At 47.7% G+C, this 57,671-nt stretch carries 51 protein-coding genes and 1 tRNA gene (1 of these 52 running past the window's edge); 27 read left to right on the top strand and 25 right to left on the bottom strand.

The genetic code is table 11. The features are described from left to right. The 7 genes from BGX12_RS00260 to BGX12_RS00225 all read right to left on the bottom strand — a co-directional run. A protein-coding gene (locus tag BGX12_RS00260) for a nickel/cobalt transporter (protein WP_109734094.1) crosses the window boundary here: on the bottom strand, positions 1-581 show its 5' portion. The gene continues 370 nt to the left of window position 1, outside the view; 581 of the gene's 951 nt are visible here — the first part of the coding sequence; its start codon is at positions 579-581; its stop codon lies beyond the left edge, outside the window. Between the two features lies 1 nt (position 582). After that, positions 583-1,167: a DUF1007 family protein gene (locus BGX12_RS00255; protein WP_255416847.1), complete on the bottom strand. Its 585-nt coding sequence runs from the start codon at positions 1,165-1,167 to the stop codon at positions 583-585. Then, on the bottom strand, positions 1,157-2,629 hold the full coding sequence (locus BGX12_RS00250) for a hypothetical protein (RefSeq protein ID WP_109734092.1): 1,473 nt from the start codon (positions 2,627-2,629) through the stop codon (positions 1,157-1,159). The genes BGX12_RS00255 and BGX12_RS00250 overlap by 11 nt, the downstream gene beginning before the upstream one ends. Positions 2,630-2,699: 70 nt before the next feature. After that, a complete protein-coding gene (locus BGX12_RS00245; protein WP_109734254.1) occupies positions 2,700-3,461 on the bottom strand; it encodes an RNA methyltransferase in 762 nt (253 codons plus the stop codon). Positions 3,462-3,895: 434 nt separating this feature from the next. Then, positions 3,896-3,966, bottom strand: a tRNA-Gln gene (locus BGX12_RS00235). Between the two features lie 24 nt (positions 3,967-3,990). Continuing rightward, positions 3,991-5,415: a carboxypeptidase regulatory-like domain-containing protein gene (locus tag BGX12_RS00230; RefSeq protein WP_109734090.1), complete on the bottom strand. Its 1,425-nt coding sequence runs from the start codon at positions 5,413-5,415 to the stop codon at positions 3,991-3,993. Continuing rightward, positions 5,412-6,266, bottom strand: coding sequence for a TIGR02147 family protein (locus BGX12_RS00225; protein WP_109734089.1), 855 nt, complete (start codon positions 6,264-6,266; stop codon positions 5,412-5,414). Before BGX12_RS00225 ends, BGX12_RS00230 begins: the two co-directional genes overlap by 4 nt. Before the next feature lie 436 nt (positions 6,267-6,702). Between BGX12_RS00225 and BGX12_RS00220 the strand changes: the two genes are divergently transcribed. The 3 genes from BGX12_RS00220 to BGX12_RS00210 all read left to right on the top strand — a co-directional run bounded on the left by BGX12_RS00220 (position 6,703) and on the right by BGX12_RS00210 (position 8,880). Continuing rightward, on the top strand, positions 6,703-7,473 hold the full coding sequence (locus tag BGX12_RS00220) for an alpha/beta hydrolase (protein ID WP_146196192.1): 771 nt from the start codon (positions 6,703-6,705) through the stop codon (positions 7,471-7,473). 184 nt (positions 7,474-7,657) lie between these two features. After that, the gene (locus BGX12_RS00215; RefSeq protein WP_109734087.1) at positions 7,658-8,404 is read left to right on the top strand and encodes a hypothetical protein; all 747 of its coding nucleotides are present in this window, start codon (positions 7,658-7,660) and stop codon (positions 8,402-8,404) included. Between the two features lie 20 nt (positions 8,405-8,424). After that, entirely contained in the window at positions 8,425-8,880 is a 456-nt protein-coding gene (locus BGX12_RS00210; protein ID WP_109734086.1) for a hypothetical protein, read from the top strand. Here the strand turns inward: BGX12_RS00210 and BGX12_RS00205 are convergent. After that, positions 8,877-9,608, bottom strand: a complete 732-nt coding sequence (locus BGX12_RS00205; RefSeq protein ID WP_109734085.1) for a UDP-2,3-diacylglucosamine diphosphatase — start codon at positions 9,606-9,608, stop codon at positions 8,877-8,879. The genes BGX12_RS00210 and BGX12_RS00205 overlap by 4 nt on opposite strands. Before the next feature lie 39 nt (positions 9,609-9,647). Here BGX12_RS00205 and BGX12_RS00200 point away from each other — a divergent pair, with 39 nt between their 5' ends. Genes BGX12_RS00200 through lnt form a run of 3 tightly spaced genes read left to right on the top strand, consistent with a single transcriptional unit; the run spans position 9,648 to position 12,924 of the window. Beyond that, positions 9,648-10,220, top strand: coding sequence for a hypothetical protein (locus BGX12_RS00200; protein ID WP_109734084.1), 573 nt, complete (start codon positions 9,648-9,650; stop codon positions 10,218-10,220). A 27-nt stretch (positions 10,221-10,247) separates the two neighbouring features. Continuing rightward, a complete protein-coding gene (gene rsmI / locus BGX12_RS00195) occupies positions 10,248-10,934 on the top strand; it encodes a 16S rRNA (cytidine(1402)-2'-O)-methyltransferase (RefSeq protein ID WP_109734083.1) in 687 nt (228 codons plus the stop codon). A gap of 16 nt (positions 10,935-10,950) precedes the next feature. Beyond that, complete coding sequence (gene lnt / locus BGX12_RS00190) at positions 10,951-12,924, top strand: apolipoprotein N-acyltransferase (protein ID WP_109734082.1); 1,974 nt, start codon at positions 10,951-10,953, stop codon at positions 12,922-12,924. On the opposite strand, the gene BGX12_RS00185 is transcribed toward lnt, so the two are convergent. Then, on the bottom strand, positions 12,908-13,552 hold the full coding sequence (locus BGX12_RS00185) for an alpha/beta hydrolase (protein ID WP_109734081.1): 645 nt from the start codon (positions 13,550-13,552) through the stop codon (positions 12,908-12,910). The two genes, lnt and BGX12_RS00185, sit on opposite strands and share 17 nt — an antisense overlap. Positions 13,553-13,701: 149 nt before the next feature. Here BGX12_RS00185 and BGX12_RS00180 point away from each other — a divergent pair, with 149 nt between their 5' ends. The 4 genes from BGX12_RS00180 to BGX12_RS00165 are packed head-to-tail and all read left to right on the top strand — an operon-like array spanning position 13,702 to position 17,432. Then, positions 13,702-14,682, top strand: coding sequence for a hypothetical protein (locus BGX12_RS00180; RefSeq protein WP_146196191.1), 981 nt, complete (start codon positions 13,702-13,704; stop codon positions 14,680-14,682). Between the two features lie 2 nt (positions 14,683-14,684). Continuing rightward, entirely contained in the window at positions 14,685-15,890 is a 1,206-nt protein-coding gene (locus BGX12_RS00175) for a hypothetical protein (protein ID WP_109734079.1), read from the top strand. Positions 15,891-15,899: 9 nt separating this feature from the next. After that, complete coding sequence (locus BGX12_RS00170; protein ID WP_109734078.1) at positions 15,900-16,721, top strand: YgcG family protein; 822 nt, start codon at positions 15,900-15,902, stop codon at positions 16,719-16,721. Between the two features lie 24 nt (positions 16,722-16,745). Further along, positions 16,746-17,432: a hypothetical protein gene (locus tag BGX12_RS00165; protein WP_109734077.1), complete on the top strand. Its 687-nt coding sequence runs from the start codon at positions 16,746-16,748 to the stop codon at positions 17,430-17,432. A gap of 3 nt (positions 17,433-17,435) precedes the next feature. On the opposite strand, the gene BGX12_RS00160 is transcribed toward BGX12_RS00165, so the two are convergent. Both BGX12_RS00160 and BGX12_RS00155 read right to left on the bottom strand, forming a co-directional pair. Further along, the gene (locus tag BGX12_RS00160; protein WP_109734076.1) at positions 17,436-17,681 is read right to left on the bottom strand and encodes a hypothetical protein; all 246 of its coding nucleotides are present in this window, start codon (positions 17,679-17,681) and stop codon (positions 17,436-17,438) included. A gap of 26 nt (positions 17,682-17,707) precedes the next feature. Beyond that, on the bottom strand, positions 17,708-18,790 hold the full coding sequence (locus BGX12_RS00155) for a DUF3300 domain-containing protein (protein ID WP_158278119.1): 1,083 nt from the start codon (positions 18,788-18,790) through the stop codon (positions 17,708-17,710). A gap of 173 nt (positions 18,791-18,963) precedes the next feature. Here BGX12_RS00155 and BGX12_RS00150 point away from each other — a divergent pair, with 173 nt between their 5' ends. Beyond that, positions 18,964-20,799, top strand: a complete 1,836-nt coding sequence (locus tag BGX12_RS00150; protein WP_233246191.1) for a CotH kinase family protein — start codon at positions 18,964-18,966, stop codon at positions 20,797-20,799. Between the two features lie 82 nt (positions 20,800-20,881). Here the strand turns inward: BGX12_RS00150 and BGX12_RS00145 are convergent, their stop codons facing one another. The 6 genes from BGX12_RS00145 to cysK form a co-directional block, all read right to left on the bottom strand. Beyond that, the gene (locus BGX12_RS00145; protein ID WP_109734074.1) at positions 20,882-22,543 is read right to left on the bottom strand and encodes a glutamine--tRNA ligase/YqeY domain fusion protein; all 1,662 of its coding nucleotides are present in this window, start codon (positions 22,541-22,543) and stop codon (positions 20,882-20,884) included. A gap of 60 nt (positions 22,544-22,603) precedes the next feature. Continuing rightward, positions 22,604-23,278, bottom strand: a complete 675-nt coding sequence (locus BGX12_RS00140; protein ID WP_109734073.1) for a hypothetical protein — start codon at positions 23,276-23,278, stop codon at positions 22,604-22,606. Then, positions 23,279-24,127 (bottom strand): hypothetical protein, encoded by an 849-nt coding sequence (locus BGX12_RS00135; protein ID WP_109734072.1) that lies wholly within the window; start codon positions 24,125-24,127, stop codon positions 23,279-23,281. 1 nt (position 24,128) lies between these two features. After that, positions 24,129-24,692 (bottom strand): hypothetical protein, encoded by a 564-nt coding sequence (locus BGX12_RS00130; protein WP_109734071.1) that lies wholly within the window; start codon positions 24,690-24,692, stop codon positions 24,129-24,131. Next, entirely contained in the window at positions 24,625-24,966 is a 342-nt protein-coding gene (locus BGX12_RS15240; protein ID WP_146196190.1) for a hypothetical protein, read from the bottom strand. Before BGX12_RS15240 ends, BGX12_RS00130 begins: the two co-directional genes overlap by 68 nt. A gap of 468 nt (positions 24,967-25,434) precedes the next feature. After that, entirely contained in the window at positions 25,435-26,361 is a 927-nt protein-coding gene (gene cysK / locus BGX12_RS00125; RefSeq protein ID WP_109734070.1) for a cysteine synthase A, read from the bottom strand. Positions 26,362-26,440: 79 nt separating this feature from the next. Here cysK and BGX12_RS00120 point away from each other — a divergent pair, with 79 nt between their 5' ends. The 8 genes from BGX12_RS00120 to BGX12_RS00085 all read left to right on the top strand — a co-directional run bounded on the left by BGX12_RS00120 (position 26,441) and on the right by BGX12_RS00085 (position 38,849). Continuing rightward, on the top strand, positions 26,441-28,180 hold the full coding sequence (locus tag BGX12_RS00120; protein WP_109734069.1) for an AAA family ATPase: 1,740 nt from the start codon (positions 26,441-26,443) through the stop codon (positions 28,178-28,180). A 21-nt stretch (positions 28,181-28,201) separates the two neighbouring features. Then, on the top strand, positions 28,202-29,545 hold the full coding sequence (locus tag BGX12_RS00115; RefSeq protein ID WP_109734068.1) for a hypothetical protein: 1,344 nt from the start codon (positions 28,202-28,204) through the stop codon (positions 29,543-29,545). A gap of 35 nt (positions 29,546-29,580) precedes the next feature. Continuing rightward, positions 29,581-30,753 carry a LysM peptidoglycan-binding domain-containing protein gene (locus BGX12_RS00110; protein WP_109734067.1) on the top strand — a complete coding sequence of 391 codons (1,173 nt, stop codon included), beginning with the start codon at positions 29,581-29,583 and terminating at the stop codon, positions 30,751-30,753. Between the two features lie 72 nt (positions 30,754-30,825). Continuing rightward, on the top strand, positions 30,826-32,829 hold the full coding sequence (locus BGX12_RS00105) for a cell wall metabolism sensor histidine kinase WalK (RefSeq protein ID WP_233246190.1): 2,004 nt from the start codon (positions 30,826-30,828) through the stop codon (positions 32,827-32,829). A gap of 1 nt (position 32,830) precedes the next feature. Further along, positions 32,831-33,529, top strand: coding sequence for a response regulator transcription factor (locus BGX12_RS00100; RefSeq protein ID WP_109734066.1), 699 nt, complete (start codon positions 32,831-32,833; stop codon positions 33,527-33,529). Further along, complete coding sequence (locus BGX12_RS00095; RefSeq protein WP_146196189.1) at positions 33,522-36,050, top strand: PQQ-binding-like beta-propeller repeat protein; 2,529 nt, start codon at positions 33,522-33,524, stop codon at positions 36,048-36,050. The genes BGX12_RS00100 and BGX12_RS00095 overlap by 8 nt, the downstream gene beginning before the upstream one ends. A gap of 111 nt (positions 36,051-36,161) precedes the next feature. Further along, the gene (locus BGX12_RS00090; RefSeq protein ID WP_233246189.1) at positions 36,162-37,937 is read left to right on the top strand and encodes an ABC transporter substrate-binding protein; all 1,776 of its coding nucleotides are present in this window, start codon (positions 36,162-36,164) and stop codon (positions 37,935-37,937) included. Between the two features lie 111 nt (positions 37,938-38,048). Then, positions 38,049-38,849: a phosphatidylcholine/phosphatidylserine synthase gene (locus tag BGX12_RS00085; RefSeq protein ID WP_109734064.1), complete on the top strand. Its 801-nt coding sequence runs from the start codon at positions 38,049-38,051 to the stop codon at positions 38,847-38,849. Between the two features lie 59 nt (positions 38,850-38,908). On the opposite strand, the gene mpaA is transcribed toward BGX12_RS00085, so the two are convergent. The 3 genes from mpaA to ruvC are packed head-to-tail and all read right to left on the bottom strand — an operon-like array spanning position 38,909 to position 40,883. Further along, positions 38,909-39,598, bottom strand: coding sequence for a murein tripeptide amidase MpaA (gene mpaA / locus BGX12_RS00080; RefSeq protein WP_109734063.1), 690 nt, complete (start codon positions 39,596-39,598; stop codon positions 38,909-38,911). 2 nt (positions 39,599-39,600) lie between these two features. Next, positions 39,601-40,278: a M15 family metallopeptidase gene (locus BGX12_RS00075; RefSeq protein WP_109734062.1), complete on the bottom strand. Its 678-nt coding sequence runs from the start codon at positions 40,276-40,278 to the stop codon at positions 39,601-39,603. Further along, complete coding sequence (ruvC, locus tag BGX12_RS00070; protein WP_109734061.1) at positions 40,275-40,883, bottom strand: crossover junction endodeoxyribonuclease RuvC; 609 nt, start codon at positions 40,881-40,883, stop codon at positions 40,275-40,277. Before ruvC ends, BGX12_RS00075 begins: the two co-directional genes overlap by 4 nt. Before the next feature lie 53 nt (positions 40,884-40,936). Between ruvC and BGX12_RS00065 the strand changes: the two genes are divergently transcribed. Genes BGX12_RS00065 through BGX12_RS00035 form a run of 7 tightly spaced genes read left to right on the top strand, consistent with a single transcriptional unit; the run spans position 40,937 to position 49,376 of the window. Further along, complete coding sequence (locus BGX12_RS00065) at positions 40,937-42,823, top strand: CHC2 zinc finger domain-containing protein (protein WP_109734060.1); 1,887 nt, start codon at positions 40,937-40,939, stop codon at positions 42,821-42,823. Beyond that, positions 42,823-44,010, top strand: coding sequence for a glycosyltransferase (locus BGX12_RS00060; protein WP_109734059.1), 1,188 nt, complete (start codon positions 42,823-42,825; stop codon positions 44,008-44,010). Before BGX12_RS00065 ends, BGX12_RS00060 begins: the two co-directional genes overlap by 1 nt. Then, complete coding sequence (locus BGX12_RS00055) at positions 44,007-44,324, top strand: Dabb family protein (RefSeq protein WP_109734058.1); 318 nt, start codon at positions 44,007-44,009, stop codon at positions 44,322-44,324. Before BGX12_RS00060 ends, BGX12_RS00055 begins: the two co-directional genes overlap by 4 nt. Positions 44,325-44,362: 38 nt before the next feature. Next, positions 44,363-45,301, top strand: coding sequence for a glycosyltransferase (locus tag BGX12_RS00050; protein WP_109734057.1), 939 nt, complete (start codon positions 44,363-44,365; stop codon positions 45,299-45,301). 38 nt (positions 45,302-45,339) lie between these two features. Next, on the top strand, positions 45,340-45,834 hold the full coding sequence (locus BGX12_RS00045; protein WP_111361534.1) for a hypothetical protein: 495 nt from the start codon (positions 45,340-45,342) through the stop codon (positions 45,832-45,834). A gap of 3 nt (positions 45,835-45,837) precedes the next feature. Beyond that, entirely contained in the window at positions 45,838-47,718 is a 1,881-nt protein-coding gene (locus tag BGX12_RS00040; protein WP_109734055.1) for a UbiD family decarboxylase, read from the top strand. Positions 47,719-47,720: 2 nt separating this feature from the next. After that, positions 47,721-49,376, top strand: a complete 1,656-nt coding sequence (locus tag BGX12_RS00035; RefSeq protein ID WP_109734054.1) for a hypothetical protein — start codon at positions 47,721-47,723, stop codon at positions 49,374-49,376. 14 nt (positions 49,377-49,390) lie between these two features. On the opposite strand, the gene BGX12_RS00030 is transcribed toward BGX12_RS00035, so the two are convergent. The 4 genes from BGX12_RS00030 to BGX12_RS00015 are packed head-to-tail and all read right to left on the bottom strand — an operon-like array spanning position 49,391 to position 54,813. Further along, positions 49,391-50,989, bottom strand: a complete 1,599-nt coding sequence (locus BGX12_RS00030) for a glycoside hydrolase family 57 protein (RefSeq protein WP_109734053.1) — start codon at positions 50,987-50,989, stop codon at positions 49,391-49,393. 9 nt (positions 50,990-50,998) lie between these two features. Then, positions 50,999-52,183 (bottom strand): DUF4912 domain-containing protein, encoded by a 1,185-nt coding sequence (locus tag BGX12_RS00025; RefSeq protein ID WP_109734052.1) that lies wholly within the window; start codon positions 52,181-52,183, stop codon positions 50,999-51,001. A 27-nt stretch (positions 52,184-52,210) separates the two neighbouring features. After that, the gene (locus BGX12_RS00020; RefSeq protein WP_233246188.1) at positions 52,211-53,443 is read right to left on the bottom strand and encodes a hypothetical protein; all 1,233 of its coding nucleotides are present in this window, start codon (positions 53,441-53,443) and stop codon (positions 52,211-52,213) included. Further along, entirely contained in the window at positions 53,443-54,813 is a 1,371-nt protein-coding gene (locus tag BGX12_RS00015) for a hypothetical protein (protein ID WP_109734051.1), read from the bottom strand. Before BGX12_RS00015 ends, BGX12_RS00020 begins: the two co-directional genes overlap by 1 nt. Positions 54,814-55,131: 318 nt before the next feature. Between BGX12_RS00015 and thrC the strand changes: the two genes are divergently transcribed. After that, positions 55,132-56,472 carry a threonine synthase gene (thrC, locus tag BGX12_RS00010; RefSeq protein WP_109734050.1) on the top strand — a complete coding sequence of 447 codons (1,341 nt, stop codon included), beginning with the start codon at positions 55,132-55,134 and terminating at the stop codon, positions 56,470-56,472. A 227-nt stretch (positions 56,473-56,699) separates the two neighbouring features. Here the strand turns inward: thrC and BGX12_RS00005 are convergent, their stop codons facing one another. Further along, a complete protein-coding gene (locus tag BGX12_RS00005) occupies positions 56,700-57,545 on the bottom strand; it encodes a hypothetical protein (RefSeq protein ID WP_109734049.1) in 846 nt (281 codons plus the stop codon). Positions 57,546-57,671: the final 126 nt, after the last annotated feature.

Genomic DNA, 57,671 nt, shown 5'->3' with positions numbered 1-57,671 from the left:
TTTAGGAAATCTTTAATTCCAAAGAAAATCAAAACAAGGCCTGTAAAGACCAACATTGCATAACTGATCTTTTCAATGCCCCCACGTCCCACCTCAAAAGCGGGAAACACAGCTGTTTTAAGGAAAAGATAAAGGACAAACAGGATTACAACCGCACTCATGGTGTGTGTAAACGTTATTCCCGCGCCTAAGGCAACTCCTTGGCGCCAGCGTCCTCTCCTTGCCAGGAAAAAGCCCACCACAATGGATTTTCCATGGCCAGGTCCAAGAGCATGAAGCAAGCCATAAAGAAAACAAACCGCGATGAAATACCAAACAGCAGAATTTTTCCCCGCCTTCATGGCGTTGATCTGCCCCGACAAAGTCTCTCGCAGATTTTTTTGCACGGCCCCCAAAGCAGCAAGGAGGCTAAAACCTGATTCCGCAACAGGAGCATCATTAGGACTCACCACCACACTAGTGGTATCTTTCACATTTTCCACATCAAATCGTTTTTTCTTTACAGCAGCGGAACCCCCTACAACCAAGAACAGCGTAAGGACAAACGCAAGAAAGAAATTGAAACGTCCCGAGAATACCATATTATTGCTTCTTAAACCTTAGGTAAAGCCCTCTTACGTTGGACTGGAATGCCCTAAACATCGTTAAACCATCCAAACCATCGTCAAAGAATTCCACATCTACAGATTCCGGTGCATCTACATCGGAAACGTCCATATCCGTCGTTACCTGAATATAGTTGGAGGGATCCGCCACCACCACAACAATCATGGTGTAATCATCTTTCACAGGGCAGGTAAAAACGACATCAAAATCCAAAGTCAAACGCCCATTATTCATGGACGCCTTGAAGTTCACGATTTTTTCAACCCCAAGAAACTTGGTTCCGTTCAGCACGTAATTGAAATAATTGGACGTAGAAACAGGATCCAAAATAGTCTTCTGAAACCAGGCCAGTTCAGCCCCCGTAATGGAACCATCACCGTTCTTATCACCAGAGGCCATCATGGCCGTACTGTACATTTCATCGTACACCCAGTGGTTACGAACCGCGGTCAGGCCCGTTTCGTTAAACAGGACCTTGACGGTTGCATCAAGGAAAACATGGGGATGGGCAAAAGCCACCCCCACCGCAAAAAGAAATAACGCAAGAGCTCTAGAAAGCAAGGATAAAACCAGCCGTCAAAAGACCTAGGCCTATACCGCCAAGAGAAGCACCGATAGCGAACTTCGTATCGCCGCTATCATTTAAACGATGGTTATCCTTCACCATCTTGCGAGTGTCTTCACTGTCAAATGCAGAAAGCTTGTTGTATGCCTTCTTCTTGTCAGCTGCGTCACTCCAGTCACTTTCGGCAAGCGCCCACAGGACACCGCCTGCAATAATGGGTGCAATAGCGCCCCACAAGAGTCCGCGGCCAATTCGACGCTGGCTACGTTCCCTGTCGAAAGCTTTCTGTTCCTGAATGAAATCCAGGTCGTCAAGAACCGGAGTCATTTCCACCATCACCAGGTTGGGCATATAGGGACGAATTTCCGTCACCACGGACGTATCGCGGTAGCCCACTTTTCTCAGATAGATGGTTGCAGATAATTGGGGCTTCACGCCTTCAACAATGACGTCCGTAATAAAATGAGGCATCACATTTTCCGTAGGTTCCTCATTCACGAACACTTCCACGTTTTCCGGATTGGTATTCACCGTCAGGCGAGTTTCCGGATTACGCATAGGAATGGACACTCTGTTCAGGGAATCTGCCTTGATTTTCACCACCTGGACACCCCAGCGTTCCACGTCCTTCACCACCTTCTTGATGGAAATCGTGTACTTACCCGGCATAATGTTCTTGATGGTATCCGGAGTTACCTGATTCAGAGGAATTCCGTTCACAAAGAGAGAGCAGGCTTCCGTTTCGCTAGTCACGAACAGGTTCGCATTTCCCGGCGGATAAAGTTCAATGGTTTCCTCTTCTTCCACAATCACAGGAACCACATAGTTGGACAAGGACAAGTCAATCATGACATTGTCTTCCAAATTATACAAGCGCTTTAAGGCATAGCGATAAATGGTGATATAGGGATTCTTTGCAGCCGCTTCAAGGCTGTCCTGAATTTCACGCTGGCGAATTTCTTCTTCCACCTTGGCAATTTCTTCCAGTTTCTGACGCTGCAATTCCCTGGCCATAGCTGTTTCCAGGTCATCATCGTCACCTTCGTCTTCCTGAATGGTGACGTCTTTATGGGCGGCCACGGAATCTCTCACAGCATCCGTCATGATAATTTCCACGGTATCTTTCTTCGGAACTTCTTCTTCCTCTTCCACGAATTCAGGTTCTTCTACCTTCTGTCCGTTACTTTCCTGGAGAGCCTGATTTTCCCGGTCTACCAGTTTATCCAGCTGCTTCAGCTGATTTCCTTCCGGATTTTTTAGGTAGACCGTATCGTTCTGAATCTTGACGAAAATGGCCATCTGTTCCAAGGAGTCGCCGTTAACCCAGTAACGCACGGGGACTTCACGACTGGTAGGCGCTGCCTCAGGAGTTGCCTCAGGAACGGTCACAGGAGCGGCTTCTTCCGCAAAGGAAAAGGCCATGGCACAAAGAACCAACAAAAACAAACGCTTCATCATACTATTAAAATACATAAAAAAGGGATTTTTCAAAAAACAAATTGAAAAAAGGACGTTCAAGATGGAACAGCTAGAGTTCCTTGACCAACTTTGCGCAGTAAATCGGTCCACGCCCTTCCGAACGGTCCGGCAGGATATGGACTCCAAACTCAGTCCGATCCGCACCGGGCAGTAGATTTTCAATCTCCACCATCCTCATGGAGGGTCGTTTCTTCAGGATTTTCTTGACCACATCATCATTTTCCATAGGAGAAAGGGCGCAAGTACCATAAACAAGCGTTCCACCAGGCTTCAGGGCATCCACAGCAGAAGCTAATAGGGCACCCTGCTCTACAGAGAGTCGTTTCACACGCTTAGCAGACCAAACCTTCAGATGTTCAGGAGAATTCAGTACATGGCGGTCCGAAGAACAGGGTGCATCCAGCAAAATCTTATCGAAACACTCTTTCTTGTGGAGACCAAATTTCATACCATCATAACCAGAAACCTTGATATTTGCACGCCAGGCTTCCGGCAAGGAATTTTCAATGACGTGACTCAGGCGTAAACGACGATCCGGAGAACGGTCGTTACTCTGGAGGGAGCCCTCCCCCTTCAAGGTAGAGGCAATTACCAATGTTTTACCCCCCGGAGCAGCACACATGTCCAGGCAATCATCCCCCGGGCAGACGCCCAAAGCATTAGCCGCATACACGGAAGCTTCATCCAGGAAGTAAGGTTCCAGCCCCTCGCCAAAGGAAAGCTGAACCGCCTTACCCTCGCCCTTCAAAGCCTCCAGCAGGGCTGGCCAGCGATCACCAAAAAGTTCAGAATAGTAATCAAAAAATTCCATCACCCGCAAACATAGAAAAGATAACCCCCCAATGGATTTTTCAGGCGCTCCCAAAGGGGGAACAAAGTTCCCCCGATCCTGCGACAATCCAGACGGAATCTTCCTGAAAGAACCTAGTGGCAAGGCCCTGCCGAAGTCACTAGCAAGGGGGATTCCAAAGGGGGAACAGAGGTCCCCCCGATCCTGCGACAATCCAGACGGAATCTTCCTGAAAGAACCTAGTGGCAAGGCCCTGCCGAAGTCACTAGCAAGGGGGATTCCAAAGGGGGAACAGAGGTCCCCCCGATCCTGCGACAATCCAGACGGAATCTTCCTGAAAGAACCTAGTGGCAAGGCCCTGCCGAAGTCACTAGCAAGGGGGATTCCAAAGGGGGAACAGAGTTCCCCCTTTGCAACTAAAAAAGCCCCGGTCCAATGACCGAGGCTTTTTGGAGTTGAGTTACCAGGATTCGAACCTAGACAAACAGAGTCAGAATCTGTTGTGCTACCGTTACACCATAACTCATCGTTGTGTGCCAAAGTTAGTTATTCAATTTTCGTTTGGCAAGGGGTTTTCTAAAATATTTTTGCTGGGAGGCGTATAAGTATTCCACTGGACTTTCTGTTCAGAGTTGTCCGTCAGTTCAACAGCCGTCAAGGTGACATAGGTCCATCTAGGAGCGTCGGACTTTTCCAAAACAGAAATGACCTTCGGATCACCGGAATACAGAACCATTTCCTGCTCGCCCACCGGAAGACCGGAAAGGCTCAGCATATCGCAGGTAATATCCCTAACAAAATGAGACGTACCCTTGATGCCCACCACAACGCTGTTCATCGCACAACTACTGGACTGAGTCGTATCCTGAGAATCCACAGCAAGCTTCACTCCCGTAAGAATTGAAGCAGGCCTGCTCAAAGTATCCTCACCCACATTAAGAGTATCCTTGAGAGATTCGATTTCACCCTTATGGATATAGCGGGTAAGACCGGTCTGCACAACGATATCATCCTGTACCTTGCGGAATTCAACTCGGAAGGAATCTTCAGGCACTTCCTTAGGAAGATTAATCCACCAGCGGCCAACGCTATCGGTCTTGGTTACAGATGCAAATTCCAGAGAATCACCTTCGGTAAAGGTAAATCCGAATAGGTCCGTAATCAGGGCGACTTCAACGCCTTCGCAAGGCTTTTCATTCTTGCAAAGAACGGTACCAGACAATCTAGCGACATCCTTAGCCGCCTCTTCGGATTCCTTTACCAGGGAATCCACTTCTGCGGTGGTGCTCCAAATGAAAGGACCGATTTCAAGAGTGTCTCCGGAACCCACTTCCACAGGGATTTCCCAGCTGCGGAAGATCAGGCTATCAGCCACGCCTGCATTCTGAAGAGTAGCAACGATTCTTGCATCGTAGGGGAAGAATTCAAGCCACCAGGTGCCTGCAGGAATCAGCATACGGAAGTTTTCCTTGGCAAGCACATCCTTATAGAAGGGAGTTCCAGTCAAAGAAACCATAAAGTGAGAGCCGACAGACAAATCAGAGTCAGCAACGTCTTCATAATAGAGAACGCTATTAAAGACTGCGGCCTTTTCCAACTTGATGATATCCTGATCCAGGGAGTCCTTGGAAGCTCGAGGCATGTAGAAGATTTCTTCGGCAACAGAATCAATAATAGCCAGCTGGAAAGTGTCTGCAATTAAAGAGTCGAAAGCGAATACACCTGCAGTATCCGTGGAAGTTTCAAGCATCTTGGGAATCTGACGGGAAGAGCTATCCAGGGAAATACGAGCCATGCGGACAACAGCGTTAGATGCGATCGTTCCATCGGCCTTGTGAACAACACCGCTCATAGCAACGGTATTACCAGTATCCGTAACAGTACCTGCAGTCTTTTCGGTACAGCCAATAAGGACGCCTACAGAGGCGAGCACAAAAAACAGAGGTACAATCATATCCTTCATGTACTTTCTCATTTTTCATCCTCCTCGGTTTCGGGGGGCAGAGCCACCTTTTCCTTGCTCAGCGGGAAGAACTGAATGTTCATCTGGGCGACCATGGTTTCACCTTCGTCAGAACGAACAATATCAACGACTTCCTTGCGGAACAAGTCAATCTTGCTAATAATGCGTTCCAGACCTTCGGCGGAAACGCTCATGGTCATACAAGATACATTTCTACGTTCGGTGCTGTAGTGATCCAGGGCGTCTTTACCAAGGTCTATCATCTGCTTTTGGAACTGATGAACGAATAGCGGAGCAATTTCGGAACCGCTGAAGATAGCCTTGTTAACAGAACGATAGCAACCGGTAATATCCAGTTCGATAAGGCCAAGAGCCAGTAGCAACTGGATAGCCTGCTTTGCCTGAGGCAAAGTAATACGGGGATTAAGGAACAATGCAAGTTCCTGGATATTCTTTTCGCCAATGTTTAGGATGGCGAGAGCTTCACGGGCAGCAACATAGTACCACTTGCTGTAGTACTCCTGCTGGTTCTTCGTGAGAGACTTGACCGCACTAGGCAGTAGGGCAGACATCTGTTCGAAGATAGCCTGCTTGGATGCGGCGGTAGTGGCGTGAGTAAAGTCCACCATTAAGGTGAAATAGCGACCTTCCTTCTCGGTCAGGCCCAAAGCAGAAATGAACTTGGGCAGCATCTGAGGAGTAAGGGACTTACGGCCACGGACTAAATCCAAATAGAAACCGGAAGAAGAGTATCCGGCCTTCTTTGCAAAAGATCTGTAGGAAAAATACCTCTGGACGGACTTACGATAGTCGTAGTAGTCCTGCAGGTACTTCCTATAGTTATAGTAAGCATAAACGTTCATCGGGAACAAATATAAATTTTTTGCTCATTTTTGGGAACACTAGATTTTGTAAAACAACGACAAAAAAGAGGCTTTTTCAGGGCATCAAGCCCCATAAACCATAGGAAAAACAGCGGAGAACACCTAGAGAACACTTTCGGGAACACTCCGCAAAAAAAGTATACCACCCCCACAATTTTTTGGATATATTTGGGGAACACCCAATCCCATCCCTCGGACTCTCACCGACACTCCCGGCGAGAGTCCTTTTTTGTTGCAGGGGGCGCTGCCCCCTGGACCCCCTGGCTCTTGCGTTCGCAAGAGCGACTTTTATTTTAAACGTCATTTTTCCGCATTTTAAAGGGGGCGCTGCCCCCTGGACCCCCTGGCTCTTGCATTCGCAAGAGCGACTTTCATTTTTAACGTCATGCTCCCCTCTTTTTTTTATCTTTGGGGCATGATAAAAGAGTTTTTCTTCCGTGTGCTTCGTTTTATTGGTGTCCTGGGGGTGATTTACATCAGCATGGTATTTTACCTGGCTTTGACGGAAAGGCAGAAGGCCTTCCCTCGCGCAATCACCCATAAGGAAGCGAACGAAGCGATTTCCGGAAAGGCAAAGGGCATTTCCTGCACTCTTGAAGACGGCACCCTTCTTGGAGGCTGGATGATGGGAAACGGAACCGCTCCTATCTTACTGTATTATCCGGACGCCGAAGAAGATGCTGCTCAATTTCTGGCAGAAGTTGGCGAACACCCTAATTTCACTTTGGTATCCTTTAATTACCGAGGCGGCGGCAACAACAAGGGAACTCCATCCCAAGAAACTTTTGAATCTGACGCAAACCAAATCGCCCAGTGCGCAGCACAAGTAAACGAGTCCGGATTCGCTTACATCGCAGGACGAGGTATCGGAGCAATTCTCGCCGCAAAGCAGGGGCTTATTCCAGCATACAACAAAACTCCCTTGCTTTTCATCGACCCCGTATTCAGTATTGCCGACGCAATTTCCAGCAAGTATGGTTTCCTTTATCCCAAATTTTTAATCCGTGCAGACGTTTCTATTGAACCTGATCAACTGAAAAATTTGGAACAAAGGGCGTCCATTATTTATGACCAAAGCCAATTCGAATTGAGAACAAACGAAAACAGTGTGAGCCTCGTCACATCCCGTAAAATCTTGCGTAAAGGCAATCCGCTTAAAGAAGTTTTTTCAAATTTGAGCAAATAAATTTAAAATTTTACGTACAACGTCACTAGAGGCAATTTTCGAATTTTCACAAAGTTTTTTTATAGCAGAGCAAACGCTTACAAAAAGATTATTTTGTAAATTACTTTATACTTTTTTCTCACAACCCCTCACAAACTCCGTAAATTTTTGTTAATTTACCTTTAAAACATAAAGGAGTTGTTAAATGGAAAATATCATCGTCAAAATGGACATCCGCGGTTTCCTTCGTTTCCCCCTTCAGGCAATCAAGGCCCTGAAGCTGGATAAGCTGGCAAAGCAGGAAACCAACAAGAAGGGTGAAGTTACCGAAATCGGTCCCTATGCAGATATCGAAGTAGATCCGGTCAGCAAGCGCATTGCAATCACCCCCACTAAGGAACCTAAGGCAACCTCCTTCCGCTTTATTCCTGGTGTAAATGGTTCCAAGTCCAAATTCCTTTACTTTAAGGGCGCCCTGAACGCTATCGGCGAAAAGATCGCCACTGGTTCCTACGAACTGGAAAAGGACGGCAACAAGTACATTTTCACCAACGCAAACTCCAACAAGAAAAAGGGTACTTGGCAGCCCATCGCTTGCCGTAATGCCGTCGCTAACAAGACGATGCTTTCTATCGACACTCGCGGCACCATTATTTTCGACAGAAATACCAAAAATGGCGTGAACACCATCGTCAACAAGACTATGGTTGCCGAATTCGACAAGGCAAAGAAGACATTCACCTTGACTTTCAGCAAGGAAAAGGGTTTCATCAACGTCCGTACCATTGCTAGCCACGCAAACGCATCCTTCATGGGCACCCTCACCTCTCACGGCATCGCTCTTCCCAAGAGCAGTTTCCGTACAGAATGTTCCGTGAACGGCAAGACTGTAACCTTTAACGTTGCAGCACTGGTCGCAAATCAGAAGGCAACCAAGGCTGCCAAAAAGTAACCTGACAAACGAGGTCAATCATGGTTGATGTTTTCAAAGTATTCTACACAACCCACTACAACATCGGCGCTTTAAGCGTTCTGCTGTTGCTGTTCCTGATTTTCCTTCTTTCCAAGAAGAACCTCAGACTGGGCGTTGTGATTTTAGCCATTCTCGCAGTGCTGAACGTGGCTATTTACAAGAAGACCTTTAACAGGTCCTGGACTATTGAAATTCAACCTGAAAAGGCTGAAGCTAACGACGGCTATGCTCACGACGAAGTCGCTCCCGAAACGGTGACCTTCTCCGTCAAGAACTGGTCCATCGTAGATGACAAGGGAACCACTCACCATTGGTGCTGGGTAGAAGATTACTGGGAATCCTTCGCCAACACCGATATCGTAGCGGCCATCTGGGGCGACAACGCCGGCAAGAAAGTCAGAAAATCCACGGAGTCCCGCCTGGATGGTTCCGCACCCCAAGGCGGCGAAGACTAATCGTTTATCGAGAACTCTTTCAAGTTTATCTCACCTGCATCCATCTGGAGGTAGGTGAGTTTTTTTATCCACTCGCCAGAAGACGCTGCCGTACCATGTTCCAATTTCCAGATTCCGGGAATATGGATGTGGCCAAAAATGCAGAAGTCACAGTCTTCCTTTTTCATGGTACGATCGGCCCAAGCCTGGTATTCCTTAATGTTGATAATGCGATCTTCGCCAGCCTTACGACTACTACGACCAACAAATCTGGCAAGGGCCATTCCCCAATCCGGGTGAATCTGCTTGAAGAGGAAGCGGTTTAACGGGAAATCCAAAATGCGACGGAACAGACGGTAACCAAAATCAGACTTGGCAACACCATCCCCATGCCTAAAAAGAACTCGTTTCCCCTGTATTTCCAGAACCACCTGCTTATGAACCTGAACACCCAAGGACTTCGGGAAAAAAGTACCATAGGCAAAATCATGGTTTCCCTGAAGCAAATGAACTTCCGTTCCGGATTCCACGAGACGCTTTAAAGAAAAATACAAGTCGAAATGGTTACGGCATACATAATCGTTGTATTCGTACCAAAATTCAAAAAGATCCCCCACAATAACTACGTGGGAAGCCTTTCCCCGCAGGGAGTCCAGAAAGCGAATCAGGGCAGATTCACGTTGTCCAATCGCTCCAGGAGGGTTTACGCCTAAATGAGCGTCCGAAATGAAGAAGGCTTTACGATCCATGTCCCCAATCTAAAAAAATCTTTAGCTATTATTTGGTCAATGATTACTAAAATGAAAAAAGTCTGGCTAATTTTAGCATCCGCCTCCACGCTCCTCTTGGGAACATCCTGTTCAGTGGATCTTACTCGCCTTGGCGGCCTCGACCAACCCAAGACAATTCCATTCTTCGAACCGATTACCATCAATTATGGCGGTCAGACTGCCGTTCTGGACGTTCAGCTACAGCGAGCCTATACCGCAGCCGTAGATACGACGGTCTACCCGATGGAATCCTGCAGAGGAAACATCACCATCGAAGCAGTCGTAGAATCCAATACCGAAGAAAAAGGTAGCGCCTGGGCAGTTCCTCTGACGGTTTTCCCCTTCTGGCCCATTATGCCGGTGGATGAAACCCTAAAGTACCACATGACCACCCACATTTTCTGCAACGGAAGTCTAACATTCAAGGCTGAATTCGATGAATCCGAACTGGTCAGAGCTTTCTGGTATGGAAAACTTCGTTCCGATTTGGTAAACCAGGCCTCCGAAGCAATGCACCAGCGACTGCTGAATCGCTTGAAGTACGAACTGCAATTGAATCGCAACTCCGATCTGAACGCCGGGCTGTCCTAGCATATTCCTATTTGGTAGATTAATCCTATGTCCCACACCTTGTACATCGTAGCAACTCCTATTGGAAATATGGAAGACATCACTTACCGTGCTGTCCGAATCCTAAAGGAAGTCCCCCTGGTCCTGGCCGAAGATACTCGCCACTCCAGAGTTTTGTTTGACGCATACAATATCGGCACCCCCATGGAAGCCTACCATGACTTCAACAAAGAAAAGGTGACCCCGAAATACGTGGAATTTCTAAAGAACAAAGGTGACATCGCCTTGATCAGCGATGCTGGAACTCCCGGCGTTGCAGACCCTGCATTTAACTTGGTCCGTGAGTGCGTCCGCGAAGGCATCGATGTGCGGGCAGTTCCCGGTCCCTGCGCCATGATTACCGCCTTGGTATCCAGCGGCATGCCCACCGATCACTTTACCTTCCAGTATTTCTCCCCCAAGAAAAGCGCACAGCGAATTCACTTGCTTGAAAAACTAAAGGAAGAGGAATCTACCCAGATTTTCTACGCAAGTCCCCACAACATCGACAAGTTTGTGGAAGAAATCAAACAAGTCTTCGGAGATATTAAAATCGCCCTCATGCGAGAACTCACCAAGAAGTTCGAAGAACATCTCATCGGGACGCCAACTGAGATTACGGCTCATTTCAAGAGTCATCCGCCGAAAGGTGAATTCGTCCTGATTTTCAATCCCCAGGACAAGAGCGGTCTGTAATCTAACAGGATGAATCGTGCAGAGATTTAAGAACTACGTCAAGGACCTTCCCAAGATTTATCGGGCCTATTTCGCCATCGTCCTTCTTGCAGAAATCGTCATTATCGCTTTACGCCCCGACGAACCAGGTCTTTACACCTTCCCTCCCCAGTGCGTTCCACTGGCATTAGCTCTTGTATTTCTTCCTTTCAAAAAAATCCGAAAGGCATTTACCCGCTGGATCTACACCTACAGTTCGCTATCCTTCATATTCCTCGCCATAGATTACAACTCCTTCAATCACAATGGCGCAGGCCACGCAGGCCTTATTCATATTGCAACCACATTCCTCCCTGCAGGACTTTTCTGGATATTCAAGTTCATCTGCTGGAACGTCCGTCGGGTTAAGGAAAGGGACTCCCGCACAGCCCTAATACTAAGCGTCTTCGCCTGGGGTCTTTACGCCTTTGCATTTCCGCCCATGCCCTTGGGCCCCGCAGCACTCCTTTTGCTGGTTCCCTGGTTCATCGTCCTGAACCGCTTCGGTCGTCAACAGGCACTTTTTGCCACCTTCTGGTCAGCAGTCCTGTACAACACCATCAATTACTACTGGATCTACAACGTAATGAATGTAGAAACAGCACCATCGGGACTGATCCTGTTCGGCCTCTTCCTGCTCATCGCCTATTTCAGTGCCTACAACGTTCTAGCCGCTTTTATCTATACTATCGTAAAGAACGTCCGTATCAAGGGTCACCGTGTTCTTCTCTGGATTTATCCTGTATTCTATGCCGGCATCGAAATGACCCGAACCCGCGGGGACTTCAGCTTTCCCTGGAGCCACCTAGGCTACGTATTCGGGAATCATGTCGAATTTCTCCAGATGCTCCCCTGGATAGGCATTTTCGGATACACAGTCCTGGTAGTTGCATCCAACCAGGTTGTAGCAGGTGCATTTGAACGTCTGGCAGGAAATCTGAAAAACAGGCAGGAACTGAAGAAAACCGTTCCCCTCCTGAGTGTACCAGTCATTCTTCTCCTGGCACTTTTCCTGCAGGGAACCTATGTGCTTTCCAAGCCAGAGGCAGCCCCCTTCTACGGGGCGGAAAACAAGGAAAATCCCTCCATCGCCCTGGTCCAGCCCAGCATCGCACAAGGCGCCAAGTGGAGCAAGGAACGCTTCGACAACATCGTCAACAAAACCTTAGGTATGGTGAAGGACAGTGTTCCGCCAGGAACAGACTTGATCGTTCTTGCAGAAACAGCCATTCCCGACTACATCCGCCGACAGCCGAAAGTCATCCGCAGATTGCATCGTCTAGCCGACGAAATGCAAGGCAGCATCCTTACAGGTACATTGGACTACAAACGCAACGACCCCGGTTCCATCCGTACATACGACATTTACAATTCCGCATTCCTCTTTACGCCCAACGACATTTCCTTCCCCAAGCGTTACATCAAGAAGCATCTGGTGCCCTTCAGCGAACGCATCCCCTTTGATGATATCTTCCCCATTTTGAACTACGTGGACTTAGGTGAAGGAGATTTCGTTACCGGCAAGGAAACTCCCGTTTACGGACCTTTCAAGTGGACGCCTTACATTTGTTACGACGCCATCTTTGGGGATCTCATTCGTGAAGCGATCCGTGAAGGTTCGCGCCTGATGGTGAACATTACCAATGACGGATGGTTCGGCAGGAGCACCGCCCCCTACCAGCACATGAATTTGATTCGCTACCGCGCAATCGAAAACGGAATGCCTGTTGCCCGTCTTGCAAATTCCGGGGTATCCCTGTTCATCGACCAGTACGGACACTACAATCAGAATACGGATATTTTCGTAGATGCTGTCATACAAAGAAAAATGCCCCTCAAGACAAGGGACACTCTTTATAGTCACATAGGCGATGCTGTAGAAACCGCTTTGCTTTGGTTCTTCCTAATTTACCTACTTGCAAGTCTCGGGTTCTTCTTCAAGAATTTCAAGACTTCTAGAACAGAAGCATAGGCGGCCAATGCCCGGCCTTTGGTCTTTCCTTAAATTGAGCATAAGGCAGATAGTCCTTTAAGCAACTGGTCATGGACGGTTTTATCGCCTGATCCATTCTTCCGTAAAGGACCTTTGTTTCCCCAGACCCATCAAAAGGAATTTCAGAATCTATCTGATTTTGCGCAAGGAATGCAAGACCCTCTCCTAATGCAACGGGAGACATTTTCTTTGCGGCCCCACGCCATTCCTCGACCCAGTCTCCAAACTCGTCTTCAAATAGTTCCATAAAAGCATTCAGGAATGGATCTACGGAAGATTTTGTCTGGGTAGCAATAAACATTAAATTCTGCTGATTCCAGTTATTTTCTTCAGAGCAGAAATTAGCGAAAGGTGAAAGCAAAAGCCAGTTCTGATCCTTAGGACGCTTCTCCGAATTTTTCAGAAGGGCCATGGCACCAAATCCCCAGCCTACCACATGAGTAGCGTCCTTCATCCCATCCAATTCATAAAGACTAGACAAGTGCGCAATCATGTCTTCATAGCCAACAAAAGTGTGCTCCGCACCAGAGCTCACTTCCATTAGGTCGTCTTCCCAAAGACTCAAGTCGGACGCCCAATCAGGTAACCAAATCCACTTTTCGTACATAATTGTACCTCGCACCCAATTGTAAATTCTTTTTTAAATATACAGCCTTTTTTCACAAAGTATCACTGATCCGAAAAAAAACTCATTTCGCCTTTTATTTTTTCACTTCTACTTGACTGCCCTATAGTGTTTACATATTTTTTATTTGTATGAAAAGATTAAAACTCCTTCTCTGCAGTACCTTGATGGTAGTGGGTGTGGCCTGCTCTGGCACCGCAAACACGCAAAAGGAATCCAATAAGGAAACCCGCCAAAAGGCGAATGCCGCATATAACGAATTGGAATATGGGGCACAAAAAAATGTGACCAAGAACAAATCCGTTTTCAAAGGAACGGACGCCAAGAACCTGACTTCCTCTGAAAATATGGTGAAGCCAGTAATCATGGTGATGCCGGCTCCTAGCGGCAAGAGTTTTTCCGTACAGGAAGTGGTTGCATCCAATCCAGAGGCTAGAGCAACCATGGAAGGAGTCATGGACTACCTCACCAAGAAAGGTTATGAAGTCAAGTCCCTGGAAGGCAGTGCCGAACTAAACAACCTCATTCAGATGCAGAACGACATTATTGGCACAGAGGACGATCAGAGCTACCTGGCAAGCCTATCCCTTGACGCCGATATCTACATCAAGTTTTCGGGATTCCTGAATAGCGACGGGCAGGTCTTTGTGGAATTGAGCGCCTATGAATCTTCTACCGCAAGGCAGCTGGGTTCTCACAGCAGCTCCGTAAATAGCCATGGACGCACCTCACCCCTCGACATGAAAGCCAATTTGAAGACCGCAGCAAGCAAGGCCATGAGCGGGCTGGAAACCAAGCTCGTTTCCTACTGGCTGGACGACATGAAAAAAGGCGTCCAATATAAGATCATCATGAATATCAAGGGCGACTACAGCGACTCCCAGCTGGAAGACTTGCAGGAAAACGTAGTAAATAACCTGAAGGCATCCTTCAACAAGGTCAAGGTGAACACAATGACCGCCCAGACCATCGATCTCGTTGCCTATGCTGATCCAGAAAAGGTGGATGACGCACAATCTGTCTACAGCGAAATTCGTAAATTACTGAAGAGTCTAGCGGAAACTAAAAAGATCAGCATCACCAAGAAACTGATCATTATGGACGTTAAATAGATATGAACCTTAGATTGTTGGCTATATGCGCATTGATGACCGTTCCTGCATTTGCAGGACGCATCGTTACGTATACCGCAACCTCTAACGTTTCTCAGGAAGAAGCGAACAACGCCGCCGTTGCAGGCGTCGCGAAGCAAATATCCGCCCAGATCGAAGCGAACCAGGTCATGAACAAAAGCGAGACCGAGGTAAACGGCAAGAGTAGCTTCAAACAGACTTACAAAGCCCAGAACAAGGTCCATAGCGACATAAAAATCAAGGGTGTTGAAGTCACCGCGGTCAAGACCACAGACGGTTTTAAGGCAACCGCAAAACTTGATCTGGACATTTTTACAGCAGATTTGCAGCTAAAGTTAAAGACAATCCAACAAGACATTACCGCCCTAGAAGAAGAGGCTAAAAACGCACTGAACGCCAGAAACTATTCTAACGCAATTAAAGCCATAGAGAAGGGTCAGCCCATGATTCTTCAATATCAGAAAATTCTGGATCAGCTAGGACAGGTTTATCCCGTTAACGAGAGTCACCGACTGCGTCAAAATTTGGCGGGTATCGAAACCTTGATTGTAGACCGTCTTACCAAAATCAAGATGGAAGGACCTACCGAACAGTTTGTATTAAGCAAGCCGGAAATGCCCGCCTGGGAAGTGACCGTATACGATGAATTCGGTCCCCTCCCCAATTTCCCTCTTGTAGCAAAACAGGGACGTCAGACGCTCTCCGAAAGAAGAACTCAGGACAAGGGATCTACGACATTCAATCTTCGTAACGTAAATTTCAGTAACGGCCCCTACGTCGTTTACGTGGAAGCAAATCTGCCCCAAGCAATTCTACGAGATGCAGGAATTCAAAATAGCATAGAAGTAAGCTATACCGTTTCCCAAGTCAAATGCAATGTTCAATTAAAGTGCAATGGCATAGCCAACATTTGTAACGCAATTGAAAATGGTCTTTCCAAAGCATCCATTTTCAACAGTACCGATGAAAAGGCCCCAATGATTTTCGTGGAAACATCCACCCAAGTAAAAAACACCTTGGGAGCATTGACTTCATACAACATAGACATCATCCTTAAAGGAAACAACATCTTGTTTAGCCACTCTACCAAGGGAGCAGGCAAAAATGAAACGGACGCATTGGTAAAGGCAATTAACAAGATTGACTTTGCAGACATCAAAAAACAAATTGGATCTTCCTGCAAATAAGGATCGTTAATGAAGAAACTTCTTATAGCCTTGTTCGCACTCGTGATGTTCGCCCATGGGAACCTTTCCTTAGAGGATATCCCTTCAAAGCCATCCCACAGCTACGTCTATGACGAAAATAAATTCCTGACCGCCCAGGAAATCCAGCGTTTTGATGAATTATCCGATACGCTCTATAGCAAGGCCGGGGTTGCCTTAGCCTGCGTCATCGTCAATGATATTGGAGATGTTCCCTATCGAGAATACGCAGCCAAACTTGCAGAAAAATGGAATATCGGCGGCAAGTCCGATGAAGGTGTCCTTATTTTCGTCGCTTTCAAGCAGAAAAAGAAATCTATTGAAATCGGCTACAAGGCAGAAGATTATCTGCCGGTCATTAAGGTTGAAAAAATCCAGCATAAGACGATTGTCAAGTCCTTCAGAACGCAAAACTACAACGAAGGAATTCTGGAATTCGCCTATCAAATTTCTAAGACGGTCGCAAAAGAAAAAAACATCAGCTTAGGAATAGATGAAAGTAAATTCAAGAAAGACGAAGGCAACGCCGCAAGCATGATCCTCTTCTTCCTTTTTGTACTCTTCATGATTATCGGGCTTAAAGCTAGCGGAAGAAAGAAAGGATGGTTAGGCACTCTCGTCAACGGTCTTATCCGCCGTAAGCCCAAGGCAGACAAAGAAGAAGCTCCTCTCACAAATCTGGGAGGCTTTGGAGGAAACTTCGGCGGCGTACGCAGTTCCGGATTAGGCGGCAGCTTTGGTGGCGGCTTCGGCGGCAGTAATTTTGGAAGCGGCAGCAGCTTTGGTGGCGGTTTCGGCAATAAAAAATGGTAAAGCTTTTTTGCAACGGATACAGTTATGAGAAAACTACTTAGTGTTCAAGAAATCCAAAACTCTGATTGGCCCGGTATTTTGCAAAAATCCCTGGGCGATAACCTGGTGTCTGCATTTGTCCATGGGGACTGCCTTATGGAAGGCCACGATGCGATTAGCAGTCCCTGGACCATCAGTTTTATTCTAAAGGACAACTCTGTCAATAGTCTAAAAAAGCTGCAGGAGCTGCTGCCCAAGGCACAAAAGGAAAACATTGAATTCCTTTACTTCTTCACTCAGGACGAAATCAGTGCCTCCGAAGATGTATTCCCGCTGGAATTTCTCCATCTGGCAAACAGAAACCAGGCCATTGCCGGTAGCGATCCCCTAAAGGATTACACCCCAAATCTTTCCTGCCTCCGTCTGGAATGCGAGCGCGAACTTCGCGGTCTCATGATTCACCTGCGTCAGGCCTACATCCACCTGAAGGAAAACCGAAATTCAGACGGTTTCTTCATGCAGGCAACGAACACCATCCTTCCCATTATGTATGGTGTATTCTACCTGAAATTCAGAAATTATCCGGCAAGTCACGACGCCATTTTCAGAAGTTTTCCCGGCATCAGCATTCCTGAACGTAGCAAGAATGCAGATCAGTTCGTACAAAAAGTGGATGACTACATCAATGCAGTCACCCGTATCATTAACGAAGTGGATAAGTTAGACGTCTAGAGTCTAGAAGGAACTCTTCTTCTTTTCCGGAAATTTTTCCACAGCCTTTACAGCGTAGACATAAAATTCATTCTCGGCAAGAATGTCTCCGTCCTGCAATTCGCAGTCCAGACGGATATCCAGTTCTACGCCATCACGAGCGATCCTCATGAAATTTTTATCACCCAATTCCTTGTTTTCAAAGAGGACATCAATCACTTTCTTATAAGTACCGTGATGGGTAGTGCCTAAAATTTCCGTACAGAGCATTTCTTTTCCATTTACGTTGTTAATGTTTAGCGTTTAATGCGGGTAAAACCACCGTTGCCGCCACTTGCAGAATGCTTCTTGACAAGAGGAGAAGATGAAGAAGTATTCTTGTTGGAAGAAGGGGGCGGGTTGTCATCCTGACGATGATCTTCCCAGGAGCCGTTTCTGCTAAAGGTGCGGCCTTGTTTTTCGTTACGATTGTCACTCCGACGATCTTCAAATCGGTGTTCATCTACACGACGATCCGTCCAGCGATCTTCGGTTCTACGATCATCCAAGCGATGATTTTCCGGCCGTCTATCATCAAAGCGGTTTTCACGGGGCCTTGTAGAGGAACGAACAGGTTCCAGACGACGATGTCGAGGAGGAGGACTATATCGACGAGGATGATGAGGAATAGGTCTGTGATGATACCAACGATAGTCTCTCACGTAGATAAAATGAGAATCCCATTCAAACCAGCAAGAGCCCCAGCCCCATTCGCCAAACCAGGATCCAAGCCAGGCATGATGGTGGTACCGAACGGCAGGATCCCCCCCTGCATGAACATAGAACACCACGTTAGGATTATAAACGGGAACATAGACATATTCCGTACGGGTAGGTTCAATAACGATGGTTTCATTCTTTTCCACGCGAACCTGATCATCCGATTTCAATTGGCCATGATCGTAAGCACGAGAACGCAAACGCTGAACAGCATCCATCACATCTTCCTTCTGGACGGAAACCGCATCTCCAAGCTGATCAGACCAGGTACGATATTTCGCCATAGTTCCAAGAACGGTGGGGAACGGAATCAAAGCCTGCACGCTGGGATCGTAAGATAGATTCGCATTTTCCATTGCAGTAGCAAGTTCTTCGCCCTTTAAATCCTTATGAGCCTGAGCCCATTGATTTGCAGCAGGTATCTGTTCCCCATACGTAGAAGCTGTCAGCACATGTACCAATAGCGGATCTGGATACAGCGCAATGGTTGCAACCAGCGTATCCAATTCGCTAGGAGTAAAATTGTGTGCGGCATTTGCAGAAGACGGCAAAGCCGCCATGCAAACCAGCAGAATTCCCAAAAACCTTGACCAAGCACTTTTAAACAAATCTTTCATCATGCGGCCTCCTATTTTAGTTAATGTACTCAATTCTTTGATTCGCGACCATTCCATTCTGTTGCAAAAAACGGCTTTTTTGTTGTAAACAGCAACAACACGTAAACACGATTTAACACAATTTTCTCCCAAAACCTGTTTAAATTACAATATGGAGTGTTTTAGATGGAGGAATCATGGGTTCGTATTCCAAGATTCTATTTATGGGTGGCGTTGTTGCTTTTTCCGCAGCAAATGCTTTAGCGCAGACATACGATCTGCCGATTATCTTTGTCGATACCAAAGCCAAGTGCCTAGACAACAAAGTTACTGAAAAAATCCCTGCTACAATGAGAGTGCTAGACGCCGCTACAAATTCCGTAGCCGACAGCGCCAAAGGGACTTCCTATGATATTGGCATCAAGGTTAGAGGGCAATCCTCAGCACTTTTCCCCAAACCAGGCTATAGCGTGGAAGTCCGGGACTCATTGGGAGAAGGAATCGATGTAAGCATGTTAGGGCTCCCCCCTGCAGATGACTGGGTCTTTCACGGACCATACGTAGACAAGTCCATGATGCGAAATTCCCTAGCCCACTGGCTCTTTAGGCAGGCTGGCCGCTACAGTCCCCGCACTATGCACTTCGACTTGTACATCAATGGGGTTTACCGCGGTGTGTACGTGCTTATCGAGAAAATCAAGCGCGGCAAATATCGCGTAAACGTATCCAAGCTGAAAGAAGAAGACATCAGCGGAGACGACGTAACCGGCGGTTACATCTGGGCCTTTGACAAGACCGGCACAAACACAGGCGGGGCTGGTTCCGGCAGCGTTAACAACGAAGGCTTTGGCACATCCGATGGCCTAAATGTCATTCTCCATTATCCCAAAAAAGAAAATATCAAGAAGGAGCAGGAAGACTACCTGAAAAATTACCTGAACGATCTTGAAGGATTGTTCAAGAACGGCAAGAATGGAAACGGCTACGAAAACTACGTAGACGTGAGTTCTGCCGTAGACTATGTTCTCCATCAGGAAGTGACCAACAATGCAGATTCCTACTGGTGCAGTTTCTTCTTGCATAAACCCAAGGACAGCAAGGGCGGAAAAGTTACGTTAGGCCCTCCATGGGATTTTAACTTAGCCATGAGCAATGGATCCTCTCCAGAAGGTCAAAACAACAACAATGGCGGTTGGGGCGGAGGCTTCGGCGGATTTGGTGGTATGGGCGGAGCTGGTGGTTTTGGAAGTTCCGGAACCACAGGATGGCAAATCGAAAATAGCAGCAAGCTAATCGCCGACGGGAACGGCGGTGGCGGTATGTGGGGCGGCTTTGGGGGAAGTTCCTTAAAGGCTCCCCGTTGGCTCACCAGCATGTGGAAGGACAGCAACTATCAAAGCGAACTAAAGAAACGTTGGGCAGAATTACGTAGTGGAGTCTGGCATACCAAAACAGTGGATGCCTATCTGGATTCCATGAAAATTTATCTGAAGAATGCTGCGAATAGAAATTTTGAACGTTGGCCTAATCTAGGTAAAGCGAGTGGTCAGAACGACGCAGACCCGCAGCCCATGAAATACTGCAACCAGTCTGGTGGCGGTTTCGGAATGGCCATGGGCGGCTATAATGCAGACACCTGGGACGGCGAAGTAGAACATCTCCGTAAAAAGATGAAAGAACGCATGGTCTGGATGGATGAGCAGCTTGGATTCAAGGAACCCGCCGATCCTATTGTTACTGAACCCGTAATCCACATTCCTGTTATTGAAGATAAGAAGGACTCCGTAGAGACTCCTCCCGTAGCTCAAAGAATTGACTATACCAGGCTCTCCCCCACCAATTACTTTACTGTAAATGGGTCTCGTCTTGAGATCCAAACAGACATTGGAGGAACCTTCGCCATCATTGACTTAAAGGGTTCCGTCTTATTCAAGACAAAGATTAAAGAGGGACAAACATCCATGAAAATTCCTGCAAAAGCAAGGAATTCGCACTGGATCGCAACCCTTAACGGCAAGATGCTTAGCCGATAAAAGCACATCATCTCCTAAAACCCAAAAAGTCCCTTGGAGCAATCCAAGGGACTTTTACATTTGGTTTCACGACCAGTAATTCTTACTTATTGAAGGAGTCCTTCAGGCCCACAGTGCGGTTGAACACCAGGTGGCCCGGCTTGGAATCGTCGGAATCCAGGCAGAAGTAACCGAGACGCAGGAACTGGAAGCGGTCTTCCATCTTGGCATCAGCGAGGGCGGGTTCCACCTTAGCCTGCTTGATAACCATGGATTCCGGATTCAGGTAGCTGTGCCAATCTTCGCCTTCGGGAACATTGGACGGATCTTCCAGAGTGAAGAGGTTGTCGATGAGGCGGACTTCAGCGTCCACAGCGTGAGCGGCACTTACCCAGTGGATGGTGCCCTTGACCTTGCGACCGTCCGGAGATTCGCCACCCTTGGAAGCGGGATCGTATTCGCAGTGGATGACGGTGACCTTGCCGTTTGCGTCCTTTTCGACACTCTTGCAGGTGACGAAGTAGGCGCCCTTCAGGCGAACTTCCCCTTCCGGCTTCAAGCGGAAGTACTTCTTGGGAGGTTCTTCCATGAAGTCGTCTGCTTCGATGTAGAGTTCCTTGCCGAACGGCACCATGCGGGTTCCGGCGTTCGGATCGTTGGGGTTGTTTTCCACTTCAACCATTTCCACCTTGCCGTCTTCCCAGTTGTCGATGACAACCTTCACCGGGTCGATCACAGCCATGACGCGCTTGGCGCTCTGGTTCAATTCTTCACGGATGCAGAAGTAGAGCAGGTTTACGTCCACCATGGATTCCGCCTTGGACACGCCGATACGGCTGCAGAATTCGCGAATGGAGCTGGGAGTAAAGCCACGACGACGGAAGCCGCATACCGTGGGCATACGGGGGTCGTTCCAGCCAAGAACAGCCTTGGTTTCCACCAGTTCGAGAAGCTTACGCTTACTCATCATGGTGTAGGTCAGGTTCAGGCGAGAGAATTCAATCTGCTGGGGGCGGTTCTCCAAGCCAAGTTCAATGAGGAACCAATCGTACAGCGGACGATGGGCTTCAAATTCAAGAGTACAGATGGAGTGGGTAATGCCTTCGATCCAGTCGCTGATGGGGTGAGCGAAGTCGTACATAGGATAGATGCACCACTTGTCGCCAGTGCGGTGATGAGAGCAGTGCTTGGTACGGTAGATCACCGGGTCGCGCATGTTCATGTTGGGGCTAGAGAGGTCCACCTTTGCACGGAGGCACTTTTCGCCATCGGCGTACTTGCCGTCACGCATTTCGCGGAACAGCTTCATGTTTTCTTCAACGCTACGGTCGCGGTACGGAGACGGCTTGGAAGGCTTACCGGCGTCGTTGCCGCGGTATTCCTGCATTTCGTCGCGGGTCAGGTCTTCAACGTAGGCCTTGCCCATTTCGATCATCTTTTCGGCGAAGGCATAAATCTGATCGTAATAGTCGGAAGCAAAGAATTCTTCCTTCCACTGGAAGCCCAGCCACTTCACGTCTTCGCGGATGGAATCCACATACTCCACGTCTTCCTTGGTGGGGTTGGTGTCATCGAAGCGGAGGTTGGTAAAACCACCAAACTTCTGGGCGGTACCGAAGTTCAGGCAAATGGACTTGGCATGGCCGATGTGAATGTAGCCGTTAGGTTCCGGCGGGAAACGGGTAAGAACCTTGTTGCGCTTGCCAGTCTGCAAGTCGTTGACGATAATGTCTTGAATAAAATTGGAAGATTCAGGAATGTCCATAGTTTAACCTTTTAGGTTTTGCCATAATATTTTCACTAGGAATTATAGAAAAGATTACCCTTAAAAAGGAATGCCGATACTGACAACGGTTTCAAAAAATCCATTGCTGATGATGCGTTTGGTGACGGAAGCCCGATCATTCCAGCTCATTTGGTCTTTCCAGGAGGGATTGACTATATGTCTCCCTATGTTTAGTTCAGCACCTAAGTAAAAATGCTTCCAAATCCATCGCGCATCGGCCCCGATGAAAATTTGTAGGCCATACTGGGTATCCTTTATGGGATTGCCCTTGGCGTCTTCCACAATGTCAATTTCGTGCCTTAGGCCGGTAAGGCCTCCTTGAACAGCAAATAGAAAGTCTCCCACTTCCATCGTCCGCGTGAGCCAACCCGGGTGGTAGCGTCCTATCAGCGCCAAGTTCATCTCCTTGACTTCGCCTTTTTCATTGATTTTTTGGGTGTAGTAGCTAAGGGAACTTGTCCAACCATTAGATGTAAGAGCTGAGTAGCCAAATCTAGCGGCCACACCAAAGTTGTTGATGTGCAGTTCATACGTGAAGTAGTACCCATAGTCTCCGTTAATGTGTGCAGAGATTTCGTGACCAAAGACCGTCTTACCTCCAGTATCGGGAGATGTCGGTGCTACAATGGCAACCTTGTGGTTATCCACAAAGACCGTATCCGAAGTCGCAAAAACGCTTGCACAAAAAACTAAAAGAAGGATAAGAACTTTCATCTAGAAGCCTATGGAAAAAATAAACCCTTGATAGACTCCGCCATTTGCAACACCTGGCTGAAAGGCAATACCTTCGTCTTTTCCAATCAAGCCAAAGTTACTGAAGTTGTGAGACCAATATTGGTAACCGATTCTCCAACCCAAAGTCCATACGGAGTGCCCTATAGTGTAGGATAATCCTGGTGTAAGTACAAAACTTGTGCCGAAGGCGTTGTCTCTATGGTAATCACCTTTCTTGTGTCCATCATCGTCCAGCTTGACTTCATGCCTGTACATGAGTCCAGGGAAAATTTCGCCCTGAAGGAATAGGGAAATGGAACCGTAGGGATTGTTGATGAGTTTATGTTTTTTTGATTCCTCATTTTCTAGAGTTGTTTTGCCAGTAACAATGTATTGGCGGTACCCTATGCCGAAATTGGTAATCGTCCTGAAACCATCCCATTCTTTGGGATTTATAAAGTCGATGTCTCCAAATTCCATATAGCTGCTGATGCTGAGTAAGATAGATGACCTGTATTTTGTCTCTATTTCATAGGTCAGGTCGATGGGAAGTATCTTGAAGAAAATACCGATAATAGACATCCCGGACATGTAGTTGACGTGGATAGCTCGCCCAGGTTCCTTGACTCCACGACTGTTTGTTGTATTACCCAGGGAATCGCTTGTGCTAGAGTCCAATGGAATTTTCATTGGAGCTTCTTTGGAAACGGCCATGTAGACTGCGTCCGGCTCGTCGATGACGTACAGTGTGTCGGTAACATGCGTTTCTACATATAAGGTATCCGAGGCGTGAGAGACGGAAATTATTCCTGCACAAAGCAACAGCGAGAAAAAAATCAAGTGTTTCATTTTACAGTCCCCATCCAATGACGACATTCAAGTTGAACTGCAAATCATCGCTGATGATGGTGCCGAACTCATAAAGAACGCCTTTTTCCCAGTTGCTAAGAGCGTTGTAGCCGATACCAAAAGAAACGTCTGTAAACAGATGCTCGAAGGCACGCTTGCGGTTTTCCATTCCTAGGTTAACGAACCATTGATAACCCTGAGCTTTTTGGTGGATATCCTTGGACATATCCTTTTTTACATAATCTCTTGCGTCGGCATTCCATTCATAAACATAATCCAGCGCCGTGTAGTCACCGATTCTGCTGACATATTGCAGTCCGAATTCAATGTATCCGCTTAGGATGGAGCTTTTCCTGTAGTGACGGTAAGCCGCTCCTGCCGTCCACTGGAAAATGTCTCCTTCGAAGTGGTCTCCATATTTATTTGAAAAATCTTCGTCGTTGATGTAAATGAGACTGTGGAGTAGCCTTAAGGATTGGCGTTTATCTAGAGTTTTTTCAATGCTGATTTCGTAGGCGGGATACTTGATGATTGTTGCTGCCAGATGAAAAAAAATTGAGGCCAAGATAGACGCTACTTAAGCTAAATGATGTGTCTGATGTAGCCTTATTGGAAGAATCCCGCCGAGCTTTCCACTGGAGTATTTTGAGGGAATCTTCGGTGACGTAAATAGTATCAGCCTTTGGCTTAATGTTGATGACAACCGTATCGCGTATGGTCTTTTCGATGCGGATGGTGTCCGCTGAAGGCTGCTCGGCAACGTCTGCGGAGGTTTCCTGCGCCATGATGTTTAACGCACAGGTGCATATCAAGAAAAATAGCGGTACAAGTTTTCGCATAAAAAAAAGACGATGTTGTGTTCTACTTTGTATAAAGATAATATATAAATTGTTGAATTTAATTCGGTTCGTCAGTGAAAATCAAAGGTTCATCCCAATGACAACACCAAATCATCAATCGTCTTTCACTAGTTTTGAGGCTAGGGACAGGAATCTAGGAGCTAGGAGTTTGAGGTACGCTTCGCTTGAGGTATGAGGTCGGAGCTTCGCTCCTAGAGGTTCATTAGAGGCTAGGGCTGCGGGATGTAAGAGCCTGCAATTTCAGGTGGTTACATCTTTAAATTTCCCTGCGGAATATTCCCGAAAACTCTAACCACTAGCCACTAATCACTAATTTAGGGGCTAGGGTCTAGGTTCTAGGGGCTAGGGCAGAAGGATGCAAGTGCTTGCAATTTCGAGGAGGTTTCGTCTTTAAATAGCCCGAAAGAATATTCCTGAAAACACTAACCACTAGCCACTAACCACTAATCACTTTTCATTGTTCCACAACCAGGTGCTGAGGTAGCGTTCGCCGGTATCCGGAAGGAGTGCCACAATGCGTTTTCCCTTAAATTCGGGGCGCTTTGCCACAGTGAGAGCGCATTCCAGTGCGGCACCGGAGGAAATACCTACGAAAATACCTTCTTCAGCGGCGGCAGCACGAGCGGCAGAGCCCGCCTTTTCGGTGCTGGTCAGGTAGACTTCATCTACCACCTTGGGGTCATAGATCTTGGGAATGAAATTTGCACCGATACCCTGAATTTTATGAGGTCCGGCAACACCCTTGGAAATCATGGGAGAATCATCCGGCTCAATGGCGATTACATACAAATTAGGATTCTTTTCCTTCAAGTATTTTGCAGTGCCGCTAACGGTTCCGCCCGTACCTGCAGTAGCGATAAAAACATCAACATTACCTTCCGTATCGCGCCAGATTTCGGGGCCAGTGGTCTTGTAGTGAGCGACCGGATTTGCCGGATTTTCAAACTGTTGGGGAATGAAACTGCCCGGATTTGCAGCGGCGATTTCATTGGCCTTTTCAATGCAGCCAGCCATGCCCTTGGCGCCTTCGGTAAGCACAACTTCTGCACCCAGGGACTTAAGCAACATACGACGTTCCATGCTCATGGAATCGGGCATGGTGAGCACCACCTTATAACCCTTGACGGCACCCACATAAGCTAGTCCTACACCAGTATTTCCGCTGGTAGGTTCAATAATCAATGCACCCGGTTTTAACTTGCCTTCCTTTTCAGCGGATTCAATCATCTCAAGAGCCACACGGTCCTTTGCACTTCCCAGCGGATTGAACATTTCAAGCTTTACGTAAACTTCTGCATCACCCTTGTTCAATTTGTTGATACGAACGAGAGGGGTATTACCGATGGTGTCAAGAATACTACCATAAAGAGCCATAAAACAACCTCATTTTATTATACAGCCACAAAATAATAAACTACATTATCTTTGGATAGATATAAAATGAGGCTGACCTATGGAAAGCGCAAGAAAAACTATTAACCTGTTTTTGAAAGGTAAATTTAGCGGAAACGAATTAAAGGCCGAACTGTACAAGGCCGGTGTTGCCGCTATGGAAGAAGGCTGGACCTTTATGGACGCCAGTTTCCAGCTCGGCGGAAAGGCCCGGGATGACGGTATGGACGGAGACGAAGTCGAACAGACTCTTCGCCGTGCATTCTCTGCAGAAAAGAGAACCACCGAACGTCGAGAAGAAGTCCCCGCACCAGCCGCCCAACCGGCCCAGGCCGCAGCACCTGCAGAAGGCCCCCAGACGGTAGCAATGCCAATTATCTCCCCGCTCTCTGCCGGGATGATTTCCATGGAGCAGATGTTGGCCCTGGGTCTGGATACTCAGTCCCTGGAACTTTTGCAGAACTTCAAGATTGATCCGGAAGCACTTTCCATTCCTTGGCCTGCAGCAGACTGGCGTAAGGACCTTGCAAAGCTTTTGGAAGCAACTTTTGAACCCGATGAAACCATCGAATTCAAGATTTCCAACACCCCCAACAGCACAGAAGAATTGGTAGAAAACATCGTCGGTCAGGACGATTCTATCAAGAAAATCATGAAGGGACTGGACAGTCCTGAAGGTGCATTGCTCTGCATCAACGCCATCAAGGGCGGACAGGATGCTTCCGACGAAAGCTGGCACTACCGTTACGTCGTGGTGGACAATCCCAAGATGTCCCTGGCCAAGCAGCTTGCATACTACAAGGCATTGAACCTTCCCTGCGCCGCTTTGGTGAATACAGGCGCGAACTCCGTGCAGGCCTGGATCAAAATTCTCGCCAACGACGAAGAAGAATATAATGAACGCGTAGACTTCCTCTTTAAGACTTTGGATTCCCAGGGTTTCAAGGTGGATCCGTCCAACCGCAACCCCCACATGATGGTCCGTATGCCGGGCGTTCTCCGTGGAGGTAAGCAGCAGTACCTCATCGGTCTGGAACAGGGTGCCAAGAATTTCAAGGAATGGCAGGAATGGGTAGAATACTCCCTGGATGGCAAGCCCCTCATTGAACTTGCTAGCGATAGCGAGGAAGCGCCCAAGAAAGACCAGACCATCGTGGAAAACATGCTCCGCGCCGGTGAATTTTTCCTCTTCACAGCACCTCCCAAGAGCGGTAAGTCCCTTGCCTTGATGGACCTGGGTCTTTCCATTTGCTATGGTGAAGACTGGTTCGGCAACACCACCACTTCTAACGACGTACTTTTCGTAAACTTTGAACTGACAAAGTCCGTATTCCTGAACAGACTGCACTTGCTGGGCGCAAAGCGCGACCTTACCGCAAGTACTCCAAAATTCGGTTTCCTGAACTTACGCGGCACAGCCCTCTCCCCCATCGAGACAGCACAGCTCATTGCAAAGCGTATCCAGGGTGCCAAGAAACTTGAGAACCATGACTACAAGGTGGTGGTCATTGACCCCATTTCTGCAGTACTTCACAACCCCAAGTCCACTCGACTGAACGGCGCTCCCCACCAAATCTTGATGCAGATGATCGATACCATCATCGCCCTCACAGGATGTGCAGTGGTTTCCAGCTGCAACTTGGATGAATACCCCTATCTGGAAGCCCGTGCGGACTCCGTTATGAAGTTACAGCCCGTGGAAGGCAGCTTGAATATGTACCAGATCAACGGAAACTTCCGTGAATTCCCCAAGATGCTGGCCCGCGAGTGTTCCTGGATTTACCCCAGGTTCTACGTTTAATTTCAAAACAAACTAAGTATTATGTATAAGCCTAAGAAGAATTTTGCTCCGAGACGTCCTGTCGCCGATTCCCAAAGAGGTTTCCAGAAAGGATTCCAAAGAGACTCCCAGAGAGAGCCTCTAAGAGAAAAGGCTCCTGCAGAGAAAGTCCAGAAGGTCATTCCCACATTTGAAGACATCAAGCAACAGCTTGTTGCCTGGGCAGAAACCGAGAAAATTCCCGGCAAGATTCAGGCCTGGTTTACGGCAGACGTAAATCCGGAAAACGCAGACTGGCGTATCATCAAGACGCTCCGAGGCGAGCACGAAGTATTTACCGTGGAAGCTCCCGCTGCCGAAATGAAGACTCCGGAAGTGGTGAACCATATCATGGAGCAGCTGAAAAAAGAACACCTTCATATTTTCAAGAAGGCTCTCCGCCAGATTTGGTTCCGTGCAGCCGGTGATGGACGTTTCGCCTTGTTAGTGCAGATTAATCTGAAGGGACGTAATTCTGCTCATGGCTACAAGACTTTTGTAGACTTTCTGGAAAGAAACTGCCCCGAGATCATCAGTTGCCACCACGTCCAATGCGTACCTGACGGCCTATTCGATCCCGCAGGCATTGCAAATATGCACATCGAGACCAAGACTGCATTCGGAAGTGAATTCCTCCCTATTGGCGACACGGGCATCCAGATGCACGTCATGGACTGGGCGCCCAGAATCAAGGACGCCTGGTTCCAACTGCCCAAGCGCATTGAAGGAGCGATCCACCCCAATCCTGAAGACTGTTTCTTTGAATTCTATTCTGGTTCCAGTTTCGTAAGTGCCGCCCTCTCCGGTCTTTTCAAGAGAGTGGACTCCATGGACTGTAGGGAATTCGCCATGATTTCCTCCAGGCTGAACGGCAGAAATTCCATTAGCGAAAACATGAAGTTCCATCGTGGACATGTGGAAGCAGAATTTTTCAACAAGTTTTTTAACAAACCGGAAAACGAAGGTCGCTGGACCTTCTACCTGAACCTTCCGGCAGAAGAAACCCTAGCAGCCGGCGTCGAAGCAGCAATCGCTATGGCCCGACCGGAAAGAATTCTTCTCCAGACAGGCAATCTGGAAGTAGCAGGCAAGGAAATCAAGCGTTTCCGTAGCGAAGGCTACATGTTGCGCAAGAGCATTCCCTTGTATCTGGAACCTGGCTCAGGAAAGTTCGAAGTTCTATTCTTGCTTGTTCCCGACCGTGCAGGCATTTTGGGTCAAAATCCTGCCACAAAATCTCGCTCTAGAAACGTCCAACGTCCACAAGAACGCGTTTCTGGCGCAAAAACAGCCCAGAAATCGATTTTCAGGCAGGAAATTCCGACGTTCAAGCAAAGAAAAGGTTAAATTTCTCTATATCAGTCAACAACTTAGGGTTAACTATGCATTTTTTGAAGAGTGCTTCCATTTGCCTCGGCCTTACCGCCCTGATAGCTTCCGCCTATATTATCAAGGAAGGCGATACCCTTTGGGATTTGAGCGACGAATTCCTCAACGACCCCTTTGCCTGGCCGGACCTTTGGGAAAACAACCGTCACATCCAGGATCCTCACTGGATTTATCCGGGCGACTCCCTGTATCTCGGCGACAGCGTCCGTGAAGAAAATGTTCTGAGAGTAGATCCTTCCAAGAAGAAGTATCCTTGCGACGCCGCAGTTGCCGACTCCAACCTGCCCAAGGGCATTACAGCAGTAGGCTGCGACCAGGGTGACGGCAGAGACAATGAATTTGAATCCATGCTGGGCGACCTGCGTTCCAAGGACAAGAAAAACAAACCAAAGAAGCAGGACGCAGACTCCTACTTCTACAAGCAGCGTCCAGCACCTAAGATCTTTAACGGTTACTACCAGGTTCTGGCACCCGAGATTTACACCATTGACTCCCTGCGCAACGACAAGCGTTTCTTCTCCATCCGCTCCGGCGAAAAGAAGAAACCTCTGATCCATATTCCCGAAAGTGAAATCGTAGTGGGAATTGGCAAGAAGACCAAGGAGGGTCTAAAGAAAGGCGACTTGGTAGATATCTACGAAGCAAAATCTATCAACATTCCCACCGACAAGGGAAACTACTTCGAAAAGAAAGCCTTGCTCCGTCTCTCCGGTGTAGCAAAGATTACCGCCATTGGCGACACGCTCTCTAGAGCTCAAGTGGTCCAGAGCTTCCGTGAAATCAAGATTAACCAGTCCAAGGCAAAACTGAAGGAACCTCTGAACGTTATCAACGTGAGCGGTTACGAACAGGAACAGAATGCCAAGGTAGATTCCATGGCAGCCATTACCTACGCATTGGACCCCATGCTAATTATCGGCGCCTACTCTTACGTGCTGATTGACAAGGGTTCTGCAAAGGGCTATAACAGTGGCAATGCTGTAGCTGTGTGGGAAATCGACAACTCTGACCCCAGCATTCCGCCCCATCTCCTTGGCCGCGGCGTGGTAGTTCGCGCAAACGAGAACGAAGCAGCCATCCTGATTCGCGAAATCTACTCCAACAATCGTAGAATCGAAGTCGGTCATAGAGTTTCTGTAACCCATAACGCAACCATCGCCAAGTAAACCTTCTGGTTGAACGTGCAGGTTTCCAGGAACAATCTCCTTTTCATCCTCTTATTTGCGGGGGGCATTATCTTGCCCACCGCAATTCTTTCGTTTCTGAGTTTTAGAAATATTCAGAACGAAAAATTTCTTGCACAAAAGGACTTTGACGAAAGCAGAATTTCTTTTCAGGAAGAAATCGAAGACGCTATCGCCAGTGAAGAAAGGAAAATCTTCCAGGAAATCAAGACGGCCTCCCTATTCCTTTACGAACAGCCGCAGCACATGCTGGACTTCAGGCACGAGACCGAATTCAAATCCGTAGAAGGAATTGAAGCCATTTTCCTTTTTAATAAGGGAAATCTAATTTATCCGGATATTTCCTCTAAGAGATTCCACAAACAGACCAACTTTGCAACAGCAGTTCCCACCTCCATAGAAAAAGATTTATTCCAGGCAGAACAGGAAAACGGAGAAGACCCTCGGTTGCAGAGAGCCTACCTGAACAGGCTTTCCAGAAGTTTCCGTCCCGCCGCCTTTTTCTTTGAAAATCGAGACGACCAGATTCAAAGTCTTCTCGGATTGATTCGTTTCTACTACCGAACCAAGAAATACCCAGAAGCTCTGGAACTGCTGGAAATTCTTGAGAACAATCCCCATCAGCAAGGCTACTTGACCACAGACTTGACTCGTTCTGTAAACCTGCTGCATTTCGACATCCTAGTAGAACAGAAAAAGCATCAGGAAGCCCAGGATTACTGTATCGCTATCCTGAAGGACTTCCTGGAAAACGAAGACGTTGACGACATTTCCTCTTCCAAATTTTTCTTTGAATCCGCCTTCACCCAGATTCTATCCTTTGAAAATCTCTCTCAGGAAAAACGTGAGGCATTCTGGAACCTGCGAGAAAACTTCAACCGTCAGCTGGGCTACATGGACATCCTCTCCAAGAACAAGGGGTTCTTCCAGGATGTTCTAGAAGAAGCCGTGTCTCCTAAAGAAGGAATTCTCTTCCGTCAAAATAACGACATCATCCTTCTCAAAATGGCATACCCCTTCCTCTCCGGCGATCAGCAAGTTCTTGCAAAACTGGATAAAGATGCTTACAGATCCCGCTTAAGAACCCGCGTAAGACTTGCTGCAAAAAGTTGGAAGAACATTCCCTTTGTGATAACCGATCGCGACGAAAGGAAGGTCCTGGGAACGGAACTGGATAGTGCAAATGTTGTTAGCCAGACTATCATAAATGAGCCTATGGGCTGGGAAATGACCTTGTACGAAAAGGATACCCAGGCCATTCAGAAAGAAACCCGTCACAGGATGTTCCTGATGTACGGGCTGATGCTATTCGCCCTCATCACGGTCATTTTCGGTTCCGTCTTTATGTTCCGTTTCATCACCCAGGAACGAAAGCTGCTTTCCATGAAGGCAAACTTTCTTTCCAGCGTTTCCCACGAATTAAAGACCCCGCTTACTTCTATCAAGATGTTCTCCGAAATGATGGCTAGAGGTCGAGTCCAGAAGGTGGAAAAAATTCAGGAATACTCCACCCTCATCGGCAAAGAAGCCTCTCGTCTCGAAAACTTAATTGGAGCGATTCTGAACTACACCCGTATGGAACACGGTTCCGACGCTTTCAAATGGGAAAGGATTGACTTTTCCATTTGCGCTCAGAAAGTTTACGAAGCAGTGGAAAGTATTGGAACCGAAAAGGGTTTAAAAATGCAGGCAACCTTTGAGCCCTGCTGTCTGGTGATGGGCGATTACACAGCCCTTTACAGTCTTGCACAGAACTTGATTGAAAATGCTATTAAGTACACAAATTCAGGTGAAGTTTCTGTAAAAACTTATAGCGAAGATAATCTGGTTGTCTTTTCCGTTACGGATTCCGGCGTAGGAATTGACACTTCAGAACAAAAAAATATATTTAATGATTTCTATCGAGTTGGCGACGAAATGACCCGAAGCACAAAGGGTTCTGGCCTTGGTCTCGCCATCGTCAAGAGAGTAGCTGAAACACACCGTGCAACCATTTCCCTTGTAAGTAAGCTAGGTAAGGGTTCCACATTTACGGTACGTTTTAAGAAGGCGGAGTAGAATGCAGAACAAAATTCTAATTGTTGAAGACGAAGAAATTATCCGTTTGGGGTTGCAAGACAACTTCGAACTGGAAAACTACATCGTGGAAACAGCGGCCGATGGCGATGAAGCAATCCAAAAGGTTGATGAGTTCGAACCCCACCTGATTCTTCTTGACCTGATGATTCCCAAGAAGAGCGGTTTTGAAGTTTGCCGTTACATCCGTAACAAGCATCCGGAAACCTTTATCATTATGCTTACCGCCAAAACAGAAGAAGCCAGTAAAGTTGCAGGTCTGGAAATTGGTGCAGACGACTATGTCACCAAGCCATTCTCCATCCTGGAACTTCTTGCACGAGTCAAGGCTTTCTTGAGAAGACTTGATTTGCCCAAGGCTGCAGAAACTGAAAATGGTCCTGATGAAATCGACTTCCTGGACATTCATATCGACTTCAAGAAGTATACCGCCACCAAGGGCGGAACCTCTCTGGATCTTACTGCACGCGAATATCAGACTTTAAAATACTTCTGGATTCATCGAGGCGAAGTAGTCATGCGTGAAGACATGCTTCGAGACATTTGGGGCTATTCCGAAGACAGTATGCCTTCTACCCGCGTAGTAGACAACCACATTGTGGTTCTCCGCAAGAAACTTTGCGATGAGCAATCCAAAATTATCCTTTCCGTACGTGGAGCAGGTTACAAGTTCAATGTCTAATGTAAAGCACATAGCATCACGACGCAGAAACCAGGTCATCACAGTCCTGGTCTACGTACTGCTATGTCTGGGAACAGCTTTGGCAAGCAAGATGGACGCATCCATCCAGGAAGCAATTTACCTTTTCGAAATGAAGGGCGACTTTGTAAACGCAACAAGCCTTCTTGAAAAGGTTGCGAAAGATGGAGACCAGAACGACAAGGAACAAGCCTATTTCTATCTAGGAAAAATCCAGGAGTTGTCCAACAATAGGCAATCCGCAAATTTCTACTACAACCAAAGTCTCGTCAATACCAACAAGACTAATCTCGCCTACTGGCTTGCAGAACGAGAAGCCTATACCAGCAACCAGGCTGAGCGACTTCTCCAGAAGCCCTTAATACTGCCCAGCCCCATTCGAAAAATTTTTGGTCAGGATCCTACTTACCTATTACTCAAAAACGGTTCCATCAAAAAACTAAGTACAGCAGGTCTTCAGGACATTCCTTCCACCATCGGGAATGAATCCGAAATCTACCAGATAAATTCTCAAGGCATTTGGCATAAAACAGCCTCTGAAGACAGTTTGCATTTCACTTCATTCCATTCAGGAAAGTTGAGCCGCAATTATGAAACCAGCGACATTACAGATTTCTTCGAGCAGGACAATCGCGTTTTAGTCCAGAGCAGCCAGGGACTTTCCATCATTAACTTGAACGGGACCAAGATTACCATTCCCGAAAAATACAGCAATTGTTCCATTGAAGGCTATTATGGTCCCACGAAGAGTTATGCGCTGAATTGTCCAGACAATTCACTGCACTTGATTTCTGCAGAAACAGGCATCGAAACAAGGACTCTATCTCTTTTTGACGCAATCACAAAAGTATTAGTCGAAAAGAAATTGATCTATCTGGTTTCCGGAAATAAATTCTACTGCTACTCCCCAAAGGGCACAAGCAATCCCCTATGGAAAATATCCGTAGGAACTGTAGAAGACATTATCCAGTTCGAAAACAGCATTGCTATTCTGGAGTCTTCCGGAAGGCTGAGTCTTTTGGACAAGCGCAACGGATTCATAAAGGCATCCGTCCTTACAGAAACTGCCATTATGAACCCTCTATCCCAGGGCACCTTGGGGCTGTTCTCTGCAGAAGGATCCATCGTTACCGTAGACACCCTATTACGCCCCATATGGTTCTACAGCTTTACCAAGGCCATTGAAACAAAACCGATCCACACCGATGATGCAATCTACTTGAACTTTGGCGACACAAAACTGCAGGCCCTTTCTCCCAGATATTACGGAAAGAAAATACTCCTCTCTAGCCAAATCGCAAAGAAAGCATCCAACTATATGGACAACGAGCAGTGGGATTCCCTAAGCATCACCCTGGATACTCTTTTCAAAATGGAACCTGGCAATGCCGAGGGATGGTATCTGCGAGCACTTTACCTGGAACACCAGGAGGCAAGCGAGAAATCCGTTCAGCAAGCCTGGGCAGAGGCAGTCCGCCTATCCACAGGCAATCCAAAGACAGCACACCTGATTCTGGAGCGTTACAGCAAGTCCATCGGGGCAAAATTCGTAAGCCAACTTCCCATCTCTCCTAAAACGTTATACCCACAATTCTTTGGTGGAAAGAAGAACCTATACACCATTGATCCGGCCGCAGGTCAAATCTTCAGTATCAATCCGGACAATGGTGAGATCCGTTGGATGAAGAATATAGGCAAGCTAGACTTCAACCCGGTTATTGGACATGACGAGAATTCCATCGCCATCGCCACCAAATACAACATGTCCCTCTATGAATTGAACAAGACCTCTACAGCAACCAATATCCAGCTACCGGGAAAAGCTTTTGACATCAAGATTTTCGACAACGCCATCTTCGTTTCTACCTGGAATGGATTCCTTCTGAAGGTAAATCGTTCCGATAATAAGCAAGCCTGGTCTCGAAAGGTATTCTCAGGTCCGTTCCTCATGTCCAAGGACAACGACAAAATTTATTTATGCAGCCAGGAAGGAAATCTCCTTATCGTCGATGATAATTCCGGTATTTCTAACGAGACCTTTTCCAAGAAACTGAACGGGAACATCACTCATATCGGGCAAGGAGATTCCTCTCTTGTATTTGCAACCACAGCAAACAAGATTCTCATCCAAAACATCAAGCATCCAGAAGCAGCCCCCCTCCAGGTTTTAACGGATTCCCCGGTTTCCACCATGCAAATTGTAAACAACAACGGCGACACAGGAATCCTTGTCAACTTGGCAAACCAGTCCATGTTACTTTATTCGGAATCAGGAGCACCCATCTGGAAATTTAGCGGAAAAAACTCGGTCTTTTCACAGCCTTTCGTAAAAGGCAACGAAATATGGTTAGACCAAGGCTCTGAAATCATCTCCGTCAACATGAAAGACGGGAAAATAGCCAGGCACTACAGCACTCCTGGCGGATCAGGAACCCCTTTCATTATGAACAACACATTGTTCAGCGCATCTCCAAAACGAATTCTTTATGGTTTTTCCCTATAAAGGAATAAAAAGCACCTAAAAAGGTGCTTTTTTCGTGTTGTAAATAAAATTTGTATGGTTTCTTGGAAAAAATCTCACTAAATTTCAATTGAATAACCCAAGTGGGAAAGGATGATGAGCAAACTAACTGAATACATGAATTTTTTTGCAAAGTGTGTAGTCACTGCAAGTGTTGCAATGGCGTTTACAGCTTGTGAAGAAGAAAAGAAGGAAACCGCCGAGGTAACCAACCCTGATTACCCCCGTAATGAAACGCTTTATATCGGTGGTTTCGACTGGGCTCCCCCTACAACCTTCAATCCGTTAGATTACGACCCCAACTTCCCCATTGACGGAAATGTCCGTCTGATGTACGAGGCGTTGCTGGCACACAACCAGTTAAGTGGTGAACTTGAACCTATGCTGGCAGACAGCTACACCAGCAACGAAAGTTCCATCACGGTCCATTTGGATCCTCGAGCAAAGTGGAGCGACGGTACTCCGGTAACCGTAGACGATGTCATCTACACGTTCCGCATCGATTCCATTCTCCCCACCCCCCGCCATGGTAACTGGAACATCCTCAGCAAGATTACCGACGACGGAAACAACAACATCACGTTCCACTATGGCAAGAACAAGAACCAGCTCATCATCTTGAACGCCTTAGCTGAAACCTCTATTCTTCCTAAAGCGGTCTTTGAACCATTGGTCCAGGCCTCCAAGTCCGGCAAGGGTTACGACATGGCGAAGGTTCTGGAATTCAAGAACGATTCCACCCCGCTCGTTTCCGGACCGTACAACATCAAGACTTATTCTCCTGACCAGATTGTTCTCGTCCGTAACGACAACTACTGGGGCAACGTCCATCACGACGGTAAGCAGCCTGCACCGCGTTTCATTATCCATTCCCTGTACAACGGAAACAACCACTTTAATAGTGCAATGACCAAGGGGCATCTGGATATTTCCTCCGTATTCCTGCCCCGTATTTGGGAAAAGGCTCGAGACAGCATCCGTGCCTGGAGCCGAAACGAACCGTACCACCAGCCGGGATCCATTACCACCCTTTTCATTGCACAGCAGAATCCCCCGTTTAACGACGTAGACTTCCGTCGCGCACTGGCTCATTCCATTAATTTCGAAAAGATCAAGTCCCGCGCCATTTCCAACTACTCTCCGGCCATGCAGCCGGGCTTCATCCTGCCCTTCGGGACGGAATCCAAATATTTCGTCAAGGAAGATGCAGAAGCTTTCGGTTACAGCTTTGACGTTGCAAAAGCAAAGGAAATCCTGTCCAAAGCAGGCTATAGCTGGGATGAAACAGACAAGCTTCTTGACAAGAAGGGATCTCCCGTCCGCAGCATTTCTATTGAATGCCCGCAGGGCTGGACTGACTGGGAAGACGCCATCAAGGTTGTTGTAGAATCCTTCCACGAAATCGGTCTTACTGCCGAGGAGAAGTTTGTGGACTACAGCGTCTGGGACAAGGACCTCCGTCTCGGGACCTTTGATCTGGCAATGAAAACACAGACCGCCGAACTTTCCGCCGCCTCCCCCTGGTGCCGTTTTGAACAGATCATGGGCATTGCCGCCTACAAGCCAGTGGGCGAAGAAACCTTCGCAAACCAGGGCCGTTACAAGAATGACAATGCAAACAAACTAATGGCACAGATTCCTGTCCTCACCAACGAGAAGGAACTTGCAGCAGCCTATCGTGAACTGAACAAGATCTTTATGGAAACCATTCCGGTATTGCCTGTTATGTACCGCCCCACCCAGTTCTACCAGTTCTCTACCAAGCACTGGACTAACTTCCCCACCGAAGAAAATCCCTATGCCCCTCCCCAGAATCTGGTTGTGGCTGCAGGTGTAAAGGCTCTCTGGGAAATCAAACCGGTTAAATAAGAGCCATTAGTTCTGTAAACTTTCAGAAAAACGCTCCTTTGGGGCGTTTTTTTGTTCATTTTGCCAATAATTATCTATTTTTACCCCGACATCTAATGATGGAGGTTTATGATGGGAAAGTCCCGTTTTATTTTGCCTAACGCATTCACTAGCATGAATTTCTTGCTGGGCGTTTTCGCTATTTGTTGGGCAACAGGCGCTTTCACTACTTTTACTCAGGCAGACCCTATCCGCATGGGTTCCTATTTCATCGTCCTCTGCGTCCTACTGGACAAACTGGACGGTTTTGCAGCCCGCCTGGTCAACGCAAGCTCCGAATTCGGCGCTCAGTTCGATAGCCTGGCAGATTTGATCGCATTCGGTCTAGCCCCTGCATTCACGGTTTTCTTCTGTTACCGCAGCCTTGCTCCGCAGTGGTTTGGCGAAAACGGCGTCCTGCTGATTGTGGTATTTTCCATTTACGTTCTGTGTGCAGCCATGCGTCTTGCCAAGTACAACGCATGTGACTCCGACACCTACCACCATCACTTCTCTGGTTTGCCCTCCACCTTCGCTGGCGCAATCAACGCTATCCTGATCGTGTTCCTCAAGAGCCATGGCCTTTTTGAAAACACCGATAGCCCCCTGATTTTCCTCCCCCTGATGGTGATGCTGGTTACCGGCCTCCTGATGGTGAGCCCCCTGTTCCTGCCCAAGCTTCAGCCCCGCAAGAGCCAGGCTCTGAATATCTTCCAGATTGTCCTGATTGTGATCACCTATGTGTCCGGCTTCATGTTCGTTTCCCCCAAGGTTCCGTTCATTACCGAATACCTCCTGATCCTCATGGCCAGCTACCTGACTATCGGCTTTAGCCTCGGTCTTGCCAACCGCAAGAAGATTATTGCCGAAGCACAGGAAGAACAGAAGCACTAATTTTCCGTAGATTACTGCTAAACAAAAAATCCGGGTTTACCCCGGATTTTTTTTATTCACTAAACCTGAGTCAGGAAGTCTATGAACGAGGTTCCATAACGATCGAAGAGAGCCTCCAGAGACATTCTAGGAAGTTCCAATGTGACACATTCAAGACGTCGTTCCTTACACCAGGTTCCAAAGCTTCCTGGAGTAGGATATCCTATATCCGGCATCCACGGAAGGTTAAAGGCCTTACATAGGCCATCCACCAGCGGGGTACGAACAGGGGCATCAACACACCCGATGGGAGCATGAATGGACAGGACGCTTTCCGGTTGGAGGGTTTCCACAAGGCGCATCAGGGCTGCCACTTCAGGTTCCGGTCCAGCAGGGTTTCCTGCGGACAAAACCGTGTCCCGAGAAGCCTCAAGAACGGAGCGGGAAAGGACCTCCCCCGCAGTCCAATTGGAAGTCTGGAAATTTCTATTCAAGTCCACCCCATTGGCATTCCCGCGAGTTCCCAGAGTCATACCATCGGGATTGGCACAGAGGACAAAGGCAATATCCTGAAAAGGTTCGCAAAAGGCCCTCAAGCACCGACTTAACAAAAAAGTGGACTCAGGTTCTTCCCCGTGAATGCCAGCAAATACCAGTAGGCGGCACTTCCCTTTACATGGAATGTAACGAAGAGACGAACCCATGACAGATTCACCATATACTTCTAGAGGCAAGTGGAGAATACCTCGAGTTTTTGCATCCAAATTCATAACTAGATAAAGTAGGGGTAAATGAAATCTTTCGCCAGCTGATCCAAGTTGTCCAGCAAGGCGGACTTGCAGGCGATATGGGTTTGCTCGTAAATCTTCTTGAGTCCATCCAGGGAGAAATTCTCCAGATACTTTCTAGATGTAGGCAAATGGGCAATATGCCACTTTTCTGGCTGGATCTTTCCTCGCCCCGGCACAAACACGCGGCTAAAGCCGAAGGATTCCCCTGCATCCATCAGTTCCGTAAGTTTCTGATGGAAGGGAGCGAACATGCCGTCACATTCCGCAGGAGTCAGCTGGACTTCGTATCCGTCGGGACAGGCCTTGCCATCCACCACATCCAGGTCCGTTCCTAGATGGTGGCGGCTAGCCCCAGGTAACGCAGACCAGGTCAGGATGGCATACATCAGCTGTTCTTCATCATCAGGACGTTCCATAGGTTTGCCGGCAGCATCCAGAAGTTTCAGCTGGCCGGAAGCCTTACGATTCCAGATACTTAGCTGTTTTTCAAAATTGCGATAGGCGGATTCCAGCCTTAAGGCAAAGCCATATTGAGCAAGAGATTCCTTCAAGTTGTTAAAGGCAGGAACTACTTCACGGTCTACAATATAGCCGTCAATACAGACAAACTCATCAGAATCTAAAGGACGTAGACCAAAGCAAATATCAGCATTTATCATTGGATGGTTCCTCCCATCTTTTCGATTAAGTCCATCCATTGCCTTGTCGTCGCTTTTTTCTTTCGTGAGGTCAAGGAGACGGTCTTCTTCCCAACTGTCTTTTTAACACTGGCGGAACCCGTTAACGCAATAGATAGAGGAGATGGATTTGCATGAGTCCAGGCAATGGCCAGCGCATCGGAAGCATCCAAAGGCAGGTTTCCCTGGGAAATTCCCAGTCGAGCAAAGATCATGTTTGCCACCTGTTCCTTGGGGGCAGCGCCATTTCCTGTAACAGCTTGTTTTACCACCTTGGGCGGATATTCATTGAAGGTCATCCCGTACTTGCGACAGGACACAAGAACAGCCCCACGAATATGCCCCAGGACCAGGGCACTCTTGGCATTCTTGGCAAAGAACACCCCTTCCATGCTCAACGCATTGGGATGATAACGATCCAGAAGTTTTTCGAGTTCCGTAATAATATGGAGCAGACGGTCTTCTAGAGCATGGTCTGCAGGCGCATGAATTACCCCGTATTCCAGAACTTTCAAGTCGTTTCCGGTCTTGTCCAAAAAAGCATACCCCGTAGTGATTGAACCGGGGTCAATTCCAAGGATGATCATACCTGGAAAATTAAAAAAAATCTAGATTTCTCAAAAGAAAAACGAGGCTTATTATGCTTATCGATCAAGAACACGCTGGTATTATCATGCGGGCAAAGACTCACCCGCGTCAGTTGGGAGTACCTCTTTCACGTTGGGGCAGGAACCTGATTGCCTGCTGTCCGTTCCACTCCCCGGAAGAAACCTCTCTGTTCTTTTATGACGCTCTAGGTTACTGGCGTTACCGTTGCTTGCAGTGCGGTAGCGAAGGTGATTTGATTGAATTCGTGATGCGTAGCCGTTTTAACGGCATGGACGAAGGCGCCGCACGAGTAGAAGCTCTTGACTTCCTGGGCACCCAGGATATCGAAAAGGACAACCAGCCCGATGAACACCCTTGGATCAAGGAACTGGGCGGAGAAAAGACGAAGGTTCTCGAGAACTTCGTCCGTTACTGCCATTGGGCTGCATGCAAGAGTCCGTCCTCTGCAGAATTCCTGGCATCCCGTGGTTGGAGCATCGGCCAGGCACAGCTTTACGGTATTGGTTACTATAGTGGCGATCCAGAACCATTCGTCAGCTACTGCATGCTGAACGGGATCGAACGCCACCAGATCAGTTTCTACCTGGACAACCTGGAAGCCTACCACGAACCGAGAATCACCATTCCCGCTCGCAACTCCAAGGGTTTGATCCATTCCGTCTACGGTCGTCTCATTGACGAAGCCGACGGTCCTAACACCTATATCTCCTTTGCATCCGGTCCTGCAGATATTCCTTTCAACATGCAGCTGGAAAACAGCAAACCCTTGATTGTGGAAGGTTTCTTTGATGCATTGACCGCAGACCTTTCCGGCATTCCGGGTGTCGTTTCCACCTTGTATCAGGAACTGACTTTAAGCCATCTCCTGAAGCTGAAGGCTTGTGGCGCAGAATCCGTTACGGTGGTTCTCCGTCGCGAACAGGATCGCAGAGAACAGGAATTCCGTATCCAGCGTTATCTGAAAATGGCACAGGAACTGAACTTGAAGTTCAAGTCCATCGTGCTACCGAAGGGCGAAACTGTAGACCAGGTTGTCCGTAAGAATGGCGCAGACCAGTTGATTTCCCTGGTGGAACAGACCGAAGTGGACACGGTCCATACTCACCGTCGTTCCATGCTGCTGCAGGACATCAAGGAAAACTTCGATACCGCCATGGGATGTCCTCCAGACGTAAGCGTGGGTTACTCCCTGAATACTTTCCCGAAACTGACTCAGGAAATCGACGGTATTCAGTCCGGCTGCTTCTACGTTTCCTCCAAGCCCTTTGGTCTGAAGACCACCTTGCTTTCTAGCCTGGCATTGGACCTTGTACAAAGCAATCCCAAGCTGAAACTGATTTACGTTGCTTTGGAAACGCCCCGTCGCCAGATTTTCGACCGACTGGTCGCCATGATGATCGGGGAATCCGTCCTGACCGTACGTAAGCAAAACGAAGACGAAGGCATGAACCAGAAGATTCTGGAAGCTACCCGCGAACTCATGGGTTACGTCCGTAGCAACCGTCTGGAAATCTGGGAAGACTCCCCTCTGTTCGACAATACCGAGCTTCTATCCACCTTAAAGGAAGAAGTGAAGGAGCATCGCAACCTGGTCGTCATCATCGACGGTATCGACCATCTAAAGGTTTCTGACCATCCGGAACTGAACGACATTTGCGAGCGCCGAGCCGCAGTCATCCTGGATCTGTACAAGGCTTTGGACATTCCGTTCTTCCTGGGTGGGGAACTGATTGATTCCGAACAGGGTCTAATCGGTCCTCGTGCATACCTTCGCGATTCCGACGCCATTTACTGGCTGGAAGCTAAGGGCGGAAATTTATTCTTAAAGGTGGACTCCAAGCGTCTGGGCAGCAACAACACTTATCAGGGCAACCTGACAATTGACCCGCTGTCCAATAAGATGCAGGAACAACTTTAATGTTTACCGTCGTTGACTTCAACAATTTCTGGAGTCCTTCGGGAGGCGGTGTTCGACGCTACCATCTACAAAAGATGGACTTCTACAAAAAGCAGAAGGATGTTCTTTCTGTTTTTGTGATGCCCGATTCCAAGAACTTTACAGAGAAGGTGAGCGACAGCCTGGTTATCGAGCATGTGGATGCGTACCGTTTCCCAGGCAATTGGGAGTACCGTTTTATCTGGAAGCAATCCCAGATTCGTCCTGTATTGAAAAAATACAAGCCCGATGTGATCGAAGTAGGCTCTCCCTACATTCTTCCTACGGTGGTACGCGCTGCAGCCAAAAAGATTGTGCCCAATGCAGCCCTTCTCAGTTTCTGGCATGCGGACTTCCCCATCACTTATGTGGAAAGACCTGTAGCGAACAAGTTTGGCAAAGCACTTGGAGCGCTCTGCAGAAAGATCGCATTCTGGTATGCCCGTCAGGAATTCAAACGCTACGATGGCGTCCAGGTTTCCTGCAAGGAAGTAATGGACCGTCTAGACCAAAACGGCCTTCCTAAATCCCACTGGATTCCCCTGGGTTGCGACATCCAGATGTTCAATCCCACGAAGCGCGATGAAGAATTAGTGAAGCAGTTGAAGGATGGCAATCCGGATCGTCTGACCATTTTCTTCCCCCACCGTTTCTGCGAAGAAAAAGGCATTGAACTTCTGCTAGGAGCTTACGACATCCTTAGTCAAAAGCTAAACTGCGAGCCGGCCTTGGTACTGGCAGGTACAGGACCTTACCTCCCCCAGGTAAAGGCTGCTGTGGAAAAAAATCCACACATGCAATATGCTGGCTTTATCAAATCAGCGGATGAAATGGCCCGTTACTACTCCAGCGTGGATCTCGGTCTAGCCCTTTCCGGCTGGGAAACCTTCGGTCTCTCCATTCTCGAAAGTATGGCCTGTGGAAACGCCCAGGTGGGAGCCGCAACTGGCGCTGCAGCAGAGCATGTGAAGGAATCCGAAGCAGGCGCTATTTTAAAGGAACGTTCTTCGGAAAGCCTGGCAGAAGCTATTATCGAACTTTATCATTCCGACCTGAAGCAAAAGAAATTGAACGCCCGTGCTTATGCTGAAAAATTCAGCTGGGACGATTGTTTCAAGCGTCAGTTGGATCTTTACAGACAAATTGCAAACCATAAGAGGAAAAAATGATCCGTCATATCGTATATTGGAAGTTGAAGGCCGAAGCAGAAGGAAACACCGCAAAGGTGAACGGCCAGAAGATGGTCGATGCATTCCACGCACTGGAAGGCAAGATTCCCGGTCTCGTAAGCATCGAATCCGGCCTGAACTTCAACAAGGCTGAACTGGGTAACGGCGACATCGAATTCGATATTGCCCTGGACACCACCTTCCGCACCAAGGAAGCACTGGACTTTTACCAGAACCATCCTGAACACCAGGCAATTGTCTCCTTCGTGAAGAAGGTTGTGACCGAACGTCGCGCCGTGGATTTCGAATTCTAATTCATCCACCCTTTTTCACTTCCATCCTGTAGATATCCATGATTCCAAATCGACTCATCTTTATTTGGCTAGGTCCTAAGTTTCCCTGGAGCGGAGGACTTGCCATTCGTTCTGCCTACAACATCCAGAAGCCACAATCCATTTGGCTTGTTCACGAAGGTTTGAAACAGGAAGGCGATGGTTGGGATCTCATTAAGGATATCCCTGGACTGGAAGCCATCCCCGTGACAGGCAGCCACTTTGAAGGCCTTGGAGACGACGGACTCTGCGGGAAACTGTTCCACACATTGACCGCTCCCGCAAGCCGAGCAAACCTGCTCCGCCTTGCATTGCTGTTCAAGTATGGTGGAGTCTATCTGGATACAGACATCATCATGGTGAAGCCTTTTGGCGAAATGATGGAACAGAGAGGCTTTGTGGGTACAGAGCCCGTGGCTCTTCCAGCAAGCCTTTTCAAGAGCATCAATCCCTTCCGTTGGGCTTTCTGCGGGATGCAGTTCGCCTTCCGTGAACTTTGCGCAAGAATGCCTGGTGGCTACAAGTTATTCCGTGCGTTCGAAGGGCTGTTTACCGCAGCCGTAAACAACGCTGTCATTGGAGCGGAACCCGGCAACGAAACCATCATCAAGGCATTTGAATATATCAAGACCATGCCCGAGGAAGAACGTCTCAAACGGTTCCGACTAGGGACTCGCCTCCTGCAGAATGTAACAGGAAACACAAGCAGCGATTCCATGGAAGTGGTTCCTGCCCCTTACTTCTACCCTCTAGGTCCTGAAGTAAGCGCCCACTGGTTCAAGAACGAAACCCACAAGAAGGTAGATAAACTTGTTCTCCCCGAAACCCGAGTGGTTCATTGGTACAATTCCGTAGAAGGTCGTTTTCTCAAGACAAAGTTGTCTAAGGAATGGGTAGACGCAAATCCTGACACAGCATTTGCGGCCCTATCCAAGATTGTTCTAAAAGAACAAGACTAGACCCACTACTGTTCAAACTTTTTCTATATTCTACGCATATGGTACAGTTCAGTCAAACTTCATGGCAGGAATACTCTCTGGCAAACGTGCTGGAGACGCTCCGTTTTGCACCCATGAGCTTGACCATGGTAAAAGATCCCATTGTCTACTACACGCTTCCTAAGTCCTTGGATGCAGGTGAAATCGTTAAGTACACCGTAGTAGCCGGATTCAAAAAAATTTCCTGGACAGGCATTATTGCCGCATCTAGCGAGAACAAGGTCACCGTCCGTCTGGATAAAGGGCCTTTCCGCGGCTTTAACGCAACCCACCAGTTCTCTTCCGAAGGCAATCTGACAGCCTGTAACGACACGTTCTCTTTCCAGGGCTTTAGCGAATTCACCGAAAGCGAATTTGCAAACCTGATGGACAAGGCAGGCATCGTTTATGCGATTGCCGGCAGAAAGGCCGCACGAGAAATCATCCTGGCAGTAGAATCCAAGAAGCAGACTCAAAGCTTCGAAGCATTGGATAACGCCGCTACCGCCGGTTAAACCATGTACAACACCCTTGAACAGGCACTGCTGGACTTAGAAAAAGCAGGTATGCTGAAGCGCGTCCACCAAGAGGTGGATCCCAATCTGGAGATGGCGGAGATTGCACGCCAGGTCTTTGAGGCAAATGGGCCAGCACTCTTGTTCGAGAAGGTAAAGGGAAGCCCCTTCCGTGCCGCTTGCAATATTTTTGGAAGTGAAGATCGTTTAAAGTTTTTGTTCCGTAAAAGCATGAAGAGCACCCAGACAGCGGTTCTCTTCAAGTCCAATCCTGTTGAATTTTTCAAGCATCCCAATCCGCTTAAACTGTTGACCGCCGCCAAGGCAGGCATCTGTTCTCTGCCCCGCAAAAGCGGTTCCATCAGGGATTTTCAGGAATGTAGCCTGCAGGATTTACCGCAGCTGAAAAGCTGGCCTATGGATGGCGGAGCCTTTGTAACGCTTCCTCAGGTGGCAACACGCCCGAGTGAAAAGGCGAGCATCATGACTACCAACGTGGGCATGTACCGAGTCCAGATGTCCGGCAATAGCTACCAGCAGGGCAAGGAATGCGGGCTCCATTACCAGATCAAGCGCGACATCGCAAGGCATCATCGGAAGGCTATTGAAGAAGGCCGCCCCCTGAAAGTCAGTGTCTTTATTGGCGGTCCTCCATCTCATACCGTAGCGGCAGTGATGCCTATGCCCGAGAATCTTTCCGAACTAGTATTCGCAGGAATGCTGGGCGGCCGCAGGTTCAATTACTTTATCCACAATGGATATCTTGTTTCCAGCGATGCGGATTTCTGCATTCTGGGTGAAGTGGGTCCGGAGCTGAAACCGGAAGGCCCATTCGGCGATCACATTGGCTACTATTCCGACAAGCACAACTTTCCGTATATGCGGATCGAAAAAGTTCTTTGCAAGAAGAACGCCATCTATCCTTTTACGGTTGTAGGACGCCCTCCTCAGGAAGATACCCTGTTCGGGAGTTTCATCCATCAGGTTACCAAGCCCATGGTTCCAGCGTCCATCCCGGGATTACATGCTGTTCACGCAGTAGATCCCGCAGGCGTTCATCCCCTCTGTCTAGCTCTTGCTAGCGAACGTTTTCTGCCCTACGCAAAGCCCGAGGATCGCGAGCCTATGGAGCTCCTGAAGACTGCTAACGCACTTCTCGGATTCAACCAGGCAAGTCTCAGCAAGTACCTGCTGATTGCCGCCAAGGAAGACGAAATAGAAACGGGCAAGAAAATCGACGTAAATGACGTACCCGGATTTTTCGCACACATCCTGGAACGTATTGATTTCAAGCGGGATCTTCATTTCCAGACGGCGACAACCATCGACACGCTGGATTATTCCGGCAGTAGCCTGAATCACGGTTCCAAGCTGGTCATGGCTGCCGCAGGCATCAAGCGTCGCAATTTACGACAGGATGTAACAGACCTTCAGTCTTTGCAGCTTCCCGAAGAATTCAAAGTGGGCAACAACACTCCCAAGGTATACATACCTATGGCAGGCGTACTTGTCGTGGAAGGTCCCTCATTTAATGCCGACGAACGCAAAGCCCTGATGGAAAAACTTGCAGGCGCCATCGCCCAATGGAAATTTAAGGACAACTATCCTCTTGTATCTCTCATTGACAGCAGGCCGGTTCTAGACGACACCCTCAAGGGAGACAACCTGAATGATTTTCTCTGGCTTACCTTCACCCGCTCCGATCCAGCCCAGGACATCTTTGGCTTTAACGAGCAAGTAACGAACAAGCACTGGACTGCAGAGGCACCCCTCATTATTGACGCCCGAGTAAAGCCTCACCACCAGAAGGCATTGACCCTTCCTGAAGAAATCAAGGAAAGAGCTCGCAAGATCTTGAGGGAAGAAGGGATCTTAGGAGGTTAGAGATGTCTTTAAAAAATGAATTGTCTCTTTTGGCAATTGCATTAACCATCCTCTTTTGGGTAGGGGAAGTTTCTGCGCGAACCTGCGGAACAGCACACGCGATTCAACAGTTACACGCTGCCCGCGATAACAAATTCGTTTCTAAAAAGCCTGTTGCCAAAAGAGCATACACCCCCTGCCCCTCTTCGGATTACTACGACACTGTTCTTACCCAGAAAACAAACCACTTCCAGATATTCTACACCCTGACAGGCCCCCATCAGACTACAGAAGCATTCGTGGACACCCTGGCAAAAGCCGTCGAATACGCCTACCAGTTCCACACATCCAAAATGGGAATGTTACCACCCTTAGGGAACGACACTTCCTTTCATTATCGCATGGAAGTTTCTGAAGGACTTTATCCAGTTGAAGTGATCGATGTCGATTTGATGAGGGCAACGGACTTGTACCTGGGCGGTTCTTGTCATGGTTGCTATGGCGTAACCATTTCCGAGGACTATTCCAAAGGAAGAACCACGCTTGTCATAGACAACGACTTCCGTTATTCACCCAGTTATAGAAGCACCCTGGACACATTAAACGTCAATGGCAAAAAATGCATTTATGACATCGCCGACCAGGAACTGCAAAACGACGCATTTGGCTACTCCTACGCAGATCGGTGGGAAAACGGGATTCGGGTAACAGCCGTCCACGAACTTTATCATGCAGTGCAGCTGCGCTATCTGGATTTGTCCAAATATTGGACCTTCTGGTTTGAAGCATCCGCTTCTGGCGTTGAAGAAGTTTCCGTTCCTGATATTGACGACTACTTCACCTATCTTCCCACCATGTCCAAGGTTGTAGGCACCCCTCTAGACCAAATGCTTGAAGATTATGGCGCAGGTATTTTCTTCCTGTATTTATACAACCATGTAGCCAAGAATGCAGATAAATTCATCTGGGAAAGTTTTTCAAAAGAACCGAACGAATCTTTTTGGCGAATGCTTCAAGAATATTCACAAAAGAACAAGCTTTCAGCAGATAGTCTCTACCATGATTTCGTGACAAAACTATCCTTCGCAGGAAAACGTTCTTCTCTTCTGGATTCCTCCCTATGGATTAGCACCGATGCAAATCGCTGGCCAGAATTCAAGCACACCTTTATCGAAAGCCAAACGGATTCATTTTTGCCACAAGTAGATATGCATGCCTACAACTTCTATAATGGCGGATATCCTGATATGAGTCTTTTCAAAGGCAGGGCCAGTGCAATTGCATACAAGTCCAATAAATCAGAAATATTTCCCATTAAATCCACAAACGCCGTAGACTTCATTCATAAAGTTTGGAACAGGGATCCTTCCGTGGATTCCATTATCTGGGTTTTCAGTAGAATGAATGACAGCATTCTCCCCACAGTTCCAACAGATCCAACTCTTAGGGCTTATCCGACACCATGGAGAGGTGGAGATCTTTGCTTCACCCCTCTTCCCCAATCAAAGAAATTTATTGAAATCCGAAATCGACGCGGAGATTTAATTACCCGCGAACGCTATAACACCCAAACGTTCTGTATGGATGAGAGTCAGGTAAAAAAATTAATGGTCCCCGGAGTCTACCGTTTCAGAGCAGGTAGCAGCGGAAAGACCAAAGATTTTATCGTGATTTACTAAGCTTAAAAAACGCTTTAAAGCCAGCTAAAGATACTGTTGTTCTTTTCCAATTCCGGAAGAATTGAGTTGGCACTAGGCTTGTCTGAATTTTTCAAGATGGACTTGCAAGCTTCAGCAAACAAGGCATGGCCATTATGGTAATGGTCATCGAGGCGACGCTTTGCATAACCTTCAGCAGAATGATTATGGATCATGAAAGCCCAGTCAGAAGACTGGAACAGCATCAGTTCACGTTCCATCTGCTTAATATAGCGAGTCATCAATGTTGCCGACTTGAGGGATGGATCCATACGGTCCTTCACAGATTTCAGATGCTGAATCATAGCACGCAGACGGTAAGACTGCGGATAATACTGATCCGTTTCACCATTAATCCACACAGAACCGAAACCGCCTTCACCCCAGCTAGAGAACGCAGGTTCATGAGTTTCAGAATCCGCAGAAGCTGTCATTACTTCGTCGGCACCGGCAAACTCAAGGACCGTTGAGGAGGCTGCACGTTCCAGAAGGGATTCAAGGAACAAGGGGCCTTCAAACCACCAGTGGCCAAAAAGTTCTGCATCGTAAGGACAAAGCACGCATGCCTTGTTGCCTTCCATTTTAACCAACAATTCCGAAATCGTGGCTTCACGATTCACCACAAATAAGTGGGCGTGGTCATTTGCCAGGCGCATGGCATTCCAAGGACGATACAGTTCCTTATTCTCACTGCCCGTAATTCGGTAATACTTAAAACCAGAATCGATGGGAGTATCTCCAGAGAAGAAGTACTCGCCTAAATAATCCCTAGGACGTTCCTGGGAAATATCCTTAAAGAATTCACGGTATTCAGGATGGCCCGGATAACCAGTACGGCGGCTCCAGACTTCCATGGAGCTTTTCTGTTCTCGTCCCATGCAGAACAAGCCCTGTTTGGTTCGCATAGGAGTAAAGACTCCATACTTAGGAGTAGGATTGGCTAGCAAGACCCCATGAGTTTCCAGGAAGAAATACGTGAGGCCAAATTCTGCCAGATACTTGTCTAACCCGTTAAAATAGCCGCACTCAGGAAGCCACACTCCCTTGGGTTTACGGCCGAAAGCACGTTCAAAGCAACGAACCGTTACATCCAGCTGCATACGGATAGAATCAGGATCGCTCTGGTATGCAGGAAGGAACGGATGTGTTCCCACACAGGTAAGAAGATTTAGCTTGCCAGCTTTCTCAAGTGCAAGGAATTCCCCAAGAAGGTCATGATTGATTCTGTGTTCCCATGTATCAATCAAAGTTTTCTGACGATCCAGATAGAATCTGGAAAGTGATTCTTGAGGTTTTCCTTCATTCTGACGAACTTCCTTCTCAATCAAGGACATCTGATAACGCAAATGCTCCGAAAACTTTTTCTGGAGACCTTCATCAGACAGCATTTCAATGAGAGGCGCGGAAACGCTTAAATTGAAAACGCCCGGCACACCCTTTTCCAGCAGACGACGCATAGCCTGCACCAATGGCAGGTAGGTTTCCGCAATAGCCTCAAATAACCAGTTCTCTTCAAAGAACCGGTTATGTTCAGGATGATGCACATACGGCAGATGTGCGTGCAACAGGAAAAGGATCTTACCAGGTGCGGTCATACAGTTAGCTTACTCAGTGCGCTTTACTACGATAGGTACGATAGTAGTGGGGAAATCACCGTCCTTATCAGTAGCAAAGACGGGAATCACCTTAGTGACATCCGGCAGGTCTTCTTCAAAGCTGAAGGTACCATCCGGATTCAGCGGGAAATCTTCACCACGAACCTGGAGATGGGCATCCGGACGAGTGCCACCGTACACGATGAGGCGGGTCTTAACCCACAGGAAGAAATCCTTACCATAGTTGACGGAATCCTTTGCTGTTTCAATAGCGTTGCTACCGAGAGCCTGGAGGGCTGCACTGGAGAGAGCGCCAGAGAACATGGATTCAGAAGAGCTACCAAAGTTTCCACCCAGGCTGTTGAGCCAGGATTCAGCTGTCTGGCTGGTAAAGCCAGAGCTCATGAAGTTGCCCAGAGTGTTCCCACCCAGGGAAGCCTTTGCAAAAGCGTCATCGGCTGCAGGAGCTGCGGCATTCTTGTCAAACACTGCTACAGGAGAAGATTCCACAATGGGTTCAAAGCTCTTACCCTGAACGGAACCGAGTACAGCAACCACTGCCTGACCAGCCGTATTTTCCACATACCAGCTACGAGCATCTGCAGGAACTTCAATATCGCGGAACTTCTGCTTTTTCTTGTTGCGCTGAACAGTCAAGTCAGATGCAATATCGAACAAGCGAAGCACCAACTTCTTCTTGCCCTTCTTAGCCTGCTTAATGCGATTTTCAGAAACTTCCCAGAAGGCATGCATCCAGTTAGGATCCTTCTGCATAAGAACCAAGTATTCTGCATCGAAGGACTGTGCAAGAGCGGAAATGGTTTCTTCGGTAGAAACCTTGACTTCCGCTTCCTTAGCCTTAGGAGTTGCCTTTGCTGCAGCAGCCTTAGTGGAGGTCTTTGCTGCGGACTTTGCCTTGGCAGGAGCCTTGGTTGCAGTCTTTGCAGCAGTTTTCTTTGCTGCAGGCTTCTTTTCAGCAGGTTCAGCAACCTTTGCTGCAGCGGCCTTAGGAGCGGACTTTGCGGCGGCCTTAGCCTTAGCAGGAGCCTTCTCCACCTTTTCAGCCTTAGCCTTCACTTCCTTAGCAGGTTTTTCTGCTACAGCAGGCTTTGCCTTTACAGCAGCCTTAGTCGTACCCTTAGCGACTGCGGCTACCTTCTTTTCTTTTATTTCAGTTTCTTTCTTAGCTGCCATTTTCAGCCTCCTTAAAAAATCCTAATCCTATCGACGTTGGCCCCAGGAACCAATCCCTGTGAGACCGATACGGATGGCGAAGAACGCTTCATCCCATTCCTGATTCGTATCAGCAAATCTCATGCCACCCTGTAGAGCCACATCCACGGTCGTTCCCTTACGACCCAAGGGGAATCCAGCACCAATAGAGCCGCCGACTTCATAAACATCCTCGATATACCAATTCCTATACCAGGCACCGGTACGATAGTTAATCTGTTTCCAGTACGGATCGTAGAACAATCCGCTACCATCACACTGGTAGCCCAGAGATACCATAAAGTCACTCTGAGTCTTGGTAACACCGGGCATTTCCCAGCTTCCTGCAATGTTTTCCACATCGCTATCCCAGGAGCGCCAATTCAAATCAAGCATCACATTATGCTTCTTGTTGAAGCGATAGTTAACACCAGTTGCAAACATGGCAGGAATATCAATCAGACGAGTTTCGCGAGTGGTCTCCAGAGAATCCAGTTCACTGATGCGAAGATCGTACTTCAAGTCATTCTTTAAAGTATAGCCCGTTGTATAGGAGAAATAATAGGAAGCGTTCTTACCGCGATACTGAAGGGCTGCGGTATAGTACATGGGATGATCCTTAATCTCCCAAGTACCGCTTACATAATCCGAAAGGGTATAATCCGCGGCACCCCATACATCAATGGAGTCCAATTCGGAAGTATTCCTCCGCAAGGAAATGGATCGATAGTTGCTTCCCAAGACATAATGGCCGGATACACCCAAAGAGAAAGACCTCAAAACCGGCAAGCGAATTGCGTATGTGGGGACAAGTTCATAAACACTACCCGCATATTCCACCTTCATCTTGGATTCGCTATCGGACTCATCATTAATGGAGGATGCGTAGTGTTGCCACAGGGAAAGACCCATTGCGCCAAAGTCACCCATCGGGAAGGACAGGTTAAATGAAGGCAGGGACACACTAGCAGTAGCAAAATCTTCACCATCATCGGACGCCAGATCAGTTTCAATAAGGAAGTTCAAGTTAAACACCACTTTCTTATCAAAAGCAAGACGAGCCGGGTTCAGCACGGAAAGACCTTCTGCATCCCCAGTCTTTGCATTACCGGAAAAGCCTCGGCCTGCAGCAGAAGCCGTTCCACCAAGAACATGTTCTTCGCCTAGAGCGTCTAGGCCAATGGTAGAACCGAAAGACAGACCAGAAACAACGGCAAGAGCACTTAAAATTTTCTTCATCATTAGTCCTCCTCCTTGCTTCTCTTGGATGCAACCCAAATCTTAAGCGTCATGGAATTTTCCAGAATCGAGGAGAAATCATATCGAGCATAGTCGAAATGAGGCAGGAACCTAGGAATGGTATCGTAGGAAGTCTTTCCATCTTCGCCCTTAATTTCGACAATCGTATCCTGATAGGAAGTCATCTTTTCCTGCAGGAACGGATAACCAATACGCATCATAAATTTCACGCTACGGCCATCACGGGCACGATTGATAAAGTCACGTAAGCCATAAGTCAGCTGAACGGACAGGGAATCTCCATCATGGAAAATCAAATTGGGATGACCTTCCTGAACAATCAGGCTATCATTCAGTCGGTAATTTTCCATCTTGCGGACAGCCTTACCAACACTGTCAACATAAGAGCCGACCACAACCTGAATAGGCAGTCCAAATTCCTGATTACCCTTGGAATCATCACGAGCCATCGTCAGCTGAGCCAGAATCACGTACTGACGAACGTCAAACTTTTCATCTTCCGTCACAGGGAAATCATCACCGTAAAAATCAGACAGGGCCTTCAGGATGGGTTCAGGAGGAAGTTCCACCACCAGAGAGTCAAAAACACCACCATGGAGAACCAGGCATTCCTTGCAATCTTCCTCGTTGGCAATCACGTCTGCTAAACGACTGGGAATTCTTCTAGAATAGTAAATGGAATCGCTATCCACATTTTTACGCCAGAAATTCAAATAAGGCGGATAATCCGTATCTTCACCGTAGAAACGGTAAGCCCTTGTGGCATTAGGCAAGGAAAGCTTCAGCTGGACACGGGAGAATCGCTTCAGCTCCCTCAGTTCCGATAGTAACGCATTCGGCAATTCAATAAATACGGTGGAATCCTTTCTTGCAGCAAAATTAGAGAGAGAAATGCTAAAGGTCGTATCGGCAGAAGATGCGTCTTCCCAATCCGCCAATGAAGCATACCACATGGAATCCGTCACTTCACTTAGACTATCCGCAAATTTTTTCTTGGAACTCGTTTCAATCTTCCAGCTCAAAGTCAAATCCAGCTCTTCATCAACATCCAAGGAATCTGAAGGGTAACGCTTGTCACGATAAAGGGACTTCAACAAATTGAAGGACAGATAAGCTCCGGAGGAATCAGATGCGTTCATCTTCTTGATGAAAGTGGTATCCACCTTTATCGCGAAGTCCATAGCCAGTTCATGCTTCAAATTCGAAGCTGTTCCCAAAAGAATACGGGTATCAGAAGCCCTTGGAGTCGTATCCAGGAAGACTTCTGCAGAGGAAGCCTTCAAATCGCTAACAGTAACCGCATGAACCTTGTAGCTCGAGGGGATCCCTTTAGAATCGGCCCAGCTATCCATGCCGGTCTCACTCGTCTCAAACAAGCAAGACGTCAACAGAGACATCAATACAAGCAAAAAACCTAATTTTTTCTTCTTCACTCAGAACTCCCGAGTCTTTTTTGTAAAATTTCCGGCACTAATATAGAAAGTTTAACACAACCAAATTACTTGAAAACACCTTATTTTCGTTATTTAAGCAAGTAAATTAGACTAATCTAACAACATGACATTCGTGTTTCTTACCGTGATTTCATAATAGACTCAATTCAAGATTAGCGCATCCATTTGCGTTTCACTTTTTTCTAACTTTACGCCGTAAAAATTTTAGAGGAAACTATGACCAAGTTTAACGCTCATTTTAGAAACATCAACGGCGACGATACCTACCCGGTAACCGACGTCATTTACCGTTCCAAGGTAGACAATAGCCTTTTGGAAGTGGAACACGACCGCAAGGCCCTGGCCGAACGCAGCCCCGAAGAATGGAAGAAGCTTTTTGCCGAACGCCGCATGAGCTTTGAACCGGCTGACCAGAGCGGTATCTGGAGCAAGCGCGAAATGGTTCTCCCCGACATGCCGGTGGAAGACATCGTCACCATGCGCGAAGGCTGGAGCCCCCTGTTTGACGCAGCCCCCATCGCCAAGGAACTGGGCATCAAGAGCCTCAAGGTTAAGCTTTGCGGCAACTCCCACACCGGTTCCTTCAAGGACCTGGGCATGACCGTTCTGGTAAGCCAGGTGAACCACATCATCAAGAAGAACATTCACCCGATTGACGCCGTCGCTTGCGCTTCTACCGGTGATACTTCTGCAGCCCTTTCCGCTTACTGCGCCAAGGCAGGCATTCCCTCTATCGTGTTCCTGCCCGCCGGCAAGACCAGCGTTGCTCAGCTGATCCAGCCCATCTCCAACGGCAGCATCGTTCTCGCCTTGGACACCGACTTCGACGGTTGCATGAAGATCGTTCAGGAAGTCACCAAGGACAACCGCATTTATCTCGCCAACTCCATGAACAGCCTCCGCGTGGAAGGTCAGAAGACCATCTCTCCGGAAATTTGCCAGGAACTGGGCTGGAAGGTTCCCGACACCGTGATTATTCCGGGCGGCAACCTGGGTAACGTTTCCGCTCTCGCCAAGGGTTTCGAAGACTGCAAGGCCATGGGCCTCATCGACCGCATTCCCCGCATTATCGTAGCCCAGGCCGAAAACGCCAACCCCTTCTACCAGGCCTACGAACGCGGCTTCGACCAGCTGGTTCCCATGCAGGCCAAGAAGACTCTCGCTTCTGCAATCCAGATCGGCAACCCCGTCAGCTACCCCAAGGCAGTTCGCGCTATCCAGAAGACCAACGGCATGGTGGTCAGCGTCTCTGAAGAAGAACTGGCAAATGCAGCACACCGCGGCGACCGCATCGGTCTCTACTGCTGCCCCCACACCGGCGTGGCCCTTGGCGCTCTTGAAAAGCTCTGCGCTGCAGGCAAGATCGACAAGGACGAAGACGTGGTGGTCATCAGCACAGCTCACGGCCTGAAGTTCACCGAATTCAAGGTGGGCTACCACGAACAGAAGCTTGAAGGCATCCAGAGCAAGTACGCCAACCCCATCTTCAAGGCTCCCGCCGAAATCGGCCCCGTCATGGATATCCTGAAGAAAGAAATGGCTGCAAGAAAGCGCTAGTTTTCGAAAGCCATTGGCGCGGTCGAAGGTCGCGCAAATGCTTTTAAGAAAGCGCTAAAAATCGCGAGAGTCCCTCACTGGACGTCATTCCCGCGAAGGCGGAAATCTAGCATCAAAACTTAAAAGACCTCGACTCGCAAGAACCGAGGTCTCTTTTTTAGCGCATATTCTCCATGAATAAGCGCCAAGTTGTATCGAGAGAACCTCCATTGGTTCTTCTCATTTTATCACTCCTTTGGCAAGCAATTCAACTTACGCTTTTCATAATTTACAGAGAACAAATAATTGCCAGCATACAAAAAGGAATTTTTATAAACTATACCAGGAGCATAGTTTAAAGGCAAACAATCTATTTCCGTATTCCACAAAGAATCTGTTACGCCAAGTTCAGTCCTAAAAAAGTATCCAGCCAAAGATCTTTCATAGTAAGAAATAATAGTATCCTTCTCAAGTAATCCTACACAATACTTAACACCTTCGTGCATCCACAAATCAGAACAGCCTTCTGCAAATTCATCCAGCTTTTTAAATCCAGTAATTTCTTTATTCTCAACATCAACAATAGCATACGCACATTCAGCATTTCCACCCACAAGTCGCCATTTTCCTTCACCCCACGGACGAATGGCCTTAACATTCTCGTTTGCATAGCATCCAGACCACAGAAAAGCGCCTAATTTTTCGTACCCTTTACCTAGAGTCCATTTATAAAACTTGCTATTCTTCTTATTGAACTCCACAATCGTAGAATCGTCAACCAAGTCATAGACATCTACAACGTACTTATCGTCAATTTTGCTGCTTTTCCAAACATTTTCCCCTGTGTAGAAATTGTTCACAACAATTCGAGTTCCTTTTTCCCGGGTAGAACAATCCGCGCCAAGAGGCTTATGTTCGCAGGTCTCCTCCTTTTTTTCAACCACATACACAGCAAGAGAATCACCTGAATAGCCAATCAAACGAGGCCAAGACACATCTTCGACATCTTCTCTCCAACAACCCCACATGCCTACGCAAGCAAGTGCAACCAAAGCGAAGACAACCGTCTTTACGAAATTAAATTCTCTAAACATGCAACAACTCTTCAATCACAAATATACTTATGAGGCATCATCAACATGTGTGGAAGCATTTAGGCAGCCTTGCTAGATGATTCTCTCGATTCCGATTCCCATTCGTAGGCTATCTTTACATCTACA

The organism is Fibrobacter sp. UWR4 (assembly GCF_003149045.1).
Lineage (GTDB): Bacteria > Fibrobacterota > Fibrobacteria > Fibrobacterales > Fibrobacteraceae > Fibrobacter.
Note: the sequence above shows the minus strand (reverse complement) of the source record. Positions and strands in the feature narration are given on the sequence as shown.

Bases quoted from the DNA above. Each gene is read 5' to 3' on its own strand.
- BGX12_RS00250 (WP_109734092.1), bottom strand. From the start codon at position 2,629: ATGATGAAGCGTTTGTTTTTGTTGGTTCTTTGTGCCATGGCCTTTTCC.
- BGX12_RS00245 (WP_109734254.1), bottom strand. From the start codon at position 3,461: ATGGAATTTTTTGATTACTATTCTGAACTTTTTGGTGATCGCTGGCCA.
- BGX12_RS00230 (WP_109734090.1), bottom strand. From the start codon at position 5,415: ATGAGAAAGTACATGAAGGATATGATTGTACCTCTGTTTTTTGTGCTC.
- BGX12_RS00225 (WP_109734089.1), bottom strand. From the start codon at position 6,266: ATGAACGTTTATGCTTACTATAACTATAGGAAGTACCTGCAGGACTAC.
- BGX12_RS00220 (WP_146196192.1), top strand. From the start codon at position 6,703: ATGATAAAAGAGTTTTTCTTCCGTGTGCTTCGTTTTATTGGTGTCCTG.
- BGX12_RS00215 (WP_109734087.1), top strand. From the start codon at position 7,658: ATGGAAAATATCATCGTCAAAATGGACATCCGCGGTTTCCTTCGTTTC.
- BGX12_RS00210 (WP_109734086.1), top strand. From the start codon at position 8,425: ATGGTTGATGTTTTCAAAGTATTCTACACAACCCACTACAACATCGGC.
- BGX12_RS00205 (WP_109734085.1), bottom strand. From the start codon at position 9,608: ATGGATCGTAAAGCCTTCTTCATTTCGGACGCTCATTTAGGCGTAAAC.
- BGX12_RS00200 (WP_109734084.1), top strand. From the start codon at position 9,648: ATGATTACTAAAATGAAAAAAGTCTGGCTAATTTTAGCATCCGCCTCC.
- rsmI (WP_109734083.1), top strand. From the start codon at position 10,248: ATGTCCCACACCTTGTACATCGTAGCAACTCCTATTGGAAATATGGAA.
- BGX12_RS00185 (WP_109734081.1), bottom strand. From the start codon at position 13,552: ATGTACGAAAAGTGGATTTGGTTACCTGATTGGGCGTCCGACTTGAGT.
- BGX12_RS00180 (WP_146196191.1), top strand. From the start codon at position 13,702: ATGAAAAGATTAAAACTCCTTCTCTGCAGTACCTTGATGGTAGTGGGT.
- BGX12_RS00175 (WP_109734079.1), top strand. From the start codon at position 14,685: ATGAACCTTAGATTGTTGGCTATATGCGCATTGATGACCGTTCCTGCA.
- BGX12_RS00170 (WP_109734078.1), top strand. From the start codon at position 15,900: ATGAAGAAACTTCTTATAGCCTTGTTCGCACTCGTGATGTTCGCCCAT.
- BGX12_RS00165 (WP_109734077.1), top strand. From the start codon at position 16,746: ATGAGAAAACTACTTAGTGTTCAAGAAATCCAAAACTCTGATTGGCCC.
- BGX12_RS00160 (WP_109734076.1), bottom strand. From the start codon at position 17,681: ATGCTCTGTACGGAAATTTTAGGCACTACCCATCACGGTACTTATAAG.
- BGX12_RS00155 (WP_158278119.1), bottom strand. From the start codon at position 18,790: ATGATGAAAGATTTGTTTAAAAGTGCTTGGTCAAGGTTTTTGGGAATT.
- BGX12_RS00150 (WP_233246191.1), top strand. From the start codon at position 18,964: ATGGGTTCGTATTCCAAGATTCTATTTATGGGTGGCGTTGTTGCTTTT.
- BGX12_RS00145 (WP_109734074.1), bottom strand. From the start codon at position 22,543: ATGGACATTCCTGAATCTTCCAATTTTATTCAAGACATTATCGTCAAC.
- BGX12_RS00140 (WP_109734073.1), bottom strand. From the start codon at position 23,278: ATGAAAGTTCTTATCCTTCTTTTAGTTTTTTGTGCAAGCGTTTTTGCG.
- BGX12_RS00135 (WP_109734072.1), bottom strand. From the start codon at position 24,127: ATGAAACACTTGATTTTTTTCTCGCTGTTGCTTTGTGCAGGAATAATT.
- BGX12_RS15240 (WP_146196190.1), bottom strand. From the start codon at position 24,966: ATGCGAAAACTTGTACCGCTATTTTTCTTGATATGCACCTGTGCGTTA.
- cysK (WP_109734070.1), bottom strand. From the start codon at position 26,361: ATGGCTCTTTATGGTAGTATTCTTGACACCATCGGTAATACCCCTCTC.
- BGX12_RS00120 (WP_109734069.1), top strand. From the start codon at position 26,441: ATGGAAAGCGCAAGAAAAACTATTAACCTGTTTTTGAAAGGTAAATTT.
- BGX12_RS00115 (WP_109734068.1), top strand. From the start codon at position 28,202: ATGTATAAGCCTAAGAAGAATTTTGCTCCGAGACGTCCTGTCGCCGAT.
- BGX12_RS00110 (WP_109734067.1), top strand. From the start codon at position 29,581: ATGCATTTTTTGAAGAGTGCTTCCATTTGCCTCGGCCTTACCGCCCTG.
- BGX12_RS00100 (WP_109734066.1), top strand. From the start codon at position 32,831: ATGCAGAACAAAATTCTAATTGTTGAAGACGAAGAAATTATCCGTTTG.
- BGX12_RS00095 (WP_146196189.1), top strand. From the start codon at position 33,522: ATGTCTAATGTAAAGCACATAGCATCACGACGCAGAAACCAGGTCATC.
- BGX12_RS00090 (WP_233246189.1), top strand. From the start codon at position 36,162: ATGATGAGCAAACTAACTGAATACATGAATTTTTTTGCAAAGTGTGTA.
- BGX12_RS00085 (WP_109734064.1), top strand. From the start codon at position 38,049: ATGGGAAAGTCCCGTTTTATTTTGCCTAACGCATTCACTAGCATGAAT.
- mpaA (WP_109734063.1), bottom strand. From the start codon at position 39,598: ATGAATTTGGATGCAAAAACTCGAGGTATTCTCCACTTGCCTCTAGAA.
- BGX12_RS00075 (WP_109734062.1), bottom strand. From the start codon at position 40,278: ATGATAAATGCTGATATTTGCTTTGGTCTACGTCCTTTAGATTCTGAT.
- ruvC (WP_109734061.1), bottom strand. From the start codon at position 40,883: ATGATCATCCTTGGAATTGACCCCGGTTCAATCACTACGGGGTATGCT.
- BGX12_RS00065 (WP_109734060.1), top strand. From the start codon at position 40,937: ATGCTTATCGATCAAGAACACGCTGGTATTATCATGCGGGCAAAGACT.
- BGX12_RS00060 (WP_109734059.1), top strand. From the start codon at position 42,823: ATGTTTACCGTCGTTGACTTCAACAATTTCTGGAGTCCTTCGGGAGGC.
- BGX12_RS00055 (WP_109734058.1), top strand. From the start codon at position 44,007: ATGATCCGTCATATCGTATATTGGAAGTTGAAGGCCGAAGCAGAAGGA.
- BGX12_RS00050 (WP_109734057.1), top strand. From the start codon at position 44,363: ATGATTCCAAATCGACTCATCTTTATTTGGCTAGGTCCTAAGTTTCCC.
- BGX12_RS00045 (WP_111361534.1), top strand. From the start codon at position 45,340: ATGGTACAGTTCAGTCAAACTTCATGGCAGGAATACTCTCTGGCAAAC.
- BGX12_RS00040 (WP_109734055.1), top strand. From the start codon at position 45,838: ATGTACAACACCCTTGAACAGGCACTGCTGGACTTAGAAAAAGCAGGT.
- BGX12_RS00035 (WP_109734054.1), top strand. From the start codon at position 47,721: ATGTCTTTAAAAAATGAATTGTCTCTTTTGGCAATTGCATTAACCATC.
- BGX12_RS00030 (WP_109734053.1), bottom strand. From the start codon at position 50,989: ATGACCGCACCTGGTAAGATCCTTTTCCTGTTGCACGCACATCTGCCG.
- BGX12_RS00025 (WP_109734052.1), bottom strand. From the start codon at position 52,183: ATGGCAGCTAAGAAAGAAACTGAAATAAAAGAAAAGAAGGTAGCCGCA.
- BGX12_RS00020 (WP_233246188.1), bottom strand. From the start codon at position 53,443: ATGATGAAGAAAATTTTAAGTGCTCTTGCCGTTGTTTCTGGTCTGTCT.
- BGX12_RS00015 (WP_109734051.1), bottom strand. From the start codon at position 54,813: ATGGATAGCTGGGCCGATTCTAAAGGGATCCCCTCGAGCTACAAGGTT.
- thrC (WP_109734050.1), top strand. From the start codon at position 55,132: ATGACCAAGTTTAACGCTCATTTTAGAAACATCAACGGCGACGATACC.
- BGX12_RS00005 (WP_109734049.1), bottom strand. From the start codon at position 57,545: ATGTTTAGAGAATTTAATTTCGTAAAGACGGTTGTCTTCGCTTTGGTT.